The organism is Sphingobium fuliginis, assembly GCF_004152845.1.
Lineage (GTDB): Bacteria > Pseudomonadota > Alphaproteobacteria > Sphingomonadales > Sphingomonadaceae > Sphingobium > Sphingobium fuliginis.
The window spans coordinates 114,839-171,180 of record NZ_SEON01000004.1; the positions used below are offsets into that span (position 1 = coordinate 114,839).

Below are 56,342 nucleotides of genomic sequence, written 5' to 3' on the forward strand. Positions count from 1 at the left end.
GCCTTGTCGATGTGCATATAGTCGGTCTGGCCAATGGCCAGCCGCTGGAAGGTGCGTACGTCCGATTCCGGGAGATCGAGCTGCTGATAGATCACCTCGAAAGGATAAAGCAGGGTGAATTGTTCGATGAGGTCGGCGCGGCCGGTGCCCATGAACCTGCCCATCAATTTATGAACCACCGGATCGACAATGGTTTCACCCCATGTTTTCACATATTGGGGCAGGAATATTTTCTGGAAGATCTTCCGCCAGCGGCCATGTTCGGGATTGTCCATGACGCTGATGCTGCCCTGGCCGAAGGTTTCCCCGATGTTGAACCTGTAGCCATGGTTGGAAAAGCGGTCGGTGTCGGTCAGGACCGTCAATATCTCGTCCGAACCGACGATCGTGAACATCTTGCGATCCGGGTAAGTGGCGGATTGCAGGCCCATTTTGGGGCGGTAATCGCCTTCCAGCACCGGGGTCTGCGCCCGCCATTTCGCGATCTTCGCATAGGGATCGAGCGTGTCCCCGAAATTGATGTCGTCCGCGCTGAACGGATCGTAGCTCGGATCGTCATATTCCTGAATTCTGACGGCGGGTTCCATGGCCGGAATCTCTCCTATGAAGCATATGCTACATAAGTCGGGCCAGTCGGGCTGTCAATCGATGGGCGGCCCCACCAGCGACTGGGCGATCAGTTGCTCCAGCACGTCCAACACGGCCTCACGGCCCGGCGGATCGGGGAAGAGCGCGTCGCGCAGGATCACGCTGGCGGCGATCATGCCGAAGCCCAGACGCACGCCGATGCCAAGGTCGAAGGGCGGATCGATCCCCGCCAGCGCATAGCGTTGACGGACCTGATCGACCGATTGCTGGAAAAAGGGCGCAAGGCCGCGCAGGCCCGGCGCCGCATCCTCGCCGCCGCTTGGCGGTCCGGCCAGCAGGGCGCGGAACATCGCCTCATTGCCTTCGAACAATTCATAGACCTGCCGGGTGAAGCGGCGCGTTTCCGCCTGCCTGGGGAATGGCGCGGTGGGATCGGGATGGAGTTCGACGAAGTCGGCCATCAGCGCGTCGAACGGCGCGATCACCACTTCATTGAACAGTCCCGCCTTGTCGCCATAATAGCGGAACAGCAGGGTTTCGCTGACGTCGGCCAGACGCGCGATCTCCCGCGTGGTGGTGCCGCCATAGCCGCGCTCCGCGAACAATTGCCGCGCTGCGTCGCAGATGCGCTGGACCACATCCTCGCGCGTGCGCCGCCGCCGCCGCATGCGCCCGCCATCTTCGGCGGAGGCGGTTTCGTCTGTCAGGATTTTAGCGATTGCGCCCCTCCAAGATAATGTCGGCCGCGTTCCATGCCGACGCCATGATCGGCCCGTTGGTATTGGCCGAAACCATCATAGGCATGATCGATCCATCCATGACGCGCAAGCCGTCGACACCCTTCACGCGCAGTTTTTCGTCCAGCACCGCATCGTCGAAATCGCCCATGCGGCAGGTGCCGCAGGCGTGATAGCCCGCCTGGCCGATCTGGCGGAAGGCCGAGAGGATTTCATCGTCGGTCCGGAGCGATCGGGTCGGCTCGCGCTCCCCCGCGATCATCGGCGCGATGGCGGGACGGGACATCCAGTCGCGCAGATAGCGGTGCATCGCGACCGTGACCGCGCAATCATAGGGATCGGTCAGATAGCCCGCGCGGATCTTCGCCGGGGCCATGGGATCGGCCGCCGTGATCCGCACGGACCCTTCGCTGCGCGAGCGCAACGGATAGCCGAACAGGGTGATGCTGTGCGCTGCATCCGCGACCATATTGCCCTTGGCGTCCGGCGCCGCGACGGCAGGGGAAAGCAATATCTCTATGTCGGGCGTCTCCGATTCCGGCAGCACGGTCGCGAAGGCGCCGACATTGCCGTAGCCCGCCGCCATCGGCCCGGTGCGGGTGAGATAATAGCGCAGCACATTGCCGACCAGTTTCAGGCCGGCCAGTTCCTTGTTCTGGCTGTGCGGAACAGCAAGGTCATAGACCATGGAGAGCAGGCGGTGTTCCAGCATATGTTCGCCCACGCCCGGACTGTCCGCCACGACGGGAATGCCCAGGTCGCGCAACAGTTCGGCCGCCCCGATGCCGGAGCGCTGGAGGATTTGCGGCGACATCAGCGCGCCCGCGCTGACGATGATGTCGCGGCCGCTGGCGAAGTCCCGGGCAACGCCGTTCACATGGGCGCGGACGCCGGTTGCGCGCTGGCCGGTGAACAAGACCCTGTCGACGATCGCGCCGGTGACGATGTGCAGATTGGATCGGCCCCGCGCCCGTTTCAGAAATGTCTGGGCCGCGCTCTGCCGCTTGCCCTTCCAGATGGTGCGCGGCGTATAGCCGACGCCTGCGCGACCCGACCGGTTGAGATCGTCGACGCGGGGCACGCCCATCTGCTCGCCCGCGGCGATGAAGGCTTCGGTCAGCGGGTCGCGCATCGGTTCCACCGAGATGCGCAGCGGCCCGTCGCCCCCGCGCAGCGCGTCGCCGCCCAGCTCATGCCCCTCCATCGCGCGGAAGGCCGCGCCGATCCGGTTCCATCCCCAGCCTTTCGCGCCCAGCGCTTCCCACCCGTCATAATCTTCGGGCTGGCCGCGGAAATACATCATGCCGTTGACGGAAGAGGAGCCGCCCAGCATCTTGCCGCGTATCCAGGTTTCGGCGGGAATGCCCTCATGCTCCTCGGTCTGGAAATACCAGACATGGCGGGGGTCGGTGTAGAGCTTTGCGGCGCCCCGCGGCATGTGGATGAAGGGGTTGCGGTCCTCCGGCCCCGCCTCCAGCAGCAGCACGCTGTTCGCCGGATTTTCCGACAGGCGGTCGGCCAGCACGCATCCGGCGGAGCCGCCGCCGACGATGATATAATCATAGGTCATCGGAGCGCCGCCCGGATGGCATCGCCAATGATGGTGCGGCTGTCTTCCGCAATATCGACCGTATCGAACATGCGGTTGTGGCAGATGCCGACCGCCAGCTTCAGGTCGGGGTCGGCCCAGCCGATATTGCCGCCCATGCCCGGATGGCACAGCGCCCGCATGTTGCGAGGGGCAGATACGGGCGGATTTTCCGCGCCGCCCAGCCAGAAGCCCGACCAGGCGATCGGCACCACCATGCCGAAGAAGACGGGATCGGCGTCCTCGAAATGCGGGCGCGGCGCGGCGAAGCTGGCGACGCGTTCCTCCGACAGCAGGCGGACGCCGTTGAACTGCCCGCCATTGGCCAGCATCGCCCAGAAACGGGCGTTGCTCCGCGCGTTGAAGATGCCGCCGACCGCCGGAATGCAGGCGCGGCGCACATAGGGGCGTTCGAACGGATCGGGCATCAGGTCGACGATCAGGGGCTGCGCCTCCCGCATCATATTATTGTCCGGGGCGACATAGACGGCGGCGGCGTCCAGCCTGGCGATGCGGGGTTCGACGGCATCGGCTATGCCCATCCACAGATCGGCGGCGCCCAGCGGGTCCGCTATCTCCTCCTTGATGAACTGGCCGAAGGGGCGGCGTTTCGGATCGGTCCGGCGCACCACTTCGCCCACCATCCAGCCGAAGGTCATCGACTGGTAGGAGGAACGGCTGCCGGCGGGATAGACCCCCTCCATCTCCGCGATGCGGCGGCACATCCAGTCCCAGTTGGTCATCAGTTCGGGCGTCACGTCGGGCGGCATGCGCAGCACGCCAGACACATGGGAAAGGACGTGGCGGAGGGTGACGTCGCCCTTTCCGGCCTGGGCGAATTCGGGCCAGTAGGCGGCGACGGGCGCATCATATTCGACCAGGCCCCGTTCGGCCTGGATATGCAGGGCGGTGGCGGTCACCGCCTTCGACACGGAATAGACGTTGAACAGCGTGTCGCCGTCGACCGGCCTGCCCGTGGCGGCATCGGCAAGGCCCGCCCAGCAGTCGACAATCTGTTCCTCGCCCAGCCAGGCGCTGACCTGAATGCCGATTTCCTTGCCCTCCGCGACAAGCTGGTCCAGCACGTTCTGAACCGCGTCGTTGACCTTCGTCATCCTTCCAATCGCCTTTCCTGCTTGCCATGGCGTCGGCGCCAGTTATCAAGTATGCACTTGATAGCACGGAAAAGGACGAGGGGAAGAGCGATGGGCGAGGCGTTCGACAATATCATAATGACGCAGGATGACGGGATCGTCGAATTGCGCATCCACCATCGCGGCGGCCCGGCCAAATGGGCGCTCTGGGGCGGGTTGCACAGGGAACTGGGCATCGCCTTCGCGCAGGTCGCCGCCGATCCCGACGCGCGCGTGCTGCTGATCACCGGCACGGGCGACAGCTTCTGCGCGGAGTTCGACATGGACTGCGACATGCCGCAGATGGGCGCGGCGACGTGGGACGTGATCTTCCGCGAGGGCAGGGCGCTGCTCAACAATCTGCTGGCGATCGAGATACCGGTGCTGGCGGCCGTCAACGGACCCGCCTTCATCCATGCGGAGATCGCGCTGCTGGCCGATGTCGTGCTGGCGGCCGAAGAGACCGTCTTTGCGGACAGGCCGCACGCGCTGGCCGGCGTGGTGCCGGGCGACGGCGTGCACAGCATCTGGCCGATGCTGCTGGGGCCGAACCGCGGCCGTTATTTCCTGATGACGGGGCAGGAGATCGGCGCGGCCGAAGCCCTGTCGCTGGGCCTGGTGGGGGAGGTGCTGTCGCCCGAAGCCCTGATGCCCCGCGCGTGGGAACTGGCCCGCACGATTGCCGCGCGACCCGCCATTGCCAACCGCTATACCCGCATGCTGCTTACGCGTGAGATCAAGGGGCGGCTGGCCGCGGAACTGGATCAGGGACTGGCCATGGAGGGCATGGCGATCCTTGCGGGGATGCAGGGACAGGCGCGATGATCGCCGCACCGTGTCCATCGCCATTCAGTGCACGAAAAGAGGTGATCAGTCCCAGGCGACAGGCAGTTGGCGTTGTCCCCAATAGATCCAGCTATCGATCCGCTCGGGACTTCCCGTCAGACGCAGATCGGGCAGGCGTTCGACCAGCTTCCGCAAGCCGACCTGCGCCTCCAGGCGGGCGATGGGCGCCCCCAGGCAGAAATGAACGCCATAGCCGAAGGACAAATGCCGCTTCACCTGGTTGAGCGGCCGATCCATGATGAAGCTGTCGGGATCGGGGAAGATGTCCGGATCGCGATTGGCCCCCATCATCGAGAACATGAGCTTGCTGCGTTCGGGCAGCTCCGCGCCATGCATCTGTACCGGGCACAGGCTGGTGCGGAAATGGGAATTGATCGGCGGATCGAAGCGCAGGCTTTCCTCGATCACATTTTCCACCAGATGCGGCTCGGCCTTCAACCGCTCCCACCGTTCGGGGGCTTCCAGCAGCCGCCAGACCACATTGGTGAGCAGGCTGGTGGTCGTTTCCTGCCCTCCGGTCAATAGCGCGGTGCAGATCTGGAACAATTCCATGTCGTTGAAGCGCCTACCCTCCACGCGGCTGACGAGACCGAGCGAGATATAGTCGAACGGCAGCACCGTTCCCCAATGTTCATGGGTCGGTTCATCGATGCCCGCGTCGCGCAACAATTGCCTGCGCGCTTCGATCAGGCCCATGAAATGTGGCTGGATTTCCGCGATGAGCGTCTGTTCGGCGTTCGGATTCCTGTCGTTGAACAGCAGCGACTGCAATTCATCCGCCCAGCGCTTGTAATCGGCATGGAGCGCTTGGTCGGCTCCCAGCATGAAACACATGGTCCGGGCAGGCAGCGGGAGGCAGAAGAGATCGTGGAAATTGCCCTGCTTGTCCGCCCGACTTTCCAGTCCGGAGACCAGATCTTCCGCAATCGTCTCCACCTCCGGCAGATAATAGCGCATGCGGGCCGGCGTCATCCCCCTGCGCAGGGCGGCGATATATTCGAGGTGGAAGGGGGGATCGGTCAATATCCCGAAATCGCTGAACGCTTCCCAATCCATGGGTGCATCGCCCCATTTGAACGACCATATGGGATTGTCGGACAGGATCTTGTCGCGAATTTCCTTGTAATCGCTGGTGATGTAGAACTGATATTCCTCTCCCTTATAGTGATAAAAGGGACATTGGGCGGCAAGCGCCGAATAGGCGGGGCCAGGATTGCGGATCGTTTCCGGGTCCAAAGGATCGAAGACATGATCGACCGCAGTCTTCAGCCGCCGTTCCTTGGGCTCCTGTGTCTTCGCCCTGGTGATTTCAGTCATCCCATCCTCCGTCATGATGCCGGACGGAAGCATAAGGGGTGCTGTTCCGGGATTGAACGAAAAGTCCTTTAGGGGCCTAACTATCGGTGGAGTCCTCCGGGCGGGCATTGGTGGGACAGCGCTTAGTCCTTGTGTCGAGGATAGCGGCCCATCATCAGGTAAACGCAGCCCGCCGCCATGAAGCTGGGCAGGACGAACAGGCTGGAAGCGGCCGCAATTTGATTTAACATAAGATATATTATCGTACTTTCGTGGATTTTGGCGTTGCTTCCTTCCTTCTTCCTCCTCCTCCTCCATCGGCCGTGCAGGTATCGCTTATCTGAAATGTGGCGCGGTGCGGGACGAGACGGCTTGGCACATGGGCGGCCATAAGTCAGGCTTCCGTGCTGACAGGATGCAATGGCCGCGATGCAGGCTTTGCGATCGAACTGCTCAATCAGATCACAGGCCCGAAGGCCAAGTTGAGAGGAAGCATTCATGCCCGACTATGATCTCATCATCCGGGGGGGTAGCATATATGACGGCAGCGGCGGAGAGCCGTTCGTTGCAGATGTCGCCGTCAAGGACGGGTTGATCGCGGCGGTGGGCGATGTCCAGGGCATCGCGCGGGAAGAGATCGACGCCGCCGGCCGCATCGTCACGCCGGGTTTTGTCGACGTGCATACCCATTATGACGGGCAGATCACCTGGGAGAACAGGTTGGCCCCCTCCTCCGATCATGGTGTGACGACGGTGGTCATGGGCAATTGCGGCGTCGGCTTCGCTCCCTCCCGTCCCGAGCATCGCAGGTTGATGATCAAGCTGATGGAAGGCGTAGAGGACATTCCCGAAGTCGTCATGGCCGAAGGCGTGCCGTTCAACTGGGAAACCTTCCCCGAATATCTGGATGCGCTGGAGAAGCGCGAAAGCGACATCGATTTCGCCGCGCAATTGCCGCACAGTCCTCTGCGCGTCTATGTGATGGGCGAACGCGGCGCCAATCTGGAACCGCCGACGCAAGAGGATTTGGCGGAAATGCGCCGCCTTACTGCGGAGGCGATCCACGCCGGCGCCCTGGGCGTCACCACGTCGCGCAGCTATGCGCACCAGTTCCGCGACGGTCGCCCCGCCCCTTCGGTCAAGAGCGAGGACCAGGAAGTGCTGGCGCTGGCCGAGGGCCTGCGCGACGCCGGCAAAGGCGTGTTCCAGATGGTGCCCAGCTATGACGTGACGGCGGCCGAGCGCATGGACCTGCTGGACGACATTGCGCGGACGTCGGGCCGCCCGGTTTCCTTCACCTTCATGCAGACGCCCAAGGGCGAAGGCGACTGGCAGGAAATGGTCGCCCGGCTGGAGGCCTCCAAACATAAAGGCCTGGAAGTGCGCGGCCAGATCATTCCGCGTCCGACCGGCGCGCTGCTGGGCCTTGAACTGTCCATGCATCCCTTCTCCTTCAACCCCAGCTTCCGCGCTATCGAGCATCTGCCGCTGGAGGAGAAGGTGGAACGGATGCGCGATCCGGAGTTCCGCAAGAAGCTGATCGCGGAGGAGCCGGACGATCCGCAGGCCTTCTTCGTCTATGTCATCTCCGATCTTGACGCCATGTTCGTGCTCGGCAATCCGCCGAACTACAATCCCCGCAGCGACGAGAGCATCGGCGCCCGCGCCCGCGCCATGGGCGTCGATCCCAAGGAATTGATCTATGACGCGCTGCTCCAGCGCGACGGGCGGGAAGTGCTCTATCGTCCTCTCGGCAATTCGGAAGGCGAGAAGTTCGAAAGCTCCGGCCGCAATCTGGTGAAGAACGACAGGACCTTCCCGGCGCTGGGGGATGGCGGCGCGCATTACAGCATGATCTGCGACGCCGCCTATACCACCTACTTCCTGACCTATTGGGTGCGCGACGCCAAGGGCGACAGGAAGGTCGACCTGCCCTACGCCGTGCGCAAGCTGACCTATGAGCCGGCCCATGCCGTCGGCCTGCACGACCGCGGCCTGATCAGGCCGGGGTACAAGGCGGACCTCAACATCATCGACATGGAAAGGCTGCACCTCTACGCCCCGCATGTCGTCTATAATCTGCCGACGGGCGGCCGCCGCCTGCAACAGCGCGCGGACGGTTATGACGCGACGATCGTGAGCGGCGTGGTCACCTATCGCAACGGCCGCTCCACGGGCGCGCTGCCCGGCCGCCTCGTGCGCGGGGGCAAGGAAGCGCCGGAAACCGCGCCCGAAAAGAGCCTGCAGCCGGCCTGAAGGATCAGGGCGGGCGAAGCGGACCGCCGCCTCGCCCGCCCATGCACCGACAGCGCAGAGGGGATTGCCATGACCGAACTCACGCCCGACCTCATCGCCTTCCTTCAGGAGATGAAGGACCGCACCGCCATCCACGATTGCCTGCTGCGCTATACGCGCGGCGTCGACCGGCACGACCGCGAACTGATGCTGTCGGCCTATTGGCCCGACGCTTTCGACGATCATGGCGTTGCGGAAGGCTATGCCGCCGATTTCGTCGACTGGGCGATCGGATGGCATGGCGAATTCCAGACCAGGCATCATCACGCGATCAGCAACCACACGGTCGAGATCGACGGCGAGACGGCGCATGGGGAAACCTATTATACTTTCTGGGGCGAGAATAAGGGCGCACCGCCCCAGCTCAGCTTCGGCCGCTATGTGGACCGGTTCGAAAGGCGCAACGGCGAGTGGCGCATTGCCGACAGGGTCTGCGTCAATGAAATGACGGCGACGCTGACGGCGGCCGAAATTCCCGACGAATGGAAGGCGCGCATCTTCAGCACAGGCCCCAACCGGCGCGACAAGAGCGACATCTCCTATGTCCGGCCGCTGGTGCGCAAGGCCGCGGCGGGCTGATTTGCCCGCTCCACTTGCCGAATATATGGATATGACAGGTTCAACATCTGACCAGAGGATATTGCATGACCGCACGAACTGTCGTCGTCACCGGCGCTTTCGGGATATTGGGCGGCGCCGTCGCTTCTGCCTTCGCGGCAGCAGGAGACAGGGTAGCGCGGGTCGATTACGCCCCCGCCCCGGCGGAGACTCCGGCGGGCTGCTTCGACATGGGCGGCGTCGATCTGACCGACTTCTCCGCAACGCAGAAGCTGGTGGCGGACATCGTGGAAGCGCTGGGATCGATCGACGTGCTGGTCAATGTCGCGGGCGGCTTCATATGGGAGACGCTGGCGGATGGAGGCAGCGCGACATGGAACCGCATGTTCGCGATGAACGCCACCACCTGCGTCAACATGACCAAGGCGGCCCTGCCGGAACTGGAGAAGGCGGCGCAAGCCCGCATCGTCAACATCGGCGCGGGGGGCGCCGTCGTCGCCGCAGCGGGCATGGGCGGCTATGCCGCATCGAAAATGGCCGTGCATAAATTGACCGAGAGCCTGGCGGCCGAACTGGCGGGCAAGGACATCACGGTGAACGCGATCCTGCCTAGCATTATCGACACGCCGACCAATCGCGCCGACATGCCGGATGCCGACTTCAGCCAATGGGTGCAACCGGGCGCGATTGCCGAGGTCATCCAGTTCCTTGCCTCGCCGGCGGCACGCGCCGTCAGTGGAGCACTGATTCCGGTGACGAAGGGCGGTTGAATGTCCCCGCCCTGCCGCAAAGGAAGCGGCAAGCGGGCGCCATCGCCCGCCTGGCCGTCAAATGATTTCGAACAGCGCGGCGGCGCCCATGCCGCCGCCGATGCACATGGTGACGACGGCGTTCTTCGCGCCCAGCCGCTTGCCGGCCAGCAGGGCATGGCCGGTCATGCGCGATCCGGTCATGCCGAACGGGTGTCCGATCGAAATGGCGCCGCCGTCGACATTGACCCTGGCCCGGTCGATGCCCAGCCGGTCGATGCAGTAGAGCGCCTGGCTGGCATAAGCCTCGTTCAGTTCCCAAATGTCGATGTCGGATACCGAAAGCCCGGCCCGGTCGAGCAGCTTCGGCACGGCGAAGACCGGCCCGATGCCCATTTCGTCCGGCTCGCATCCAGCCACCTGCATGCCCTTGTAGAGACCCAGGATCGGCAGACCGCGCCGCGCCGCTTCGTCCGCGTCCATGATGACGCAGGCGCTGGAGCCGTCCGACAACTGGCTGCAATTGCCCGCCGTCACCGAACCGCCTTCGAACAAGGGCTTCAGCTTGGCGAGCCCCTCCATGTCCGTGCCGGGCCGGTTGCATTCGTCCTGCGTCAGCGTGACCTTTTCCTGACCCGTGACGGCCAGCGCCTTGTCCACGACATTCTTCGTCGTGGCCACCGGCACGATCTCCTCGTCGAACCAGCCTTTGTCCTGGGCGTTCGCGGTGCGAGACTGGCTCGTCACGGCGAATGCATCCTGCGCTTCGCGGCTGATGCCGTAGCGGCGGGCCACGATGTCGCCGGTCAGGTTCATCGCCATGTAGATTTCGGGCTTATGGTCCAGCAGCCATTCGTCCTTGCTGCGAAATAGGTTGCGATGCGGGTCGACCAGGCTGACGGTTTCCACGCCGCCGGCTACATAGACGCCCCCCTCCCCGCTGCGGATGCGCTGCGCGGCGATGGCGATGGTCTGGAGACCGGAGGAGCATTTTCGATCCAGCGTCATGCCGCACACGCTGATCGGCAGGCCCGCGCGCAACGCAGCCTGGCGCGCGACGTTGGAACCCACAGCGCCTTCGCACCGCGCCGATCCCAGCAGGACGTCATCGATCTCCCCCGGATCGATTCCGGCACGTTCCACGGCGGCGCGGATGGAGTGCGCCGCCAGCGTCGCGCCATGGATATTGTTGAGAGCGCCCCGGTGCGCCTTACCGATCGGCGTGCGCGCGGTGGCGACGATGGCCGCATCCTTCATGCTTCGAAATCTCCCGTCAGAAGCTGGGGCGCAGATAGGGGCTGATGGCGCGGCTTTCCATAAAGGCGCTTGCCTCATCACGTCTTTGATGAAGCCGCGCGCCATTCTTGACCCGGACCATGCCGGTCCACAAAGCAGGTTTGACAAGAAACAGGGAGCGCTCCCCATGACCATCATCGTCGAAAAGCAGGGTCCGGTCGCGATCGTGACGCTTGACCGCCCGCAGACCAAGAATGCGATCACCCAGGAGATGCGCGGCCAGCTATATGGCGCGTTCGAGGACATCGCGATGGATCAGGACGTGCGCGCGGTCATCCTGACCGGAGCAGGTGGCGACTTCTGTTCGGGCATGGACGTATCGGGCATGCGCAAGGGCGGCGTCACCGGATCGATGGACCGGATGTACACGCTCAACCGCATCGCGAAGGCCATATATTCGCTCAAGAAGCCGACCATTGCAGCCGTGCCGGGCATATGCGTGGGTGTGGGCTTTTCCTACGCGCTGGCCTGCGACATCGTGCTGGCGGGCGAACAGGCCCGCTTTGCCGCGATATTCCGCAACATCGCATTGGCGCCCGATGGCGGCCTTGTCTGGCACCTGCGCCAGTCGCTGGGCGTGCAGAAGGCCAAGGAACTGGTCTATTCGGGCCGCATCATCCGTGCCGACGAAGCGGTGGCCATGGGCATCGCTTATGAGAAGGTCGCCCAGGATGCATTGATGGACCGGGCGATGGAACTGGCGGAAAGCTTCGCGTCCGGCCCCAGCATCGCCATGGGCATGGCAAAGCGCCAGTTCGATCTGAGCTGGAACAACGGGTTCGAGCAATATCTGGAGCTGGAGGCCGCGATCCAGCCGCTGATGAGCCGCACCGAAGACCATGAGGAAGGGCTGGCGGCCTTCCGCGAAAAGCGCAAGCCGCTGTTCCGGGGCGAGTGACGCGGATGTTCCAGCCCGAAGCGGAATGGCGCGCGCACCTGGCCGAGGGTCGTTTCATGATCCAGCGCAGCCGGTCGACCGGCGGCCATGTTTTCTACCCCCGCGTCATGGAGCCGGGCACGGGCGCGGAGGATCTGGAATGGGTGAGCGCATCCGGCGCGGCCTCGGTGCATGCCGTCACCATCGTGCGCAAGAAGGACCCGGCCGACAGCTACAGCGTCGTTCTGGTCGACCTGGCCGAAGGACCGCGCCTCATGAGCCGCGTCGATGGCGTGCCGGTCGATGACATCCATATCGGCATGGCCGTCAGGGCCAGCATCATCCAGGAGGGGGACAAGCCTTTGCTCGTCTTCGTGCCCGCATGAGCATGGGCAATGGATTTCCGCGCGGGCGCGCCGCGATCGTGGGCGCGTCGACCTATGGCATCGGCCAATGCCCCGGCCTGTCCGCCGTGGACATGGCGGCGAAGGCCGCGCTGCTGGCGCTGGCCGATGCGGGCATTGCCCTGTCGGAAGTGGATGCGCTCTACACCTCCGCGCCCTATGAGGCGCTGGGCGGCATGGAACTGGCCGAATATCTGGGCCTGACGCCGAAGGTCACTGACTGCAACCGCACCGGAGGCTCCGCTTTCGAAGTCTATGTGCAGCAGGCGGCGCTCGCGCTGGAGGCGGGGCTGATCGACTGCGCGCTGATCGCCTATGGCTCAAACCCGGCGAGCAACCCGCCGCCCGGCGTCGGCATGACGCGCCAGAGCCCGTGGGAAGCGCCGTACAAGCCGCTCGCTCCCCTCTCCTCCTATGCGCTGGCGGCGAGCCGGCACATGCATCTCTACGGCACCACCCGCGAGCAACTGGCCGAAGTGGCGGTCGCGGCGCGGCAATGGGCGCAATTGAATCCGGAAGCGGCTGTGCGCGATCCGCTGAGCATCGAGGATGTGCTGAAGGCGCGGATGGTGTCCGATCCGCTGACCGTGCGCGATTGCTGCCTGTTCAACGACGGCGCGACCGCCGTGGTGATGGTTCGCGCCGACCGGGCGAAGGATTGCGCCAGGGCGCCGGTCCATGTGCTGGGCGCGGCCCATGCTGTCACCCATCGCGAAATCAGCTCCATGCCCGACCTCACCGTGACGGGGGCGGCGATTTCCGGTCCGCAGGCCTTCGCGCAGGCCGGGGTCAAGCCCGCCGACATGGATGTGGCGATGCTCTACGACGCGTTCACCATCACGCCCATCCTGTTCCTGGAGGATCTGGGCTTCTGCCCCAAGGGGGAAGGCGGACGCTTCGTCTCGGGCGGGCATGTCGCGCCGGGCGGCGGGTTGGCGCTCAATACCAATGGCGGCGGCCTGTCCTGCGTGCATCCGGGCATGTATGGCCTGTTCCTGCTGGTGGAAGCCACGCGTCAGCTTCGCGGCGAATGCGGCGAACGGCAGGTCAAGAATGCCCGCCTTGCCGTCGCGCATGGCAATGGCGGCGTGTTGTCGAGCGAAGCGACGGTCGTGCTGGGAACGGCCGAAACCGTATAGCAGGGCGGAATGGGCGCGCCCTGCCCTCCTTTAGGCGGGTGCGCTCAACACCAGCCGCACCAGTTTCTCGACATCGGTGAGCAGCGTCTCCATCTCCAGCGCGGGCTGCTCCTCGCCAAAGCCATGCTTGTCGAACAGCGCCACCGCATTCCACATCATCGTCCCCGCCAGCGCAATGCGGACCCGGCCCAGTTGCGGCGGCAGCCAGGCCAGCGCGGCGTGCAACCGCTCCAGCAGGGCCGCGATGCTGGGCGCGCCGGGCCGCGGGATGCGCGCATCGAACGGATCGCTGAGCAGGCCCGCCGCGCTCATGTGCATCATGAACCGGATATGGGCGTGCGGCGTCTGTTCATCGTCAAGGAGGAAATAGGGCCGCATCATGCAGCGCCAGGCGGTGAAGGCGTCAACATCCTCCAGCGAGGGACCGCTTTCCCGGATCATCCGTGCGCGCTCCGCCTCCGTATCCCGGAGCCGCATGTCGATGACGGCGCGCAGCAGTTCCTCCACGCTGCCGAAATGATAGCTGACGGCGGCGGTGTTCTTCTGCCCGGCGGCAATCGCGACAGCGCGCAGCGTCGCCACGCCGATCCCCGATTGCGCCACCAATGTCTCTGCCGCGAGGCAAAGCTGCCGGCGGGTGGTTTCGCTGCGGGAAGAGGAGGCCATGGCGATGCTTGTAGCTGGCCCGCAAAGGATGGCCAGACCTCATATTAAAGCATTTGCTTTATTTTTGTTGGAGCCTATGATGCCTCCCAGGAAATTGAGAGGATTCCCCATGATCATCAGCGCCATGCCCGGTCCCTTCGGCGCCATCGTCGAAGGCGTCGACCTTTCCGTCCCCCAGAGCGACGAGACCTTGCGCGCCTTGATCGCGGCGCTGCACGAACATCAAATTCTCGCGATACGCGGGCAGCGGCTGACCGATGCGGACTATGTCGCCTTTGGCCATCAATGGGGCGACCCGCTGATGTTCCACCTGCCGTCGCACAGGAAGGATGACTTTCCGGAGATGATCCGGATCACCAATGCCGCCGCCACGCCCGAGCGCTATCGCGACGGCGCCAAATTCTGGCATCAGGACAGCAGCTATGAAGCGGTGCCCGCCAGCGTGACCATGCTCTATGGTGTGGAAACGCCCGATGAAGGCGGCGAAACGCTGATCGCCAGCACGGTCATGGCCTATGATGCGCTGGACGAGGACATGAAGGCCAGGATCGACGGGCTCACCGGATTGCACTGCCTGGGCGGGTCCCCGGCCCTGCCGGGTGAGAAGATCCCCTTCATTCCGGAAAATACCGCACGGCACGGCATTGTTTCGCATCCGTTGGTGATGCGTCATCCGGTGTCGGGACGAAAGGCGCTCTATCTGTCCGGTTCGGCCTTCGGCGCGGAGGGGCTGGACGTTGACGAGGGGCGCGCGCTGATCGACCGGTTGCGCGCCCATTGCACGCAGCCCCGGTTCGTCACGCGCTACAAGGTCGAGGCCGGCGACATCTTCCTGTGGGACAATTTCCAGGTGCTGCACAGCGCCACGCCGATCGAATATTCCGACGAACCCGGCAAGCGGCGGCTGCTCTACCGGATCAGCACCAAGGGCACGCCCGCGCTGTGCAGGCCGGCCGATCTGGCGGCCTGACGGATCAGCCGGGGTCGAGGCGCCAGTCGATCCGCTCCGTCAGGAAGGCGAGCGCGGCCTGCACATGCGGCAGGGCGATACGATCCGGGGCGCCCATCAGCACGACAGGCAGCCGGGGCCAGTTCGCTTCCGGCAGCAGCGGGATCAGGCGACCGGCGCGGATATGGTCGCGGGCCAGCATTTCCAGCGTCTGGCCGACGCCCAGACCGGCGAGGGTTGCGGACAATATCGCCGCGCCGTCGTTGAATGTGAAGGCCGTCGGCGGTCGCACGCGGACGGTGCGGTCGCCGTGCCGCAATTGAAGCGGATTGCCGCCCGGCATTTCCACGCTGGCATAGAGTATGGCGCGATGCTGAGTCAGGTCATCGGCTTCCGACGGCTGGCCGTGCTGTGCGATATAGTCAGGCGATGCCAGGCAGATCAGCCTTGTCGTGCCGAGCGTCAGGGTCTTCCATCCCGTGGGCGGCGCTTCGCCCGCGCGGATGACCAGGTCGAAGCCGTCGACGCGAAAGAAAGTCCCTCGATCGCCTAGCGTCAGGTCGAGGATCAGCTGCGGATGGGCCCGTTGGAATTCGGCCAGTGCTGGCATGACGAACGCCTGCCCCATGGAGGCCGGGGCATCCAGCCGCACGCGTCCCGCTATGCCTGCCCCCGGCCGCACCGCCATGTCGGCCGTGGCCACGGCGTCCAGCGCAGCCTGCGCATAGGTCAGATAATGGCCCCCTTCGGCGGTCAGGTCGACGCGGCGCGTCGAGCGGTTGAACAGCCGCACGCCCAGATGTTCCTCCAGCCGCCTGACATGCAGGGTGACCATCGGCGTCGAGATGTTGAGGCGCAGCGCGGCGCGGGTGAAGGAACCGGCCTCAGCCACGGCGACGAAGGCCTCCATCGCGGTCAGTCGATCCATCTTCTGCTCCTGCCGCGGTCAGCAACGGTCCAGAGCCGCAGGCGGACCGGAATAGGGAAATGCGAGGAAGCGTTCGGCAAGGCTGTGGAAGTTCCGGATGGTCGAGCCGTGCATCCTACATCGGAATGCCGCGCGGCATAGGCTTCCTCCCCATCTCATCGGCCTTTTGATGTCTGCCGCGGCGTCCTTGCCGCATTGCATGCAACCCTGCAACAACATGAGCTGGAGAGGAGTCCTGGATGAGCGGTTTTCTGGACGAACGCGCCAATCTGGCCGGCAAAGTGGCGGCCGTCATCGGCGGCGGGGGCGGCATTGGGGCAGGCATATCGCTGGCGCTGGCCAAGGCGGGGGTGGACCTTGCGATCTGCGACATCGACGCGGCTGCGCTGGCGGGGACGGAGGAAGCGGTCAGGTCCATGGGCCGCCAGGTCACGGCCATGGTCGTCGATGCCACCGACGAAGCTGCGCTCGACGCCTTTTACGACGAGGTCGAACGCGCCTGCCCACGTCTCGACATAGTGGTGAACGTGGCGGGCGGAACGAAGCGGCAATTGCTGTCCGAAGCCAGCCGGGCCGACATCGCCCGGGACATCCATCGCAACTATGGCTATGTCGTCCAGTCGGTGCAGCGCGCCGTGCCGCTGATCAAGCGTTCCGGCGATGGCGGCAGCATCGTCAATTTCACCACCATAGAGGCGCATCGCGGCGCCGCCAGCTTTTCAGTCTATGCGGGCGCCAAGGCGGCGACGACGAACTTCACCCGTTCGATGGCGGTGGAACTGGGCAAGGACAGGATCCGCGTCAGTTGCATCGCGCCGGACACGACATTGAGCCGGGGCAATATGGCCGCCATGCCCCCCTCCTTCGCGGAGGGTTTTGCCAGGCTGCCCGCTCACGCCCAGGGCAAGGGCCTGGAAATGTACATCCCCAGGGGCGAACAGCCGCCGGTCGACGCGCTCGCCGATGCCGTGCTGTTCCTGGGTTCGGACCTGTCCACCTTCGTGTCGGGCATGACGCTGCATGTCGACGGCGGCACCATGGCGGCGGCGGGTATGCTGGACTGGCCCTTTGGCGACGGTTTCGTGCCGACGCCGCTCGCAGGCACGCTGGCGCGCCTCTACCGCGATGGAGATGAGGCATGATCCTCTATGCCGTCACCCTTTCGCCCTTCGCCGCCCGCGTGCGGCTGGCGCTGCGCGTCAAGACGCTGGACTATGCCATGCAACCTCCGCCGGGCGGCGGCACGCGGTCGCCTGAATTTCTGGCGATCAATCCGATCGGGAAATTGCCGGTGCTGGTGACGGACGACGGGCTGGCGATTGCCGAATCGGAGACCATCATCGACTATCTGGACGAGCGCTTCCCTGCTCCATCCTTATTGCCCGCCGATACGGGCGAACGGGTGAGGATGCGCAACATCATCCGCAGTTTCGAACTCTATGCCACGCCTGCCATGTCGCGTTTGTTCAAGCAGATGGACCCTGTGACCCGCGACGAGGCGACGGTCGCGGCCGAGATCGCCAATTGGCGCAACGGGCTGGCGCTCACCGACCGGTTCACGGCAGACGCCCCTTTCGCCGCGGGCGGCGCCATCAGCAAGGCGGACTGCATATTGCTGCCCAGCCTGTTGCTGTGCGAGGTGGTCGCCCAAATCTTCGGGCTCGACGATCCTCTCGCGGACTGCCCCAATCTGGCGGGCTATCGGGCGAAAGCGCGCCGGCATCCGGACATGGGCGCGATCTGGACGGAGACGGCGGACGCGCTCGCGGCCATGAGAGCGGGAAAATGATCCGCCGAAAGACGAGACGTCCCCAGAACCGCATTTCGTTCAGCACCGCATTTCGGCTTTCAGGCGAAGAGGTCGGCCGCCGCCAGCCGGTCGGCGATGAAGCGGCAAAAACGCGCCGCATCCGCACCATTGATCACGCGATGATCATAGCTGAGCGACAGAGGCAGCATCTGCCGCCACGCAATCCCGCCGTCATCCCCCGGGACCGGCACCGGCCGGGCGCGCGTGACGCCCAGAATGGCGACTTCGGGCGCGTTGACGATTGGCGTGAAGCCGGTCCCGCCAATATGCCCCAATGATGTCAGGGTGATGCAGCCGCCGGACATTTCCGCCATCGACAGGCCCTTGGTCCGCGCCTTGTCGGAAAGGGCGGCAACCTCCTCCGCGATCTGCGTCGCGGATTTGCGGTCGCAGTCCCGGATGACCGGCACCAGCAGGCCGCCCGGCGTGTCCACCGCCACGCCCACATGCACATATTTCTTGAGCGTCAGCATGCCGCTCGCCGGATCGAGCGAGGCGTTGAATTGCGGAAAGGCGGCCAGGCCGTCGGCCAGCGCCTTCACCAGCAGCGGCACGGCGGTCAGCTTCGTGCCGCCCGCCGCGTTATGCGCCTTGCGCCGTTCCTCCAATTGCGTGATGTCCGCATCGTCCTGATGGGTGACGTGCGGAATGGCGACCCAGTTGCGGCCCAGAAAGGCCGCGACGAATTTCTGGATCTTGCTGAGGGGGCGCTGCTCGACCTCTCCAAAGACTGAGAAGTCGCCCGTGGGCCAGGGGGCCAGACCTGCCAGGAGATCGCTCATATGCGCTCAGGCCCCGTTGGCTTGAGGAATGTGAAGCGCGGGCTTTCCATGTCGATGGAATCCGTCAGCCGCATGGCCGGCGCCGCCGCGAACACGCTATTCAGCAGGGCCGCGGGATCGTTCGTGTCAACCTCATAATCGGCAACGAACAGGCCGGTTTCGGTTCCGGTCATGTCCAGTTCCCTGTAGCGGGTACAGGACAGGATGCCCGGCAACCGGCACATCTCGACCGAGTGGACCTCATCATACCAGCGGTCATATTCGGCCTCGCGCCCGGCCACCGCGCGCGAGGTGACATGCAGGATGTAGCGCATCGGGCTTAGCCGATGGTCGCCAGAAGGGTGCCGACCTCATAGGTTTCCCCGATCTGGGCGATGATCCTGAGGGTGCCGCTGGCGGGGCTTTCCACTTCCTGCGTCGATTTTTCCGATTCCAGCGCATAGAGCGGCTGGCCTTCGACGGCCTGGCCGCCATCTTCCACCAGCCATTCGGCCAGCGTGCCTTCATTCATCGAAAAGCCGATCTTGGGCAGCAATACTTCAACAGCCATTGGGAACTCCCTGAGCGATATTAGGATTTGACGAGGGCCTCTGCCGCCGCGACGATGTCGGCGGTTTGCGGGGCGAAGGCGGTTTCCAGCGGTTTGGAGAAGGGAACCGGGCAGAAAGCGCCGCCCAGCCGTCGGACCGGGGCCTTGAGCCTGCCGAACAGTTCCTCGTTCAGCACAGCCGCGATCTCCGCGCCGGCGCCAAAGGGCGTCACCGCCTCATGCACGATGATGGCGCGGCCGGTCCTGGCGACCGACTTCACCACCGTTTCCCTGTCCCACGGCGCGATGGTGCGCAGGTCGATGAGTTCGGCGGAGATGCCCGCTTCCTTCAGCTTGGCGACGGCGGGCATCGCCTCCTGGATCATGCGGGCATAGGCGATGATGGTGACGTCGCTGCCCTCGCTCAGCACATTGGCCTTGCCAATGGGCACGCGATGGCCCTTTTCCGGCGCTTCGGCGGGCGACCAGTAGGTGGGCAGATTCTCGATGAACAGCACCGGATCGGGATCGTCGATGGCGCTGCGCATCAGGCCATAGGCGTCCTTCGGGCTGGAGGGCGCGACCACCTTGATCCCCGCCGTATGCGCGAACCAGGCTTCCAGATAGTCGCAATGCTGCCCGCCGCTGGCGAAACCCGTCCCGGTCATGGTGCGGATGACGATGGGCACATGGGTCTGCCCGCCCGACATGAAGCGCAGCTTCGCCGCATGGTTGACGATCATGTCCATCGCCACGGTCGTGAAGTTCATCAACATGATCTCGGCAATGGGCTTGAAGCCCACCAGACTGGCGCCGATGGCCGCGCCGATGATCGCCTGTTCGGAAATGGGCGTGGAGCGCACGCGATGCTCGCCAAAGCGCGACGACAGCCCCTTGGTGACGCCGCAGACGCCGCCTTCCTCCGGATCGGCCAGGTCTTCGCCCAGCGCGATGACATTCTCATCCTCCTCCATGGCGTCCGCGATGGCGGCGTTGATGCCCTGGAGGATATTCGCCTTGGCGGCCTTCACAATATTTGCGGGGGCCATCGGGGTCTCGGCGTTCATCAGGCCATCTCCTCCGCGAACACGTCGCGCTTCAATTCCTCCACGACGGGGAAGTCGCTTGCCAGCGCGAATTCGACCGCTTCGTCGATCTCCTTCTCGATGGCGGCTTCCATTTCGGCCAATTGCTCCTCCGTCGCGATGCCGGTTTCGATGAGCTGCGCGCGGAAGCGCGGGACGGGATCGTTCGCCATCGCATCGGCCTTGCGCGCCTTGTCCATATAGGCGTCGGCATCGCCGAAGACGTGGCCGAAGAAGCGATAGGTCATCGCCTCGATCAGCGTCGGCCCCTCTCCGGCGCGGGCGCGGGCGATCGCCTCCTGCGCCACGGCGTACATTTCGAAGGGGTCGTTGCCGTCCACCCGCACGCCCGGCATGCCATAAGCGGCGGCGCGATCCGCGACCTTGACGTTGCTGGTCTTGTCATAGGCGGTGTGCTCGCCCCATTCATTGTTCTGGCACACGAAGATCACCGGCAGCTTCCAGACGGCGGCCAGATTGAGCGATTCATGGAAGGCGCCGATATTGGCCGCGCCATCCCCGAAGGAGGCGACCGTCACGCGACCGTCGCCGCGCAGCTGCGATCCCCAGGCAAGGCCGTTGGCGATGGGCATGGTGGACCCGACGATGCCGGTCGTCACCATGATGCCCTTGGCGGGATAGGTGACGTGCATCGGACCGCCCTTCCCCTTGCAGGTGCCGGTGGTGCGGCCGGCGACCTCCGCCCACAGATCCTTGAGCGGCAGGCCCTTGGCTAGCTGGTCGTGGCTGCCGCGATAGATGGTGCAGATATAATCCTCATCCGTCAGATTGACCGAAATGGCGCTGGGGATCACTTCCTGACCGCGCGGGCTGTAATAGGGCATGACCAGCCGCCCGTTCATGATGACCTTGCGCGACCGTTCGTCATTCGCCTTGATCAGCGCCATGCGGCGGTAGATCTCTAACTGTGTCGCCGCATCGGGGGTTGCCCTGTTGCTCATTTCAGACGTCCTTTCGAAAGGCCGGATTTTCGCTATACGCCGTCCAGCATCTGCCATGTTTTGGCGGGCAGGAAAGCCCCGCCCCTGCCATATCGCAATTGTGAAGGATGAGGCGGCGTCCCTATTCCGGCCGGGGACGGCGGGCGCGAAGCTCTATCCGCCCCTTGCCGAACGGCGCGTCGCGATTGGCAAGCGCTTCCTTCAATCCCTTTTCCGCCATGTCCTTGCGGAACCGGCTGCGGCGCGGGCCGGTGCTGAGATGGGCGCGGGCATCGAGTTCGGCGGCATAGCGCAGGGATTGTTTCGCCCCCGCCAGCTCCATCTGCGCATTGACGACGCGCTTGTGCGTGGCGAGTATTTCCGCGTCGACGCTGCCGATGCGGCGCACCATCTCATCCGCCTCGAAATCCAGTTCCTCGGCCGGATAGGCTTCCAGCACCATGCCGATGCGCGCCGCGTCGATGCCGCTGATCGTGTCGCCGGTGAACAGCATGCGCTTGGTCCACTGCGGACCGCAATGATAGAACCACAGGTTCGTCGGCGGCGTGCCGTTGGCGCGGGCGGCGGGGAAGCCGATCTTCGCGTCGTCGGCGGCAAGCACGATGTCGCAGGAGAAAGCGAGGTCGGTGCCGCCCGCCAGGCAATTGCCCTGCACCTTCGCCACGATCGGCTTGTGCAGGTCCAGCATGATGGAGGTCAGCTCCTGCTGCCGCTCCAGATTCCAGATGTCGTCGTCGATGGTCCCCGCGCGGCTGCGATAGGCGGCGGGATGATAGTCCGTCGCCGCGTCGGCCGCGCCGCCATAGCTGTCCGTCAGGTCGTAGCCAGCGCAGAAATCCCTGCCCTCGCCCGAAAGCAGGATGACATTGGCGTCCCGCCGGTCGTCCGCTTCCAGCAGCGCCTGATGCAATTCCTTGAGCATCTGGCCCGACAGGGCGTTGCGCTTTTCGGGGCGGTTCAGGGTGATGCGGGCCACATTGTCGCGCACCGCGAAGCTGATGCAGTCCGTCGATTTCAGCCATTTCATGCCCATGTTCCGCTCTCCAAATCCCTATCGCGCCAGCATAGCGCGCCCCGTGCCGCGCTGGCGAGGCTGGCCCCGCCGCCTATCGGCCATGTGATCCTTGCACCCTCCCCGTCTTGCCCCGTCCGGGTGGAGGGCGCAGTCCTGCCGCTTATGCAAAATGCAAAGGCGAGGATGGCGGACGTGCCGGCGGGCTTCCACCGGCTGGACCGGATGGACGATGTGATCGGCGGCTTCGACCCGGTTTACATCCGCCGGGAAGCGGACGGCCATGTGACGCTGGGCTTTCATGTCGGACAGCAGCACTGCAACCCGCGCGGCCATTGTCATGGCGGCACCTGGGCCACGATGGCCGATGTGGTCATGGGCGTGAATGTCGGGTTCGTGACAGGACTGAGCGGGCCCACCGTTTCGATGAGCATCGACTTCCTGGGCGCGGCGGCGGAAGGCCAATGGGTGGAAGGACGGGCGGAGGTTCTGCGCTGGACGCCCAATCTTGGCTTCGCGCAATGCCGCTTCAGCGCGGACGGCGAGATAGCGCTGCGCGCCAATGCGGTCTTCCGCCGCAAATTCCCGCCCCATCGCGACTTTGAATCGCTGATCGCGCGGTCGTCGGAACAGAATGGATAAGGAGAGCATCATGGGCCGTCTGTCAGGCAAGGTCGCTGTGATCATGGGCGCGACGCGGGAAGGCAATATGGGACAGGCGATCGCCCATCGCTTCCTGGAGGAAGGCGCGCATGTCGTCGTGTCCGGTCGCGGCCAGAAAGGGCTGGACGCGTTCGCCGCCGCGACCGGAGCCACCGCCATTCCGTGCGACATCCGCAGCCGCGACCAGATCCAGTCGCTGGCGGACGCGGTGCTGGCGCGGCATGGCGCGATCGACATCGCCGTCAATGCGGCGGCCATCGGCTTCCTCGCGCCCTTCGAGGAGGAGACGGAGGAGCAGATCGATTCGATCCTCTCCGTCATCTTCAAGGGCGGGCTGTTCTTCATGCAGGTGATGGTCGGCGCGATGAAGCGGGAACGGCCGGACGGAAGGGGCGGCGCGATCGTCAACATCTCTTCCGCCGTGGCCGACATCATGTCCGACGATCATTGCAGCTATATGGGCGCCAAGGCCGCGCTCAACCAGATGACGCGCTTTGTCGCCTATGAATATGGCAGGCATGGCATCCGCGCGAACATCCTGGCGCCGGGCCTGACCATCACGCCGATGCTGGGCGGGTTCAACGTGCCCGGCATGGTGGAGGCCTATGCGAAGGAATATCCGCTGGGCCGGATCACCACGGTGGAAGACATCGCCAATGCGGCGCTGTTCATGGCCAGCGACGAATGTTTCATGACGGGCCAGACCTTCCATGTGACGGGCGGGCTGACGCTGCGCCGCAATCCCACCACGGCGGAGATCATGGCCTCCATCGCCGCCCATGACGGCGCGTCGCCGCCGATGTGAGCCTGCCATGATCCGCTTCTCGCAGCCGAACGGTTGACGGTAAATCCATCCGATCGGGCGGGCAGGGATCAGACTGGCGATGATCCGGGCCGCGTGGACCCGCGACATTGACTTGCGCCATGTGGGCGCGGGAAGCTGATGGCAAGGTCTCAGGAGAGGGCAGCAATCGTGAACCAGCCAGCCGCCGCGCTACAGCCGAAGATCACCCGCAGGAAAAAGGCAGGGCCAGAGGATTTCATCCCGAAGGAAGATTATGTCAGCCGCGATTTCGCGCGGCTGGAACAACGGCGGCTCTGGCCCCGCACCTGGCAGATGGCCTGCCGCGAGGAGGAGATTCCCCGCGTCGGGGATTATGTGACCTATGACGTGCTGGACGAATCCATCATCGTCGTGCGTGTCGCGGCGGACAGGATCGCGGCCTATCATAATGCGTGCCAGCATCGCGGCCGCCGCCTGACGGAAGGGTGCGGCCATGCCGCCCGCCTGTACTGTCGTTTTCATGGCTGGTCCTGGAAGCTGGACGGCACCATCGCCCATGTGGTCGACCGCGATAATTGGGACGGCAGCCTGAAGGACGAGGACATCGCCCTGCCGCAAGTCCGGGTTGATCGCTGGGGCGGATTCGTCTTCATCTGCATGGACGGGGATGCCGAACCGCTGCTCGACTTCCTCTCGCCCATTCCGGATGTTTTCCGCAATTATCCGTTCGAGAAGATGCGCTATCGCTGGTACAAGCGCACGGGCATCGACTGCAACTGGAAGACCGCGCTGGAAGCCTTCAACGAGGGCTATCACGTCCAGACGACCCATACCCAATTGCTGCCCGTCCACGATGACGAGGCCCTGTCCTTTGCCGAGGGACGCCATGGCAGTTACCAGCTTGCGCCGGGGCGCATTTCGCTGGGCGAGCGCTCCCCCCGGCTTGCCAGCACGCAGGTCGACTATCGCCGCAACGTCCGCGACTTCGTCCTGATGCTGGAGGAGGATCTGAAAGCCTCGATCCCGCCGCACATGGCGGAACTGGCGGACCGGCTTGTCGACGAACTGCCGGAGGACGCCTCCCTGCTCGACGTGCTGATGAAATATGGCCAGATCGCCTTCGAGGCGGCGCAGGAACGCGGCATCCCCTTCCCATCGCTGACGCCGGAGGAGATCGGGCGAGCCGGGGCGGACTGGCACCTGTTCCCGAACATGGTCTTCCTGCCCGCGCCCGATGCGATGCTCGCCTATCGCGCGCGTCCCGACCGCAATGATCCGGAACGGTGCATCTTCGAAGTCTATTCGCTGGTCCTCTATCCCGAAGGACAGGAGCCGCCGCTGGAACGGCAGGAATTCAAGGATTGGCGCGATCATGACGCCTGGGGCCTGATCCTGACGCAGGATTTCGAGAATATGACCGAAGTGCAGCGGGGCATGCGCTCCACGGGCTTCACCGGATCGCGCACCAATCCCGTGCAGGAACGGAGCGTGTCGAATTTCCACCGGGCGCTGCGCGAGTTCATCGGCGCCTGACCCCAAAAGATTCAAAAGGAGAGAATATGGCTGGCAGATTGAGCGGCAAGGTCGCGATCGTCACCGGCGGCGGCCAGGGCGTGGGTCTGGGCATCGCGCAGGTTTTCCTGCGGGAAGGCGCGAAGGTGCTGATCACCGGCCGCACGCCCGACAAGCTGGAAGCGGCGGTCGCCGGCTTGAAGGCGGAGGGCGGCGAAGCGGCGTGGATCGCGGGGACCGCCGGCGTGCGCGCCGATGCGGAGGCCGCCGTCGCCAGGGCGGTCCAACTGTTCGGCGGGCTCGACATATTGGTCAACAACGCCCAGACGTCCAAACCCGGCACCATGTTCGAGGATACGGACGACGCGCTGTTCGCGCTGACGATCGAATCCGGTCTCTATGGAACGTTCCAGCATATGCAGGCGGCTGTCCCGCATATGAAGGAAAAGGGCGGATCGATCATCAATTTCGGTTCCTATGAGGGGATTCATGGCGGCGTCGGATTCGCCGCCTATGCCGCGACCAAGGAGGCCATTCGCGGCCTGTCCCGCACCGCCGCGCGGGAACTGGGCAAATATAAAGTCCGCGTCAATGTGATCTGCCCGGCCGCTCTCAGCCCCATTGCCGAACAATGGGTGAAGGACTTCCCGGAAGAAGCGGAGAAGGTCATGAAGCTGATCGCGCTCGGCTATCTGGGCGATTGCGCAGAGGACATCGGCCCTGCCGTGCTGTTCCTGGCGAGCGAGGACAGCCGTTATGTGACGGGCCAGACGATCAATGTCGACGGCGGGCAGATGATGTTGTGAGCGGGATGCTCGACCTTTCGGGCCGCACCGCCATCGTCACCGGCGCCGCTAAGGGGCTGGGCCGCGCCTATGCGCAATGGCTCGCCGCCCATGGTTGCGCCGTGGTCGTGAGCAACCGTCCGGCGCCGGACGGCTCATCCTCGGCGCGGGCCGTCGTGGAGGAGATCGTGGCGGCAGGCGGCCGGGCGGTCGCGCATGACGGGCCTGTGCAGATGCCGCAGGCCGCCGCCGAAATGGTGCGGATCGCCGGGCGGCATTTCGGCGCGCCCGACATTTTCGTCAGCAATGCGGGTGTTCAGGCGTTCCGCGATTTCGGCACGGTGACGCTGGAGGAAATGGATGCGTTGCTCGACATCAACCTGCGCGGCGTGCTGGTGGGGCTGAAGGCCGTGTGGCCCGCCATGGTGAAAGCGGGCTATGGGCGGATCGTGCTGACCGGCTCCAGCGCCGGACTGTGGGGACAGGTCGGATCGGCCGATTATGCGGCGTCCAAGGCGGCGATGGTGGGCCTCGCCCGTTCTTTGGCGATCGATGTCCCGGCTGGCGCGGACCTGTGCGTCAATGTCGTCGCTCCCGCAGCCTATACGCCTATGTCCTCGGGCAGCATTCCGGCGGAATGGGCCGACTATGCCTCGCCCGATCATGTCGCGCCGGTCGTTGGCTGGCTATGCAGCGACAGATGTTCGACCTCGGGCGGCATCTATCATGCGGGCGCAGGCCATGTCCGCCGCGTCCAGATATTGGAAGGGCCGGTTCGCCAATTGTCGGAAGGCGACATCGACAGCGTGATGCGGGGCCTGACCGCGCAGCCCGAATGGACCAGCTCTTTTGCGTCCGGCGCGGAGATCATGCCGGAACTGGTGAAGGCGATGACAGCATGACCATCGATTTTTCCGGCCAGACGGCCATCGTGACGGGAGCAGGCGGTGGCATGGGGCGCGCCTATGCGCTGGAACTGGCGCGGCGCGGCGCCGCCGTGGTCGTCAACGACTATGGCGGCGGCGTTCTGGGCGAACAGAATGGCAGTTCCGCTCCAGCCGAAGCGGTGGTCGCGGAAATCACGGCGGCGGGTGGGCAGGCGATCGCCAATGGTCTGGCGGTCGGCACGGCGGCGAATGCGCGGGCCATCGTCCAAACGGCCCTGAGTGCCTTTGGACGGATCGATGTTCTGGTCAACAATGCCGGCACGGGCATTGCCGGACCCTTCACCGCCCATGATGACGAGGCGATCGAGCGCCATTATGCGACGAACCTGATCGGTGGCCACCATCTGATGCGCGCCGCCTGGCCGCATATGGCGGCGCAGCGCCATGGCCGCATCCTCAATGTCAGTTCCAACGGCGCGCTTGGCGTCGGCGGCAATGCCCCTTATGCTGCGGCCAAGGCGGGCATGCTGGGCTTGACGCTGGACGCCGCGATCGAGGGCAGGCCGCTGGGCATAGTGGTGAATGCCGTGATGCCGACATCCTATTCCCGGCTGATCGAGCAGATACCCGATCCCTCCACGGTCGCCTGGTTCCGCGACAACCTGCCGCCCGAGAAGGTGGCGGCGGCAATGGCCTGGTTCCTGAGCCGCGATTGCACCGAGACCGGCCGCATCCTGCTGACGGGCGGCGGTCGCCTGTCGAGCCTGATCTTCGCGGAAACAGGGGAGATTTTCGACGCGGAGATCAGCGCCGAGCGGGTCGCCCAAAGGATCGGGGAGATCGGGGACGAAAGCCTGCTCACGCCCGTGCACAATCAGGCGGAAGCAGGCGCGCGCTATTTCCGCCATCTGCCCTGGACGGCCGCCGAGACGCCCGATTTCGGCCCGGACGTGGAAAGAGGCTGAGCGAGGATCAAGCGCGCCGCCGCCCGTGCAGGGTGATGTAGATGGCGGTGCCGATGATCAGCGCCGATCCCACATAGGTGCCGGGCTGCGGCCATTCGCTGAACAGCATATATCCCAGCGCCGTGGCGAAAAGGATGCGGACATAGTCGAGCGGCCCCATCAGGCTCGCTTCTCCCAAGGTCATGCCGCGAATGTAGCAGGCTTGGGACACGACGCCGAGCACGCCCATGGCGGCCAGCAGCAGCGCATCCCCGGCGGTGGGCATGCGCCAGCTGCTCCAGGCCAGCGGTGCGGTGAAGATGAGGCCCAGCAATGTCGACCAGGTGAGAAGCGACAGGTCGCTATGATCGCGCGTCATCTGCTTCACGCTGATCACCGACCAGGAGACGAGCAGCGCGGCCAGCAGCCCCTGGGCCGCCGGCCAGCCGATCAGCGAATGGGCGGAGCCGGGCGCGATGATGATCAGCACCCCGGCAAAGCCCGCCAGCGTGGCGAAGAGCCTTTGCCGATCCAGCTTTTCGCCCAGCAGCAGGGCGGCAAGCGGCACGAGGAACAGGGTGCGGGTGAAGGACAGGGCGTTCGCTTCCGCCAGTCCCAACAAGTGAAAGCTGTTGAAGGCAAGGATGATCGACAGGCTGGTGGCCGCACAGCGCAGGATCATCAGCATCGGCCGGCGCAGCATGAAAGCGCTGCGGGGCCGCCGCAGGATGAAGGGCGCCAATGCGATCAGGCCGACGCCCTGCCGCACGAAATTCTGCGTTGCCGACGAATAGTCGTCGCCCAGCAGCTTCACCAGCGCCATGGCGATGCTGTAGGCAAAGCCGGAGGCCAGCATCCACAGCGCCCGCGCGCATTGTCGTGATACCCTTGTCCGCCACCGTTCATCCCGCCCCGTTAGACGCACTCGGAACGGGAGGATAGTTTATTCGGCAAGTATCGGTCCGGTGATTGGCGATGTGCTGATGTACCGGGATTGGATGTCGAAGCGGCTTGGCCATGCCCGCCCTCAATCATCGGCGCCGGACTCGAAGGTCCGGCGCCGGTGACGCTTCGATCAGAATTTGTAGGACAATTCCATCCCATAGGTGCGCGGTTCGCCATAGACGGAGGAGATGTAGCCGGCCTCGTTGTAGATGCCGATCACGCCCACACGATAATAGCTTTTGGTCAGGTTGTTGACGAAGGCCGCCGCGCCCAGTCCGGTACCGAAGATATTGTCCCAACCCGCGCGCAGGTTGACCAGTTCATATCCCGGTTCGGTCGCCAGCACGTCATTCTTGTCGAGATGCTGTTTGGTGCGATAGCTGACATTGGCGTTGAGGTTGATCGCGCCCGCATCGCCCGACAGGGGGATCTCATAGCTGACATTCGCGCCCATCTGATGATGGGGCGACCCGACCAGCGCGAATTCGCCCGGCTGGCGGCCTTGGCTGATCTCCACGCCGACATAGGAATAGAAGGCGCTGATGTTGAGCGGACCCGCGATGAGGCCCAGTTCCAGCTCGCCGCCATAATTTTTCTGCCGGGCGGTGTTGTCGATGATCGTGTTGACATTGCCCGCGCTGTCGATGGACGATGTCTGCTTCTGGACGTTCTTATAGTCCTGATAGAAGATGGCGAGACTGCTGGTCAGCGTGGCGCCGCCCAGCGGATGGCGCGTCTTGAGCCCCACCTCATATTCCTGCACGGTTTCCGGATCGAAGGGCTGCAATTCTTCGGTCGACGCCGCCCGCAGCGAGAAACCGCCGGAGCGGAAACCGCGCCGGGTCGAGATATAGGTCGTCAGATTCGCGTTGGGTTCATATTGCAGCGTGACGTCCCAGGTGAAGGCGTCCCATTTCTTGCTGTTGGTCTGCGGGCAGTCGGCCAGCGTCGCGGGAACGAAGGAGGTCGTGCCGGTGTCCACGCGGAACAGGCATGTGCCCAGATTGGGATAATAGGCGAAAATCCGCGCATTGCGCTTGTCGGTCGTGTAGCGGATGCCCGCCGAAACCTTGAACTGGTCGGTGAAGGCATAGGTGCCCGCCGCGAACAGCGCGAAAGTCTTCGCCTTGCCGCTGCCCGCATAGGCGTTGAGGAAAGTCGCGGCCGGAGTGTTGAGCGGCAATCCCGAGCCGGCTATCGCCAGTTCCGGGAACTGGCTGGACGTGGAACCATCCTTCCCCTTCTCGACGAAATAATAGGCGCCCAATACATAATCCAGCCGGTTCTCGATCGCCTTGCCCTGGATCTGGAATTCCTCGCTGAACTGTTCGATGCTGCGATAGCGATTGGAATTGATGAGATAGGCGGGCACGCCATCCAGGTCCATGACCTGGTCGAAGTCCAGCTTGCGATAGCCGACGATATTCTTGAAGGTGATGGTATCAAGGCTGTAGGTGGTGCGGTTCGTGACGCCCCGGTTCTTCAGCCGTTCAAAAGGCTGGGTCTGATAGGCGTCGAGCGTGCCGCCCGTTCCCGATCCCGATGCGAAGCGATAATGCGGCCGCGCCTGCTGCGCCGCGAACTGGCCGACGACGTCCGATACCGGAATGCCGAAGCCGCGCAGCGTCGCATATCCGGCGATGGCGGGCGCGGCGGGATTGGCGGCGGTGCCGACCAGCGCCGTGCCATGTTCGTTCGTCTTGATATAATCGACGATCGTATTGGATTCGAATTCAGGCGTCGGCGCGAAGCGGATCGAGGTTCGGAAGGTCTGGTAATCCTGATCGTCATAGTCGCGACCGGTCAGAACATCCCTGGTGAAGCCATCCCGCTTCCTGATCTTGCCCGCGAAACGCACGCCGAGACCTTCCGTAAGGGGCAGGTTCACCATGCCGTAAATGTCGCGCATGTCGTAATTGCCGATCTGGCCGCGCAATTCGGCATGAAAATCGTCCACCGGCTTGTTGGGTTCGATCAGCACCGCGCCGCCGGTCATGTTGCGGCCGAACAACGTGCCCTGCACGCCCTTCAGCACCTGGGTCGATTGCAGGTCGTAGAGCGCGTAGGCGAAGCCGACGCTGCGGGCCTGGACCACTTCAGCGAAATAGGTGCCGACCGGCGGATCGGTGAGCAGTTGCGATTCCTGGGTGCGCTGACCGCGAATGGCGAAGCCCAGCTCGTTCCGGCTGGTGCCCTGGTTGGTGAGGCTGAGCGAGGGCACGCGGCTTTGCAGCCCCAGCGCGTCGCTGACGCCGCTTCGCGCAAGAGAGTCGCCGCTGACGGCGGTGATCGAAATCGGCACGTCCTGCAACGCCTCCTCGCGCCGGCGGGCGGTCACGATGATGTCGGACGCCTGGGCCATGCCCGAGTCCTGCGGTGCGGCGTCCTGCGCGGCGGCTGCGGTGGCGAAGAGCGATGTGGCGGCAAGCAATGCGGACCGGAACATGGTCATCCTTCCTCTCCTGATCGTCCGGCACTGGCGCCGGTCTGGCCGCTGTTGCGGCTCTGGGGAACGATCATGTCGAAAGGATATTTTTACTCAATCGTCCCGAGCGTCGGGACGAGATTGATCGCAGTCATGATATTTGCCCGCGACCCCGTCAGCTTTCCGCGATGAAGCCATGGCCTGCGAGCGGTCCGATCCCCACGACGCCGCCATCGACCGCCAGTTCGACGCCGTTGACGAAGCGGGCCTCGTCGCTGGCGAGGAACAGCACCGCCTGCGCCACGTCCCAGGCGTCGCCCTCAATGCCGAGGGGGCTTACCTTCCGCCGCATCTCGCGCATCTCCTCGGACATGTAACGCGCTGCATGGGGCGTCATGACATGGCCGGGCGCCACGGTGTTCACGCGGATGCCGTCGCGGCCATGCAGCACGCCGATCTCGCGGGAAAGCTGCGCCATCGCCGCCTTGGACGGGCCATAGGCGATCGCCCCCATCGCCCTTATGCCCGCCAGCGAGGAGATGTTGACGATCGATCCCCCGCCGCCGCGCACCATAAGGGGAATGGCCGCCTGGCTCATCAGCATCACGCTGGTCAGATTGGTGGTCAGCGTCCGGTTCCACTGGTCCAGCGTCATGGTTTCGAGCGTGGCCGGTCCCGAAATGCCGACATTGTTGACCAATATGTCGAGCCTGCCGAATGCCGCAACGGCCGCATCGACCAGCTTTCCGCAGACGTCCGGGTCACCGACATCGCCTCCAGCCGCAACGGCGCACCCACCATCGGCTTTGATCCGTTCCACCGTTGTCTGCGCCCGCGCCGGGTCCAGATCGGCGCAAACAAGTCGTGCGCCTTCCGCTGCCATGAGCAGGGCGATGGAACGACCGATACCGACATCATCCCCTTCCGCTCCAGCGCCGGTGACGATCGCCACCTTTCCGGCAAGGCGGTCATAATGGCGGATCGGTTCGGGCATGCGGGCTCTCTCCTCGTCGGTCGCGCAGATGGACCCAAGCGCGTGATCCGTCCAGCGTGCAAGACCTGCTGTTCGCCCAGGGCGAGGCAGATTGACAGGGAGTATTTGCGCATATACCGGCTATTTTCTCTCAGTCATGGCCTTTGATTTCGCCCTTGTCGCGCTGCCCGGCGCCTATTTCAGCAGCATCGGCGCGCTCGTGGACAGCTTCCTGATCGCCCGCGACCGGGTGGAGCATGTTTTCGCCGGCGAAGACCAGATGCGCATGGAAACGAAGCTGCATATCCTCTCCGCCGACGGCGGGCCGGTCGTGCTGGGCGACGGCCGATCCTTTCCGGTCGACGGCCCCGCGAACCGGGATGAACCGATGGCTTTCATCTGGCTGCCCGCCTTCCGCGCCGGGGGGCGCGAGCCATTGGAACGCCGCCTGGCGGAGGCAGGTCCGCTGCTCGACTGGCTCCGCCGCCAATCGGCGATGGGCGCGGTGATCGGCGCCAGCGGAGCGGCTTCCACCCTGTTGATGGCGGGCGGTTTCACCGCCGATCTTGCGGTTCCGGTGGCGCGGGCGATGCAGCCGCTGACCCGCATGCTTTTCCCCCGCCAGCCGTTCGAGGAGCGGTTTGGGTTGGTGGATCACGGCCATCTGCTGATCGGCAACGGCATGGGCAACGACCTGCAACTGATCATCCGGGTGCTGGAGCGGATGATCTCCCCCGACATTGCCCGATGGCTCTCCTCGATCGTGGGGCAGGACTATGAGGAGAAGGAACTGCTGGCGCCCGACCCTTTGGTCGCCCGCGCGCAATTGTGGATCGAGCAGCGTTTCACCGGGCCGATCAACATGGCCGAACTGGCGGGGCATCTGTCGACCAGCCCGGCGACGCTCAACCGCCGCTTTCACAAGGCGCTGGGCCTGTCGCCCAAGGCCTATGTCGGGCAGCTTCGCTTTCAGGCGGCGGTGCGCATGCTCGAAAAATCCACGCGATCGGTGGACCGCATCGCGCAACTGGTCGGCTATTCGGACAGCCGACTGTTTCGGGCGATGTTCCGCCAGCATGCCGGCATGACCGCTAGCGAATGGCGGGCGAAACCGCGGCGAAAATGAAGCCTGACTGACAGGCCCCGCCCTGTTCGGGAGGGGCCTGGCCCCGATCAGCCATTGCCGCCTACGGCATGGTGGGCGGCGATCCATCCGAAAATGAAGGACGCGCCGATGCTCGCGCCCGCCGCCGGGTAGCAGCGGCCCATCACCGAAGCCGTGGAATTGCCGGTGGCGTAGAGACCCTCGATCACCGATCCGTCAGCGCGCAGGACACGGGCATTCTCGTCGGTCACGACACCGCCCGACGTGCCGACGTCGCCGGGCACGATCTCCATGACGTAGAAGGGCGGCTTGTCGATCTTGCCCAGATTGGGGTTCGGTTTGACCGTCGGATCGCCAAAGCAATTGTCATAGCCGCGCCCGCCCCGGTTGAAGTCCAGATCCTTGCCGGTCTCGCAATAACCGTTGAACTTCTCGATCTCCGCGTTCAGCCCGGCGGGATCGATGCCGGTGATGCGCGCCAGTTCCTCGATCGAATCCGCCTTCTTCATCATGCCGCTGTCCAGCCAGGACTGCGGCGTCTTGCCGGGCGGATAATAGCCCCAGGCGTAGCGCTTGCGGTGGCGGCTATCCAGGATGACATAGGCAGGCACGTCATTGCGGTACAGCCGCTGGCCATTCTCCATATAGGAGCCGCTTTCGTTCAGGATGCGGCGGCCATGGCGGTTGACGATGATGCAATGCGGCTTGGAAATGTCCGTATTATGCATGTTCGCCGGTCCGCCTTCGGGCACGACCGTGCCGGGAACCCACCAGGCCTGGTCCATCAGGTCCAGTGCGGCGCCATGTCTTTCGGCAATCTGGATCAGCTCTCCGGTGTCGCCGGGATTGGCGTTGGTCCATTCCACCGAACTGGGTTGAGGACCATATTGCTTGCGCATCTCCGCATTGCGGGAAAAACCGCCCGCATTGATCAGCACGCCATCGCGGGCGCCGATGCGCAATGTCCTGCCGCCATGCTCCGCGATGACGCCGACGATCCTGCCGTCTTCCTCGATCAGCTCGGTGACGCCATGCTCCGTGCGCATGTCGACGCCGGCCTTGTCCGCCAGCATCAGCAGACGCCCCTGCAATGCGCCACCGAAGCTGAGTATCGGTTTTCCGCGCCTGGCGACGACACGCATGCGCCATAGCAGCTTCAGCCCCTCCCACATGCCGCGGGGGGTCCGCGTGGCGAGGCCGATAATACCCGCCTTGTCCGTCGGCAGCGGCATCACCATCGGCCCGAGCCGCAGCTTGTCGAACAGCGGCCCCATCTCCCGCGCATCCAGCATCGGCGCGCCGATGGAGCGGCTGCGCGTCACGCCGCCGGGCCGGTCGTCATAATAGTCCGACCAGCCTTCGGTGTGCAGCCACTTCATGCCCTGATCTTCCAGCCATTTCAGCATGACCGGCCCGTTGCGCAGATAGGCCTCCTTGCGCTCCGGCGTGGCGCCCGGCCCGCCATCGTTGCCGACGGTCGCATCCATATAGGTGCGGGCCATCTCATGGCTGTCCTTGATGCCCTTGGCCCTGATGATGTGATTGTTGGGCACCCACAGCACGCCCCCGGACATGGCGGTGGAACCACCCAGCCTGTCGGTCTTCTCCAGGATCAGCGGCGTTTTGCCGATGGACTTCAGGTACAGCCCCGCCGCCATCGACCCGCCGCCCGAACCGATGATGACGAAGTCGGCAACCTCGTCGAACTTCGTCTCGTCCATTCAGTCCGCCTTCCCCATATAGTCATGATAGACGTGGTGGAAATTGCTGATCTCCACCTCCTGAACGGGATTGGTCCGGGCGGTCCTGAAGGCCTGCGACTTCATGCCCTTCTGCACTTCCTCCATATTCTGGAAGTCCTGCTCCAGGATGAGGCCCCAATTGAGGGCGCGCCATTGGCCGTCGCTGCCGTCGCCGCCGTCTTCCACCTCGACCTTGGGCTCGGCGCCCGGCGCGTAACGCTCCAGCACATTGACTTCGAAGATGCACTTGTCCGGGTCGTCGCCATAGGGGCGGGCGCGATAGAAGAGCACATTGGTCGCCTGTTGCAGGAAGACGAGGTTGGGGAAGATGTTCCAGTCGGTCCCCGCCTTCATCAACTGCTCCCCGCTGATCGCCGGAAAGGGACGGCCGCTCCTGGCCGATTCCTCCGCATGGAACTGGGCGAAGGCGCCGTAGAGCGCGAAGGGATCGACGCCCTCGGGCAATTCCATCAGGCGCTTGCCCGCCGCCAGCATTTCCTGCGTGGTGGTCGCCTGGAGCGTGTCCCAGATTTCCTTGTTGAACTCGTAGAAACCCTTGCGGATGTCGCCGCTCTGGTCGCTGACGCGCGGGCTGGGCAGGCCGAACAGCGCGGTCGGCGCATAGCCGAACATCGCATGTTTCCCATAGGCCTTGGAATAGGTGTAATCGTCCTGGTAGGCGAGCAGCTGGCGGTGCGTCGTCTGCACATGATAGCCCTCCATGAAGGCCTCCTGCGCGGTCTTCCAGTTGCAGGGCATGATGATGCGCTTGCGCCAGGCATAGCGCATATGCTCGATCTCGAACGGGTCGAGGATCGTCTTGGCCTCGCCCAGGAAATCCTCCAGGCTTTCGCTGTCCGGGTCCATGTTGATGAAGACCCAGCCGCCCCATTGCCCGACCTTCACCCTTTGCAGGGCAACGTCCTCGTCCGGCAGGGCATCGCCCCAGTCGTGGCGGTCGACAATCTCTGTCGGTTTGCCGTCCAGGCTCCACTGCCAGCCATGATATTTGCAGTGGAACTTGCCCATCCGGCCGCAGCCTTCCGTCAGGCGGCGGCCCCGGTGGGGGCAGACGTTGAAATAGGCGGCGATGGTCCCGTCCTTCTGGCGGACGACCGCGATCGATTCATCCGCGATGTCGTAGGTGTAGAAATCGCCGGGATTGGGAATCTCTTCGGCGCGGCAGGCGACCTGCCATATCTTGGGCCAGAGCCGTTCCTTTTCCAGCCGCACATAGTCGCGCGAAATATAGGCGTCGACCGGGATGCGATCGGCCGTCACCGCGACTTTCTGCCTCGAAACGCTGATCATTTCGTTCATTGTCCGATCCTCTCCTTGGCGGGACGCTTCAGCCTTTCAGCCTTTTGCGGGGCCCTGGGGGAAACGCATGTCGAATACGCCTTCCGCAATACGGTTGAGCAGCACTTCTATCGCGCCGCCTGCAATCATCCACCCCCGCGTGCGGCGCAGGCAATATTCGACCAGGCTGTCCTGGCTGTAGCCCGCGCCGCCCATGATCTGGATCGCCTCATTGGCGCATTCGAAACCGGCGCGGTTGCACGCGACCTTGGCAATGGCGGTCTCTTCCGGCGAAGGCAGGCCCGCGTCGGCATTGGTCGCCGCACGATACAGCAGCAACTGGGCCGCATCGAGTTTCAGCTTCATTTCCGCAAATTTCCACTGCAACCCCTGAAATTCGCACAGCGCCTTGCCGAACTGTCTGCGCGTCTTGGCATGCTCGACCGCCGCGTTGAAGGCGTAGCGGCCGAGCGCAAGGCTGCGCGCCGTGTTGCCGATGCGTTCGACGTTGAAGCCCGACATCTGCTTCTTGAAGCCGCCCGGCCCCAGCAGTACCTTGTCCTTGGGCACATAGACATTGTCGAAGAACAGCGGGTTCCATTCCTCGCCCGACAGGAAACGGATCGGCTTGCCGAAGCTGAAGCCTTCCTGGCCGCGCTCGATCAGCACCGATCCGATATTGCCGGTGCCCGGCCCATAGCGGACATAGACCAGGAACACGGTGGCATGGGTGCCGTGGGTCGTGAAGATCTTCTGCCCGGTGATGCGGTAGCCATCGCCATCCTCCACTGCCGTGGTGGTCAGCTCTGTCACGGCGGAACCGGCATTCGGCTCCGTCATGGCGACCGAAATCAGCCCCTCGCCGCGTAGCAGGGGGGCCAGATATTGTTCCTTCTGCGCGTCGGTGGCGAACTGGGCGAAAGTGCGGATCGCCCCGAAATTGCCCGCCTGCACGACATCCGCAGACCGGGGGCACACCGACGCGATCGTCTCGATCGCGATGACCGCGTCCATCAGGCTTCCGCCCAGACCGCCCTTGTCCTCCGGCACGGTGATGCCGATCAGGCCCTGTTCGGCCATCATCCTGGCCACGTCCCACGGATAATCGTCGCTATGCGCGCGCTCCAGCGCTCCGGCGGCCAGATGGCGCTGCGCGAAGGCGGCTACCGCGTCGCGGAACATGGTCTGCTCTTCATTCAGGTCGAACTGCATTCGATCGCTTCCCATAGGGCGGCTCATATGCCGCGGATAAACTGCTATCCTCGACCTAATCGGGGATGATCGCGATGCGAAGATTACCGCTGCGATCCTTCACATTTACGATGCATCGCCGCCGCCCGCCGCCCCAGCTTGACAGTTATGACCGGCAAATAGCTTGTGGGGACAGGTTTCAGACGCATTTTCAAGACAGGGCCCCTCGATCCAGCCATGACCCAGATCAATGACAAGATCTCCACCCGCATCGAAGGCGATATAGGTTTCATCGTCAGCGACAATCCGCCTGTGAACGCGCTGGGCATCGGCGTCCGGCAGGGACTGGTCGGCGCGCTGGAAGAACTGAACGCCGACCCGGGCGTGAAGGCTATCGTGCTTTATTGCGCGGGACGGACCTTCTTCGCGGGCGCCGACATCACCGAATTCGGCAAGCCGCGCCAGTCGCCCACCCTGCAGGACATCATCGCCGCGCTGGAAAGCTCAGCCAGGCCGGTGGTCGCCGCGATCCACGGCACCGCGCTGGGCGGCGGGCTGGAGACGGCGCTGGGCTGCGCCTTCCGCGTCGCGATCCCTTCCGCCCGGATGGGCCTGCCCGAAATCAACCTGGGCCTGTTCGCAGGCGGCGGCGGCACGCAGCGGCTGCCGCGCCTGATCGGTCCGGAAAAAGCGCTGGAGCATGTGCTGTCCGGCAAGCCGGTGGGCGCCAGGCAGGCATTGGAGCTGGGCATTGTCGATGCCGTGGAGGAAGGCGATCCCGCCGTCATCGGCGCCGCCTTCGCCCGCCGCGTGATCGACGAAAACATCCCTGCCGTGCCGGTGCGCGACCGCGACGAGAAGCTGGCGGCGACCCGCGCCGATCCTTCGGCCTTCGACGCGCTGGCGAAGAAGCTGACGGCGCGCAGCAAGGGCCAGGCCGCGCCGCAGGCCAATATCGATTCGATCCGCCGCTCCTTCACCATGAGCCTGGACGAAGCGCTGGCGATCGACGCCGCCGCCAATCGGGAACTGATGGCGGGCAGCCAGTCGCGCGCTCTGCGTCACCTTTTCTTTGCCGAACGGGAAGCCGCCCGCATCCCCGGCCTGCCGGAAACCGCAAAGGCGCGGCCCGTGCAGAAAGCCGCGATCATCGGCGCGGGCACCATGGGCGGCGGCATCGCCATGTGCTTTGCCGGGGCCGGGGTGCCCGTCACCGTGGTCGACACGACGCAGGAAGCGCTGGATCGTGGTCTGGAGCGGGTGAAGGGCAATTACGCCACCTCGGTCAAGCGCGGGTCCATCGGTCAGGCGCAGATGGACGAGCGCCTTGCGCTGATCGCGGGCGCCACCGACCGCGCGGCGGCGGCCGACGCGGACATCGTGATCGAGGCGGTGTTCGAGGATATGGACGTCAAGAAGGAGATTTTCACCGATCTGGAAAAGCGGGTGAAGCCCGGCACCATCCTTGCCTCCAACACCTCGGCGCTCGACGTGGATGAGATCGCGTCGGTGCTGGAGCGTCCGCAGGATTTCGTCGGCATGCATTTCTTCTCGCCCGCCAATGTCATGAAGCTGCTGGAGGTCGTGGTGGCCCGGCACAGCAGCCCCGAGGCGATCCTGACCGCGATGGCGGTGGGCAAGACGATCGGCAAGGTGCCGGTCTGGTCGGGCAATTGCGACGGCTTCATCGGCAACCGCATGGTCGCCAAGCGCTCCGCACAGGCCGAACGGCTGTTGCAGCAGGGGGCCTTCCCGCAACAAGTCGACGCCGCCCTCACCAATCTGGGCTTCCCGATGGGGCCGCTGACCACGAACGACATGTCCGGCCTGGACATCGGTTATTCGATCCGCAAGCGCCGCGGCACCCCCTTCCCTATTGCCGACGCCATCGTCGAGAGCGGGCGGCTGGGACAAAAGACGGGCGCAGGCTATTATCGCTACGAACCGGGCGACCGCACGCCCCATCCCAGTCCGGAGACGGAGGCGCTCATCATCGCGACATCGGAAAAGCTGGGCATCACCCGCCGCGACATAGCGGAGGAGGAAATGGTGCAGCGGCTGCTGTTCCCGCTGATCAACGAAGGCGCGCGCATCCTGGAAGAAGGCATCGCGCTGCGGGCGTCCGACGTCGATCTGGTGTGGATCAACGGATATGGCTGGCCCCGGCATCTGGGTGGGCCCATGTTCTATGCGGACGAAACCGGCCTGGCGACGATCGTCGCCAAGCTGCGCGAGATGGCGGCCGAAACGCCGGGCGATCCGTCGCTGCAACCCGCCGCGCTTCTGGTAGAGCTGGCGGACGGGGGCCAGAACTTCGCCGACTGGCAGAAAAGCCGCGCCGCGGCCTGAACGAGACAGAGAATATTACAGGGATTTTTCGGAGACGATTATGAGCGACAACGAGTTTCAGCGCGACATCGACTATAGCGAGTTCGACTTCTTCAAGGTCGAAATCGCCGAGGACGGCGTCACCACCGTCACGATGAACGATCCCGACAAGCTGAATGCGGTGGGACCGCATAATCATTGGCAGTTGGAGGATATCTGGCTGAAGCTGGCGCGCGACGAGCGCGTCAAGGTCATCGTGCTGACCGGCGCGGGCAAGGCCTTTTCCGCTGGCGGGGACATCAAGCTGATGGCCGAACGCGCCCAGACCGAATATGGCCTGAAATATGCGTTGCGCGTGCCGATCAACACGCTGCGCATCTGGGACCAGATATTGATGACGCCGCAGCCGATCATCGCGGCGGTCAATGGCGACGCCATCGGCCTTGGCACGTCGCTGTTCGCCTTCTGCGACATGAGCATCGTCGCGGAGGATGCGAAACTGGGCGACACCCATGTGCGCGTCGGCCTGGTGACGGGCGACGGCGGATCGGTGATGTGGCCGCTGCTGGTCGGGCCGCAAAAGGCCAAGGAATATCTGATGCGCGGCAAGCTGCTGAACGGCAGGAAGGCCGAGGAGATCGGCCTGGTCAACTATGCCTTCCCCAAGGAGCAGGTGCTGGAGGAAGCGCTGAAGATCGCGCGCGAGATCGCCGGACAGCCGATGTGGGCGGTCCGCTGGTCCAAGGCGGCGGTCAACAAGTGCATCCGCGATCAGGTGAACCTGACGGGCGAATTGTCCATCGCCTATGAAGCGATGACGATGCTGACGCAGGATTACAAGGAAGCGACGACCGCCTTCGCCAACAAGGAAAAGCCGGTCTTCAAGGGATATTGATCGCCATGGCCGCCTATCGCGACGCGGACAGCATAAGCACCGTCGCCGCGATCGGCGGCGGCGTGATCGGCAATGGCTGGGTCGCTGCCTTTCTGGGCAGCGGCCGGGCCGTGCGCCTTTACGATCCGATGCCCGGCGCGGGCGAACGCACCCGCGCCCATGTTGCGGGCGCATGGGACCAGATGGTCGAACTTGGGTTGGCCCAGGCCGACGACGACTGGTCTGTGCGCCTTTCGGTCCACGACACGGTGGCCGACGCGCTCGCAGGCGCGGATTTCGTCCAGGAAAGCACCCCCGAACGCACCGAGGTCAAGCAGGCGCTGTTCGCTGATCTCGACCGGCTGGCGCCCGCGGATGTGCTGATCGCCAGCAGCACGTCGAGCCTGCCCGTCACCGAGTTGCAGGCCGGCCTTGCGACCGCCGATCGTTTCGTGCTGGGCCATCCGTTCAATCCGGTGCACCTGATCCCGCTGGTCGAAGTGGGCGGCGGCGAATGGACCGCAGAAGAAGCGGTCGACACCGCCTTCGCCCTCTATGCCGCCATGGGCAAGCAGCCGATCCGGCTGAAGCGCGAGATATTCGGCCATATCGGCAACCGGCTGACCGCCGCCATGTTCCGGGAGGCGGTGCGGCTGGTGGCGGAGGGTTATGCCAGCGTCGGTGACATCGACAAGGCGATGAAACACAGCTTCGCGCTCAAATGGGCGATCCAGGGGCAGTTCACCACCTTCCACACATCGGGCGGCGCGGGCGGTCTGGCCGAATTCCTTCCCAAATTCGGGCCGGGCATCGTCAGGCGCTGGGAAAGCATGGCCGATCCGCCGCTGGCCGACCCGGCCTTGCAGGCGATGCTGGTCGAGCAGATGGAGGAAGCCGCTGCCGGGCGAAGCGTGGCGGAAATCGCCGCCCGGCAGGATGAGAAGCTGATGCAGATGCTGAAGCTGCTGGCGCCGGACAATGAGCAATAATAGCCGAAAGTAGACGAAAATCATCCCACCCTACCGATCCCGGCCATGATAATATGGTCCCGTCCCGGCGCCTCCAAAGGTTGGCCGGTCCGAGTGGAGAGGAAGGAAGAGATGACCGTCGATGTGATCAATCGCCCGGAAGCCGAAGACCTGCATGTGCAGGATGTCGTCGCGGCGGGCGAACTGGAAAGCTGCAACCATCTGCTGGACGACCCGGAAGCGCTCAACCGCTTCTACGAGGAGAAGGGCTATATCCTGCTGCGCGGCGTGTTCGATAGGGATACGGTGGCGCGCGCGCGGGATGAAATGCTCGCGGTCGCTGCTCAGATGGGGCTGGTCGAGCCGGGCGATCCCACTGGCAAGTGGACGGGCAAGCCTTCGGTCGGCGGCATGGAGGAAAGCGATCTCTATGCCGGGATCGCCGCCCGTCTGATCGAGGACCCGGCCAATCAGGCGGTGATGGAAAAGGTGCTGGGTGAACCGGCCTGCTCCGTCCCGATCGTGCAATATCGGACCTATCCGCCCCAGAGCAAGCTGGGCACCGTGCATCAGGACGGCTTCTACAGCCCCGGCATTCAGGATTATCGCCCGGTCTGGGTGTCGCTGACCCCCTGCACCCGCGACATGGGCGGGCTGGCGCTGGCGGTTGGCCAGAACAAGCGCGGCTATTTCCACAATGTCGGCAAGCCCAATCCCTTTCCGATCCCGCGCGACGCGATCCCGGCGGAAAGCTGGGCGACGACCGACTATATGCCGGGGGACGTGCTGGTCGTGCATCCGTGCACGCCGCATTGCGGCCTTCCCAATAATAGCGACCGGCTGCGCGTCTCCTTCGACTCGCGGGTGCAGTCCGCCGCCAACCCCAGCGCCATCGCGGCCACCGTCAAGTCCTTCACGCCCACGACCGTCACCGTGGATGCGGATCGCGTCGGGGAGATCACGCTGAATATCGACAAGGACAGCTATTTGCGCCCCATCGATCCGGGCGTGCGCGAGAGCTTCGATGGCTTCGTCACCTATATGAAGCCCGGCATGCGGCTGGTCGTGGTGCGGGATGGCGACCGCGCCGTCATGCTGCGCAAGGCGGCGGAGGGATAAGGGCAAGGCGATGAACGATGCCGTGAAGCTGTTGACGCGCATGTTCGGCTTCACGGAAGAAGGCCGGCACCGTCCCGACATCTTTCCTGTCGGAGGCGAAAGCCGGCCGTCGCCGGCGGACTATTTCCATCCCGATGTCGTGCACAGCCTGTTCGGCCCCAGCGGCACGAAGGAGACGCTGGTCGGGCGCGACGCCTTTCTCGCATTCGCGGCCTCCTGCGCGGAGGCTCTGGCGGAAAGGCGGGACGAGATCATCGCCATCACCTGCGTCGACCGGCAATGCGCCTTCGTCCACGCCCGCGCCTACCGCAAAAGCGCGGCGAATGGCGAGGACATCCATTATGAATGGGCCATGCTCTACCGCGTGGAGCAGGGCCTGATCACCTATGGCGCCGACATGCTGGATGCCCCCGCGCAGGCCTTTTGGGGGCGAGTCCGTCAGAGGCCTAATCCCAGTTCGACTTTCTAGGCGGCGTGGACAAATTCAGGACTCGCTGAACTGAGTAATTTGGGTGGAATCAGGACATTCCCCCTCCCGCAGGCGGGAGGGGGCTAGGGGGTGGGCTGGCGCGGCATCTGTGCTGTTTTGCAACGGCTAAGTCAGAAGCTCGCTACGCTCGCGCCCACCCCTAACCCCTCCCGTTTACGGGAGGGGAATGTCTTGGATTGGCCAATTTCCCGCCATTCCGAAACTCTCCACGCGGCCTAACCGCCTGGAACATGCGCCCTATGCTGACGGAAGCGCGCCGATCCCCGTCAGCGACATCAGCAACGACCCTCAGGCAGAGGCGGGATAGACGCCGCGCTTTTCCACGAGACGGGCGAGATGCCAGTCCCGGTCGCCCAACAGCGCGTCGATGGCGGTCAGCCGCTTGAAGGCATGCCCGACCTTATATTCGGCGGTGATGCCGATGGCGCCGTGCATCTGCACCGCTTCCTGCCCGATGATGCGGCCTGACTTGCCGATCTGCGCCTTTGCTGCGGAGATGTTGCGGCTCCGTTGATCGGCATCGCTGTCGAGCGACAGCGCCGCAAGGATCGCCATGCTGCGCGACAGTTCAAGCTGCATCAGCATTTCGACGGCGCGATGCTGGAGCGCCTGGAAACTGCCGATGGCGACGCCGAATTGCTGCCGGGTCTTGAGATAGTCGACGGTGACATCGAACGTCTCCGCCATGGCGCCGACCGATTCCGCCACCAGTGCAGCGGTCGCTTCCTCGAACACGCGGGCCAATATGCCCTCCCCCTGCCCCGTCGCGCCGATGAGCGCATCCTTCGGGACATTGACGCCCGACAGGGCGAGCGTGGCGACCGGCACGCCATCATAGCCGCGCTTCCCCTCGACCGTCACGCCAGCCGCCGCCGCATCCACGAGGAAGAGCGAAAGGCCCTCTCCCGTTATTGCGCTCACGATGAACGTATCGGCGCTCTGCCCATGCAGGACCGCGATCTTGCGGCCATCGAGCGTCCATCCATCGCCCGACGCAGACGCGGTCGTGCGCGCCGCCAGCGTATGGCGCGGCAGGCCCTTCTCGCCATGCGCCAGCGTCAGGATGCGCTCGCCAGCCGCAATGCCCGGAACGATGTCCCCGCGCTGCTGCGCTGACGCGCCATGGCGCAGCACGCCGCCCGCCAGCACCACGGTTGCGAAATAGGGTTCGACCATCAGGCCGCGCCCCAGCGCCTCCATGACGATCATCATCTCCACGCCGCCGCCGCCGAAGCCGCCATCTTCTTCCGCGAACGGCAGCGCGAGCAGGCCCATCTCCGCAAGACCTGCATAGGCCTCCCGGCTCCAGCCATCGGGCGTCCTGAGCGCATGTTCGCGCTTCTGGAAGTCGTAGGTTTCCGCCACGAACCGCGTGACGGTTTCCTGCAGCATCTTCTGTTCGTCGTTCAGGTCGAAATCCATGGCGCGTCAAAGTCCCAGCATGGTCTTGGCGATGATGTTCTTCTGGACCTCATTGGACCCACCGAAGATCGACACCTTGCGCATCGTGAAATAGAAAGGAGCGGCAGCGCCGATCCAGCCATCGTCCGGATCGTTCGGCGCATGATCATGATCGGGCATGGCAAGGCCCGCCGGGCCTGCCAGCTCAGCGACCAGTTCGGTCATGCGCTGCTGCATTTCCGTGCCCTTGACCTTCAGGATGGACGCCGCCGCATTGGCGCCGCCGCCATGGGCATCGGCGGCGACGACGCGCAACTGGGTCAGTTCCAGCGCCCGCAATTCCACCTCCACCTCCGCCAGCTTGTGCGCAAGGCGGCGCTGTTCTTCGTCGGTCAGGGTGCCGTCCGCGGCAAGGCGGCTCTCCAGCGCGCGCAGTTGCGAAAGCCTTTCCTTGGAAAGACCGATGCGGGCGATGCCGCTGCGTTCGCTGCCCAGCAGATGCTTGGCGACGTCCCAGCCCCGGCCTTCCTCGCCAATGACATTCTCCACCGGCACGCGCACATCGTCGAAGAAGACTTCATTGGCGTCATGCTCGCCGTCGATCGTCTCGATCGGGCGGACGGTGATGCCCGGCGTCTTCATGTCCAGCAGCAGGAAGGTGATGCCCTGCTGCTTCTTGCCGCTGCTGTCGGTGCGGAACAGGCCGAACATCCAGTCCGCATGCTGGGCCTGTGTCGTCCAGATCTTCTGCCCGTTGAGGACATAATGATCGCCGTCTCGAACCGCCGTCGTCTTGAGGCTGGCAAGGTCGGAACCGGCGCCGGGTTCGGAAAAGCCCTGGCACCACCAGATGTCGATATTGGCGGTGACCGCCAGGAACCTGTCCTTTTGCGCGGGGGTGCCGAACTTGCACAGCACCGGACCGATCATGTTGACATTGAACGGCGATCCTTCCGGGGCATGGGCCAACGCCATCTCCTCCTGAAAGATATAGCGCTGAGCCGGCGTCCAGGCCTGCCCGCCATATTCGACGGGCCAATGCGTCACGGCCCATCCCCGCGCGTTGAGGATGCGTTGCCACCGCACCGTATCCTCCTTGGTCAGATGATCGCGGTTGATCATCTTGCGCCGCAGATCCTCTGGGAGGGCTTCCTTGAGGAAGGTCCGCACCTCATCGCGGAAGGCCGTTTCCTCGGGCGTAAAATCCAATTTCATCGCGCTGTTCCCATATAAGAACCCCTTCCCCAGCAGGCATCGGGCTTCCAAGTCAACGGCGCGACCAAGGCCTTCACATGCCCGATATCATTGCGTCAGATCGAACAGCACGCGCCCGCCCCCGCCCGTCCGGGCAAGCGCAATCCCCTCCTCCGCACGGGACAGCGGAACGATGGCGCGCACCGGCAGGGACGGCGGATCGGCGGCATGGAGCGCGGCCAGTTCCGCGAACATGGCGTGCACGCCCTCAACACCCATGGCCTCCTCCGCGGGGCGAAGGCTGAAGCCCAAGATCGAGAGGCCACCCCCGGTCAGCAATTGCGAACGAACCTGGATCGGCTCGCCGGAGAGATGGCCGAACAGCAACAGCCGGCCGCCCGGCGCCAGGCAGCTTGCAAGCCGGTCGGTCGCCGCGCCCGCCACGCAATCGAGTGCGGCGCGGACAGGCCGCCCGCCCGACGCCGCCAGTGCGCGCTCCGCCAGACCGTCGCCGTCCAACAGCGCATCGGGTGTCGCGGGATGCGGCCTTCCCACGACATCGACAACCTTGACGTCCATGCGCGCGGCAAAGGTGCGAACCCAATGCGCCACGACCGATCCCGCACCATTTTGAATGATCGCATCGCCCGGAAGCACGCCAGCATGGCGCAGGAGCAGATGCGCAGTAGGAGGGTTGATGCGCAACATCGCCGCCTGCACGGGATCGAATCCGGCCGGCAGAGCTATCAGATGGCGACGGGGCAAAAGGCGCATCGCACACCAGTTGCCCCGGCCAAGCACCATCACCAGATCGCCCGGACGAAGGTCGGCAACGGCTTCGCCCACTGCCTCCACCAGCCCCGCGCCCTCGGCTCCCAGCGGTTGGTCATGCGGCAGATCAAAGGAATATCCGCCTTCAATCGCCAGAAGGTCAGCCGGATTGACAGGCGCATAGGCCATGCGCACCAGCACTTCATCATTCCGGGGCACGGACGGCGCCGGCGCCTCCGCAAGGCGGACACGCCCCTTTCCGCAGGGCAGCACCGCGCGGTTCACGCCGATACCGGCCCTGCGCTCAGGCGAAATGCCGCCGGTAGCTGGCGATCTTGATCGTCTCGGGCATTTTCACGACATTGCTGCTGTCCCGCTCCAGCCCGTCTTCCTCCTGATGCAGTTCGGCAATCCGGGCTTTGCGGCTGATCAGCAGGTCCAGCATTTCCTGTCCGCGCTCCGCAATCACGGACGGCCGGGCGATGACGCTGACGGTCAGCCGATCCATATTCCGGCCGAAAGGCAGCAATACAGCGACGCAGCCGACCCCGTCCCGATCCTGTTCGATGGCCCAGCCCTTTTCACGCAGCACGGCGAATTCGGACAGAAGCTCGGCCAGGCGGACATGCCGGGACAGGTCTGTTTCCTCCGCGTTCAGGCGGTGGACCGCGGAACGGATGCCTTCATTGCGGTAGCTCGAAAGCAGCAGCCGCCCCTGCGTGCTGTGCAGGATGGACAGCTGATCGCCCGCATGAGCATCGAGCGCATCCTCATTATTGCCGTGGATGACATGCAGATGCTGCAGCACATAGTTGGAACTGGTCGACAGCAGCACCGTTTCGCCCGTCAGCTTGGCGATCTCGTCGATTGCGGACAGCACCGGCCCGCCACGGAACAATGAAGGCTTCACCCAGGCGCCGAGCAGGGCGACCCGCGCGGTCGGACTGTAGGTCCGGCGAACGCGATTATAGTGGAGATAGCCCAGCCGCGTCAGGCAGCGGAGCAGTTCGGATGTGCTGGATTGCGGATAGTTCAGCGTGCGCGACATTTCCATGACGGTGGCGACGCGGCGATCCTGGTCGAAATATTCCAGGATCTCCAGCACTCGATGCGCGGATTTGATGGTCCGGGATGCGCTGGTGGCCATTGGCTTTCCTCTTCCTCCCGCGGATGCATGAAATTGCATCTGCTGCACGGATTTTCGTACCGCATCATGAATATAATGTCCAACGGTTTTTCGAATTGCGTTCGAATTTTCGAACGGCTATGCAATGCGAGTTGAGACCGGAAAGGTGAACAGGGGACGATGCAGCAGGCCAAATCAGAGGAAACCCGCGCCCGCGGACCGAAGGCGATCACCCGCGTGCTCGATCTGCTGGCCCTGCTGGCAGGCAAGCAGGACGGCATGAGCCTGGCCGAACTCAGCGTGGTCATGACGGTGCCCAAGAGCACATTCATCGACACGCTGCGGGGCCTGTGCGACATGCATTATCTGTCCTGTCAGGAGGGGCGATACCGACTGGGTCCGGCGGCCTATCATTTCGCCAGCCGGATCGTGCGCCATTGGTCTGCGCCGGAACTCATCCGCGCCCTGGTCAAGCAGCTCGCCTCCGAAACCCGCGAGTCGGTGGGGTTCGCCATTGCCGATTGGGAAATCGGGCAGGCCATCTACACCGAGGCGAGCAACAGCCCGCAGCCGGTGCGATATGCCATGCAGGCGGGGCTGCGTGCGCCGCTCTACGCCAGCGCTGCCGGGCGTGTCCTCATGGCCTTTGCCAGCCCCGAACAGGTGGAGGAATATCTGGCCCGCGCCCATCTCAGGAAGTTGACGGACAGCACGCGGACCGACCCCGATGTCATCCGCGCCGGCCTCGCGGCGATACGCGAACAGGGCTATTGCGCCAGCTTCGGGGAGATGTTGAGCGACACCGCGGCCCTGGCGGTGCCGGTCATGGGCCCTGACGGCGATCTGCTGGGGGCGCTCATGCTGGCGGCTCCGCTGGACCGGATGAAGCAGAATTTCGAACGGCTTCTGAATGCCACGGTGGAGGCGGGCCGCCACGCCTCAGCGGGAAGCTGACGCGCGGCGACGGGTCGGATCAGGTTCAGACCGGCAGGCCCATGAAGCGCATGCCGTTTTCATACATGACCTTGCGCACATCCGATGCCGACAGGCCCCTGCACGCTTCCTCCGCGAACAGGCGCGGTTCCGCGACGCCTTCCGCATGGGGATAGTCCGATCCCATCAGAACCCAATCGGCATTGCCGACCTGATCGATGATGGATTTCAGATCGTCCTCCGGATAGGCGACGACCGACATATGGCGAGCAAAGATGGCGCTCGGCCGGTCCTTCAACTGGCCGGCGGGCCAATGGCCGTTCTTCGCGATGCCCCGGCACTTGTCCATCTTCACCAGCATGGACGGAACCCATTCGGCGCCATTTTCGGCCGACAGCAGCCTTATATTGGGAAAGCGTTCGAAGAAGTTCCAGAAGATGAAGCTCGACAGCGTCTCGATCACCGGCCGTTCCGAATAGCCGTGCATCCACACGAAGGCGGACTGCCGGATGCGCGATTGCTGCATCCCCTCCCCCCACAGCGCCATATGATCCTTCATGTAGATGGCTTCGGAGACATGGAAGACGACGCGGATGCCGGCTTCATTGGCGATCGCCCAGAAGGGATCGTGATCGGGATGCGCGGGCGCCTTGCCGTTATAGGGGCCCATCGGCATCAGGATGAGCTTCGCGCCCTTGGCGACGACATCCTTCAGCGCCTTGCAGGCTTCCTCGACATTGTCGAGCGTCATGATGGGGCATGAGAAGATGCGGTCGTTGTAATTATACTTCCACTGGTCGTACATCCAGCCATTATAGGCGTTCAATACCGGATAGGCATAGCGCGGGTCGTCCAGGAAACTGATGGCCGTGATCATGTTGCCGACGAAGAGGATGGACGAACGCACATCCCAGGCATCGAGCAGTTTCACCCGTTCCCCCGGCTCGACCATGGCCGGGGTCTTGGGCACATGCATGTCGATCTCGGCCTTGCCTTCCTTCATGGCGCGCAGCCATTCATGCAGCTTGCCGGGCGCGGGAACGCGGCCATCCTCGAACAGATGGTCGGCGCTGATCTCCACCTTGCGCGGCCCCACATACATGGCGAAGTCGCTGTCCGGTCCTGTCTTGAACGTGACGCCATAACGTTCGGCGGCGTCTTGGGGCAGATATTTCGTCCACGCCTCATCCGTTTCCCAGAAATGCGTATCGGCATCGAAGATCGGACCGGAATAGACAGGCGAAGTTTCCGCCGCTTCGATTTGTGCAGACATGATGTTCCTTCCCCAAAACCATGACGTTATTCGATATGATCTGGACCACGCCGCCATCAAACCCGGGCGCCGAGTGTCGAAACCTGTAAGTGTCGAAATCTATATAGGCATGGCTGCATGTCGCGAATATCGGCCCGGCCCTGCCATCACATAGGCGATGGGATGCTGATGCCATCAGATGGCCGATCAGTGTGTGTTACCCTCCGATGGCGGTGGCGGCGTTATTGACGCGGGCACGCCGCCACCCATAGGCCAGACAATCAAAACGCATGGAGGCAATGGATGGCTGAGCTGGACGAGAAACAGAAATCGGGCGTCGACTTCATCAGCGGCATCATGGGCGAAGGGTTCGGCAACGCCTTTCGGGAAGCCTGCACCGCTGACCGTTTCGGCTCGCCCATTCCGCGCATGGCGGCAAGCTGGGCCTTTCACGACGCGTGGCAGCATCAGGGCCTTGCGCCCAGGGAAAAGAGCATGGCCGTCATATCGGCGCTCATCGCCATGCGACAGTCGCTGGAACTGAAGAACCACGTCAAGATCGGCATCGCCAACGGACTGACGGCGCAAGAGCTGGAGGGATTGCTGGTGCAGCTTACGCCCTATGTCGGCTTCCCCTGCATCGCCTCCGCCACCACGGCGGTCATCGAGGCCATGCGGGAAGCGGGCGTGTCCCCGGACGTGCAGACGGCGGAGGAAAAGGGGCTGTTGTGACCGGCGCGACGACCATGGCGAATCCGCATTTTTCCGACCTGCCGAAGACGCTGGAACACACATTGCCGGAAGTCATCGCGCATGTCGCGGCACGCTATGGCAGCACGCCCTTCATCATAGGCGAGGACGGAGCGCGGATCAGCTTCGCGCAATATAAGGACCGGGTGGACGGTCTTGCCCGCGCCCTGATCGCCCATGGCGTCGCCCATGGCGGCCGGGTGGCGATCTGGGCGCCCAACAGCCCGGAATGGATGATCGCGGCGGCGGCGGCGGAAAGCATCGGCGCGATCATGGTGCCGGTCAACACCCGCTTCAAGGGTGGGGAAGCGCTCTACATATTGGCGAAGACGCGCGCCAAGATCCTGTTCACCGTGACGGGATTTCTGGGCAATGACTATGCCGCCATGCTGGTTCAGGCGGGCGGCGGCGCAGGCGAAACCGGGCCGGTGCGCGACCTGCCGGGGTTGAGCCATATCGTGGCGCTGGACGGGCCTGCCTTCGCCGCCTTCCAGCGCGAACAGGCGGACGAGGCCGCGCTGGCGGCGCGAATCGCGGCCGTGACGCCGCAGACCATCGCGGACATTCTTTTCACCAGCGGCACCACCGGGCAGCCGAAGGGCGCGATGCACAATCATGGGCAGGCGCTGTGGGTGCCGGCCATCTGGAACGAATCCAACGACCTGCGGGCGGGCGACCGCATGGCCATCGTCAATCCCTTCTTCCACAGCTTCGGTTACCGGTCGGGCTGGATTTCCGCGCTGGTCGCGGGAATCACCGTCTATCCGCTGGCGACATTCGACGCGGAAGCGCTGCTGGGGCTGATCGAGCGCGAGAAGATCAGCGTGCTGATGGGACCGCCGACCATCTTCTTCTCGCTGATGGAGCATCCGCGTTTCGGCGCGTTCGACATCTCATCCCTGCGGGTCGGGCATACGGGCGCATCCAATGTTCCGGTGGAGTTGATCCGCGCCGGGCGGGAAATATTCGGGTTCGACCTGTTCCTGACCAGCTTCGGCCAGACCGAATGCACGGCGCTGGCCACAGTCAACTATCCCGACGCCAGCTTTGAAACCATTGCGAAGACCGTCGGCAAGCCGCTGCCCGGCGTCGAACTGCGCATCGTCGATGGGGACGGCAATCCGCTGCCTCCCGGAGAAAGCGGCGAACTGCTGATTCGCGGGCCAGTGGTCATGCAGGGCTATTTCGAGGAGCCGGAGCAGACCGCGGCGACGATCGACGCGGATGGCTGGCTTCATAGCGGCGATGTCGGGTGCATTGGCGAGGACGGCACGCTCCGCATTCTCGACCGCCTCAAGGATGTCGTCATCGTCGGCGGATTCAACGCCTATCCGGCGGAGATCGAGAATATCCTGCGCAAACATCCCGCCATCGCTGATGTCTGCATCATCGGCTGGCCCGACGATCGCATGGGCGAGGTCTGCGCAGCCTGCGTCATCCTTAAGGCAGGCGCGGCGCTGACGCTGGCTGAACTGACCGCCTGGAGTCGCGAGCAGATGGCGAATTACAAGGTGCCGCGCCATTTGTTCCTGGTGGATGACTTTCCGCGCACGCCCTTGGGGAAAATCCAGAAATTCCTGCTGCGCGACCAGGCGAAGGCCCAAGCCGCGGGCTGATCACAGAATGGAAGCGAGCATGACCATGAAATTCAAGGGCGACTTCTATCAGATCGGCGTCGTCGTGCGCGACATCGATGCAGGCATGGCGCATTATCGCAATCTGCTGGGCCTTGGGCCTTTCTGGCGGCTCGATACCGATTATGAAGGGCGCTATCGCGACTGGCGCGGGCGCTTCGCCAATAGGAACGCCTTCACCAAATGGGGCGACGTCTATCTGGAAATGATCGAGCCGGTGGTCGGCCAAGGGAACGCCAGGGAATGGCTGGAAACGCGCGGTGAAGGCATTTTCCATCTCGGCTATGCGGTCGACGACCTGTCGCAGCGGCCCGATGGCGTCGATTGCGTGTTCGAGAGTTGGGGCGCCAAAATGCCCAATGGCGATGCGGCGGTGATCCACCTCGATACGGTGGAGCAGCTTGGTTATTATGTGGAGCTTTCGGACCGGGCTTTGGTCGACAGGCTGAACGCCAGAATCGACAAGTTCATGAATGAACTGGCGATATGAACGCGCGCTGCGTCTCCTATTTGCCTTAGGGCAATAGGAGACGCAGATCGTGGTCGAGCGCCGCCTGCCCGAAGCGGGCGGCATAGGCGGTGTTGACGGCCTCGGTCTGGAAGCGCACCTCATTGGTGAGGAAGATGAACAGGCCCCACAGAATGGACCGCCTGTAGTCGAGCCAGGCCGATTCCCAATCCAGAACGGGACCACCCTCCCGCGCCAGCGCGTCGAGATAGATACGCAGAAGATCGCCTTCCCATGCGGCGCGGTCAGCCAGGTCGGCGGCGCAGACGATATGATAGGAGACTTCATGGTGCCAGGCGGTCTGCGCCACCTGCGCGTCGAAATAGCCGGGCGTGCCGTCCTCCAATATGTAGAGATTGCCCAGATGCGTGTCGCCATGGATCAGGCAGCGGGGCTGGGCGCGCTGAATCTCTCCTATGGTCATCAGCGCCCGTTCCATCCAGTCGCGGTCGTGCAGCCGGGTGGAGACGGCCGCGCCACGCGGCGAGGCCATATAATGCGCCCAGACATCGGGCAGGAGATAACGGCGCATATAGTCCAGCCCCCAACCGTCGAACCGGCTGGCGATGTCGGCCCAGCGGCCACCGGGCCGGAAATGGGGTGAAGCCCAGGTCGCGGCATGATAGGCGGCCATGGTCTCCATGCGGCGGGCGATCTGGTCGAACCGCTGCGGACGCAAGGCGTCGCAGAAATCGACGCCGGGGCGCTTCAGATCCTCCATGATGACGATGGACTGGTGCGAATGGGGGTCGGTGCCCGCGAAATAGGCGCGCGGCGACGGCATGGGGATGAGCGGCTGGATGTCGGCGTAGAAGCGCGTTTCATTGGCGTACATCGCCGCCATCTTCGGGCTATGCTCCTCAAAGCCGCCCTTGACGATCAGGGTTTCGCCAATCTGCCCGGCGCCCTCCCCTTCCACGGCGAGGCGAACGCGAATCTTGGTCGATGTGCCGAGAATGACATCGATCACCTGCGATTCAACAACGGATATATGAGGCAGCCGCTGGCGCAAGGCGCGGGTCAGCCACGCGCTGTCGATCTGCTGCGGCGTCAACGGCAGGGCTAGCGCATCGGCGGGATAAGCCTCACTCATCATTCTCTCCAGCGTCGTTTCCGCACAGAATGCCAGACGGCGGCGTGCAAGAAAAAGGGGACGCAGAACTCTGCGCCCCCTTGATGCTTCACGGCCCGGGCCGGATCAGAATTTGAAGCCGACTTCCACGCCATAGGTGCGCGGTTCGCCGTAGACGCTGTTCTGGAAGCCCAGCCCTTCCGCGATGAGGCCCAGCACGCCGATGCGGTAGGTCTCGTTCAGCGCGTTGTTGACGAAGGCCGCCACCGAAGCGCCCGAACCGCCGACATTGTTGAGTTCGGCGCGCAGGTTGATCAGCGAATAGGCGGGCTGCACGCCCTGTATCTCGAAGTCGTCGAGATAGATCTTGCTGCGCCAGGTATAGTTCAGGACGAAGTTGAGCTGGCCCAGATCTTCGCTGACCGGCGGCGAAATGGTTGCCGTGGCGCCGAGCTGATGCTTGGGCACCCCGCGCTGTTCGAACTCGGTCAGGCCGTTCAGCACGACCCGGCCCGCCCGGATGTCGACCTTCGTATAGGAATAGAAGGCCGCCAGCGAGAAGCTGTCGGTGCTGAAATTCGCCTCGAACTCGCCGCCGACATTGCGCTGCTTGGCGGTGTTGTCGACGATGGTGAAGACATTGCCGTCGATGAAGGTCGCGCGCTGCTTCTGCACGTCGCTGCCGTCCTGACGGAACAGGGCGGTGCTGGTGGTCAGGCGGCCCGCGCCCAGCCGGTGGTTGGTCTTCAGGCCGATTTCATATTCATCGACGAATTCGGGCAGGAACGGCCGCAGCGTGATCGCGTCGGTGGCCCGGGTCGAAAAGCCGCCCGCGCGGAAACCATGGCGATAGGACGCATAGGTGGTGACTTCCGGGCTCGGCTCATATTGCACCGTCGCGTCGTAGGTCCATTCCTTGAACGACTTGCTGTTGGTGAAGGAACATTGGCTGAGCGGAACCCGCTGAACGCCGGCAGTCGACGTATCGGTGTCGAACGAGCAGCGGCCGAAGGTGCCGTCAGCATTGGGATAGTTGGGCTGCGAAGGCGAAACGGTGATCTTGCGCTTGTCATAATTATAGCGAAGACCGCCGGACAGGCTGAGCTGATCCGTGACCTTGAAGGTGCCGGCGACGAATGCGGCCGCGGTGCGCGAATAGCCTTCGCCCGGATTGCTGGTGACGAACAGCGTCGCGTCTGTCGTCGCAGGATTGAGGCCGGCTCCCAGGATATTCAGTTGAGGCAGCGTATTGGCGAGCGAACCGTCAATGCCCTTTTCCTCGAAATAATAACCGCCGACGATGAGGTCGAGCCGGTTTTCGAACATCTTGGCCTGAAGTTGCAGTTCTTCGGAAATGTTGCGTGAACGCGCAAACTGATAAGGGGCGATCAGGAAGGCGGGAATGCCGTCATAATCCTGAACGGTATCCCGACGCTCCTTGCGATAACCGAAGATATTCTTCAGCGTCAGGCCGTCGGCCAGATCCCAGGTCGTCTTGTTGGTGATGCCCCAGTTCTTGATGCTCTCCCGCGGCAGGCCGAACACGTCGAGATTGCTGCCATTGCCCGACCCGGAATTGAGCGTGAAGCGGCGCGAGCGGAAAAGCTGCTGCGCCTCCGCGAACTGACCCGGAATATCCGCGAGTCTGGCATAGTTGTTGAGAGCCGAAGGATAGTTGATGGACGTAAGGAAAGACGCCGTGCCGTTTTCCCGCGACTTGAACCAGTCGAATATAGTCAGCGATTCGATGCCGTTGCCCGGCGAGACCAGCGCCGACACGCGGAACGTGTCGTAATTCTGGTTGTCGAGGCGCAGGCCGCTGCCGATGTCGCGCGCCCAGCCGTCGCGTTCGCGGGTCTTACCCGCGAAGCGAAGGGCGACGGAATCCCCGACCGGCACATTCACCATGCCGAACAGGTCGTGCATGTCGTAATTGCCATATTGGCCGCGCACTTCGCCGGCGAATTCGCCCAGCTTCGGATGAGCAGGCTCGACCAGCACCGCGCCGCCGGTCATGTTGCGGCCGAAGAGCGTGCCCTGGACGCCCTTCAGAACCTGAACCGATTCCAGATCGTAAAGGCTGTTGCCGAAACCATAGGGGCGCGGCTGCACTACTTCAGCGAAATAGGTGCCGACCGGCGGGTCGGTGAAAAGCTGCGTTTCCTGCGTGCGCTGGCCGCGCAGCGAGAAGGCGACGGTGTTGCGCTGGCTCTGCGCGCTCGTGATCGACAGCGAAGGGGTGCGATATTGCAGACCCTGAACGTCGGTCACGCCCGAGCGGGAAAGCTGTTCGCCCGAAATGGCGGAGACGGAAATCGGCACATCCTGGAGCGCTTCGTCGCGACGGCGCGCCGTGACCACGATGTCGCCGCTCGACACGCCTTCGGCCTGCGGCTGCGCATTATCCTGCGCGAAGGCAGGCGCGGATATGAACAGGG

53 protein-coding genes (2 of these 53 running past the window's edge) are annotated in these 56,342 nt (G+C 64.1%); 26 read left to right on the plus strand and 27 right to left on the minus strand.

The features are described 5' to 3' along the window. The 4 genes in view from EWH10_RS11555 to EWH10_RS11570 are tightly spaced (at most 54 nt apart) and all read right to left on the minus strand, a layout consistent with a single transcriptional unit that may run on beyond the window. Positions 1-587, minus strand: the start of a protein-coding gene (locus EWH10_RS11555) for a cytochrome P450 (RefSeq protein WP_025551996.1). The gene continues 655 nt to the left of window position 1, outside the view; 587 of the gene's 1,242 nt are visible here — the first part of the coding sequence; it begins with the start codon at positions 585-587; its stop codon lies beyond the left edge, outside the window. 54 nt (positions 588-641) lie between these two features. Then, positions 642-1,256, minus strand: coding sequence for a TetR/AcrR family transcriptional regulator (locus EWH10_RS11560; protein WP_025551994.1), 615 nt, complete (start codon positions 1,254-1,256; stop codon positions 642-644). 43 nt (positions 1,257-1,299) lie between these two features. After that, complete coding sequence (locus EWH10_RS11565; RefSeq protein ID WP_025551993.1) at positions 1,300-2,895, minus strand: GMC family oxidoreductase; 1,596 nt, start codon at positions 2,893-2,895, stop codon at positions 1,300-1,302. Next, positions 2,892-4,028, minus strand: coding sequence for an EstA family serine hydrolase (locus EWH10_RS11570; protein ID WP_025552203.1), 1,137 nt, complete (start codon positions 4,026-4,028; stop codon positions 2,892-2,894). The genes EWH10_RS11565 and EWH10_RS11570 overlap by 4 nt, the downstream gene beginning before the upstream one ends. A gap of 90 nt (positions 4,029-4,118) precedes the next feature. Here EWH10_RS11570 and EWH10_RS11575 point away from each other — a divergent pair, with 90 nt between their 5' ends. Beyond that, entirely contained in the window at positions 4,119-4,871 is a 753-nt protein-coding gene (locus EWH10_RS11575; protein WP_025552201.1) for an enoyl-CoA hydratase/isomerase family protein, read from the plus strand. 45 nt (positions 4,872-4,916) lie between these two features. Here the strand turns inward: EWH10_RS11575 and EWH10_RS11580 are convergent, their stop codons facing one another. Then, entirely contained in the window at positions 4,917-6,209 is a 1,293-nt protein-coding gene (locus tag EWH10_RS11580; RefSeq protein WP_025552200.1) for a cytochrome P450, read from the minus strand. 477 nt (positions 6,210-6,686) lie between these two features. Here EWH10_RS11580 and EWH10_RS11585 point away from each other — a divergent pair, with 477 nt between their 5' ends. The 3 genes from EWH10_RS11585 to EWH10_RS11595 all read left to right on the plus strand — a co-directional run bounded on the left by EWH10_RS11585 (position 6,687) and on the right by EWH10_RS11595 (position 9,811). Then, a complete protein-coding gene (locus EWH10_RS11585) occupies positions 6,687-8,444 on the plus strand; it encodes an N-acyl-D-amino-acid deacylase family protein (RefSeq protein ID WP_044660656.1) in 1,758 nt (585 codons plus the stop codon). Positions 8,445-8,513: 69 nt separating this feature from the next. Next, positions 8,514-9,062: a nuclear transport factor 2 family protein gene (locus EWH10_RS11590; protein WP_044660657.1), complete on the plus strand. Its 549-nt coding sequence runs from the start codon at positions 8,514-8,516 to the stop codon at positions 9,060-9,062. Positions 9,063-9,127: 65 nt separating this feature from the next. Next, positions 9,128-9,811: an SDR family NAD(P)-dependent oxidoreductase gene (locus EWH10_RS11595; protein ID WP_065846170.1), complete on the plus strand. Its 684-nt coding sequence runs from the start codon at positions 9,128-9,130 to the stop codon at positions 9,809-9,811. A gap of 57 nt (positions 9,812-9,868) precedes the next feature. Here the strand turns inward: EWH10_RS11595 and EWH10_RS11600 are convergent, their stop codons facing one another. Next, positions 9,869-11,047 (minus strand): acetyl-CoA C-acyltransferase, encoded by a 1,179-nt coding sequence (locus tag EWH10_RS11600; protein WP_044660659.1) that lies wholly within the window; start codon positions 11,045-11,047, stop codon positions 9,869-9,871. 166 nt (positions 11,048-11,213) lie between these two features. On the opposite strand from EWH10_RS11600, the gene EWH10_RS11605 reads away from it, so the two are divergent. From EWH10_RS11605 to EWH10_RS11615, 3 genes are read left to right on the plus strand one after another with little or no spacing between them, the layout of a single operon-like run. Further along, positions 11,214-11,984, plus strand: a complete 771-nt coding sequence (locus EWH10_RS11605) for an enoyl-CoA hydratase/isomerase family protein (protein WP_044660660.1) — start codon at positions 11,214-11,216, stop codon at positions 11,982-11,984. A gap of 56 nt (positions 11,985-12,040) precedes the next feature. Beyond that, positions 12,041-12,349, plus strand: a complete 309-nt coding sequence (locus EWH10_RS11610) for a Zn-ribbon domain-containing OB-fold protein (RefSeq protein ID WP_229742584.1) — start codon at positions 12,041-12,043, stop codon at positions 12,347-12,349. Positions 12,350-12,351: 2 nt separating this feature from the next. Next, positions 12,352-13,506: a thiolase gene (locus EWH10_RS11615; RefSeq protein ID WP_242495890.1), complete on the plus strand. Its 1,155-nt coding sequence runs from the start codon at positions 12,352-12,354 to the stop codon at positions 13,504-13,506. A gap of 30 nt (positions 13,507-13,536) precedes the next feature. Here EWH10_RS11615 and EWH10_RS11620 read toward each other — a convergent pair whose 3' ends face one another. Next, on the minus strand, positions 13,537-14,172 hold the full coding sequence (locus EWH10_RS11620; RefSeq protein ID WP_052628101.1) for a TetR/AcrR family transcriptional regulator: 636 nt from the start codon (positions 14,170-14,172) through the stop codon (positions 13,537-13,539). A 109-nt stretch (positions 14,173-14,281) separates the two neighbouring features. On the opposite strand from EWH10_RS11620, the gene EWH10_RS11625 reads away from it, so the two are divergent. After that, positions 14,282-15,142 carry a TauD/TfdA dioxygenase family protein gene (locus EWH10_RS11625; RefSeq protein WP_025550275.1) on the plus strand — a complete coding sequence of 287 codons (861 nt, stop codon included), beginning with the start codon at positions 14,282-14,284 and terminating at the stop codon, positions 15,140-15,142. A gap of 4 nt (positions 15,143-15,146) precedes the next feature. Here the strand turns inward: EWH10_RS11625 and EWH10_RS11630 are convergent, their stop codons facing one another. Next, positions 15,147-16,049, minus strand: a complete 903-nt coding sequence (locus EWH10_RS11630; protein ID WP_025550273.1) for a LysR family transcriptional regulator — start codon at positions 16,047-16,049, stop codon at positions 15,147-15,149. 239 nt (positions 16,050-16,288) lie between these two features. Here EWH10_RS11630 and EWH10_RS11635 point away from each other — a divergent pair, with 239 nt between their 5' ends. Beyond that, positions 16,289-17,191 carry an SDR family NAD(P)-dependent oxidoreductase gene (locus EWH10_RS11635; RefSeq protein WP_025550271.1) on the plus strand — a complete coding sequence of 301 codons (903 nt, stop codon included), beginning with the start codon at positions 16,289-16,291 and terminating at the stop codon, positions 17,189-17,191. After that, positions 17,188-17,838 (plus strand): glutathione S-transferase family protein, encoded by a 651-nt coding sequence (locus EWH10_RS11640; protein ID WP_025550269.1) that lies wholly within the window; start codon positions 17,188-17,190, stop codon positions 17,836-17,838. Before EWH10_RS11635 ends, EWH10_RS11640 begins: the two co-directional genes overlap by 4 nt. Positions 17,839-17,897: 59 nt before the next feature. On the opposite strand, the gene EWH10_RS11645 is transcribed toward EWH10_RS11640, so the two are convergent. The 6 genes from EWH10_RS11645 to EWH10_RS11670 all read right to left on the minus strand — a co-directional run bounded on the left by EWH10_RS11645 (position 17,898) and on the right by EWH10_RS11670 (position 22,244). Next, positions 17,898-18,641, minus strand: a complete 744-nt coding sequence (locus EWH10_RS11645; RefSeq protein WP_025550267.1) for a 2-oxo acid dehydrogenase subunit E2 — start codon at positions 18,639-18,641, stop codon at positions 17,898-17,900. Continuing rightward, complete coding sequence (locus EWH10_RS11650; RefSeq protein ID WP_025550265.1) at positions 18,638-18,955, minus strand: hypothetical protein; 318 nt, start codon at positions 18,953-18,955, stop codon at positions 18,638-18,640. The genes EWH10_RS11645 and EWH10_RS11650 overlap by 4 nt, the downstream gene beginning before the upstream one ends. A gap of 5 nt (positions 18,956-18,960) precedes the next feature. Then, positions 18,961-19,191 carry a biotin/lipoyl-containing protein gene (locus EWH10_RS11655; protein ID WP_025550263.1) on the minus strand — a complete coding sequence of 77 codons (231 nt, stop codon included), beginning with the start codon at positions 19,189-19,191 and terminating at the stop codon, positions 18,961-18,963. Positions 19,192-19,211: 20 nt separating this feature from the next. Further along, the gene (locus tag EWH10_RS11660; RefSeq protein ID WP_170825573.1) at positions 19,212-20,237 is read right to left on the minus strand and encodes an alpha-ketoacid dehydrogenase subunit beta; all 1,026 of its coding nucleotides are present in this window, start codon (positions 20,235-20,237) and stop codon (positions 19,212-19,214) included. Beyond that, the gene (locus EWH10_RS11665) at positions 20,237-21,217 is read right to left on the minus strand and encodes a thiamine pyrophosphate-dependent dehydrogenase E1 component subunit alpha (protein ID WP_025550259.1); all 981 of its coding nucleotides are present in this window, start codon (positions 21,215-21,217) and stop codon (positions 20,237-20,239) included. Before EWH10_RS11665 ends, EWH10_RS11660 begins: the two co-directional genes overlap by 1 nt. A 121-nt stretch (positions 21,218-21,338) precedes the next feature. After that, positions 21,339-22,244 (minus strand): crotonase/enoyl-CoA hydratase family protein, encoded by a 906-nt coding sequence (locus EWH10_RS11670; protein ID WP_229742582.1) that lies wholly within the window; start codon positions 22,242-22,244, stop codon positions 21,339-21,341. A gap of 171 nt (positions 22,245-22,415) precedes the next feature. On the opposite strand from EWH10_RS11670, the gene EWH10_RS11675 reads away from it, so the two are divergent. From EWH10_RS11675 to EWH10_RS11700, 6 genes are all read left to right on the plus strand, one after another. Continuing rightward, complete coding sequence (locus EWH10_RS11675) at positions 22,416-22,871, plus strand: PaaI family thioesterase (RefSeq protein WP_025550255.1); 456 nt, start codon at positions 22,416-22,418, stop codon at positions 22,869-22,871. A gap of 10 nt (positions 22,872-22,881) precedes the next feature. Beyond that, positions 22,882-23,697, plus strand: a complete 816-nt coding sequence (locus EWH10_RS11680) for an SDR family NAD(P)-dependent oxidoreductase (RefSeq protein WP_025550253.1) — start codon at positions 22,882-22,884, stop codon at positions 23,695-23,697. 168 nt (positions 23,698-23,865) lie between these two features. Next, positions 23,866-25,209 carry an aromatic ring-hydroxylating dioxygenase subunit alpha gene (locus EWH10_RS11685; protein WP_025550251.1) on the plus strand — a complete coding sequence of 448 codons (1,344 nt, stop codon included), beginning with the start codon at positions 23,866-23,868 and terminating at the stop codon, positions 25,207-25,209. Positions 25,210-25,235: 26 nt separating this feature from the next. Further along, positions 25,236-25,994: an SDR family NAD(P)-dependent oxidoreductase gene (locus EWH10_RS11690; protein ID WP_025550250.1), complete on the plus strand. Its 759-nt coding sequence runs from the start codon at positions 25,236-25,238 to the stop codon at positions 25,992-25,994. A 5-nt stretch (positions 25,995-25,999) separates the two neighbouring features. Further along, a complete protein-coding gene (locus EWH10_RS11695; RefSeq protein ID WP_044660665.1) occupies positions 26,000-26,875 on the plus strand; it encodes an SDR family NAD(P)-dependent oxidoreductase in 876 nt (291 codons plus the stop codon). Further along, on the plus strand, positions 26,872-27,825 hold the full coding sequence (locus tag EWH10_RS11700; RefSeq protein ID WP_065846172.1) for an SDR family NAD(P)-dependent oxidoreductase: 954 nt from the start codon (positions 26,872-26,874) through the stop codon (positions 27,823-27,825). Before EWH10_RS11695 ends, EWH10_RS11700 begins: the two co-directional genes overlap by 4 nt. 7 nt (positions 27,826-27,832) lie before the next feature. Here EWH10_RS11700 and EWH10_RS11705 read toward each other — a convergent pair whose 3' ends face one another. The 3 genes from EWH10_RS11705 to EWH10_RS11715 all read right to left on the minus strand — a co-directional run bounded on the left by EWH10_RS11705 (position 27,833) and on the right by EWH10_RS11715 (position 32,168). Then, complete coding sequence (locus EWH10_RS11705) at positions 27,833-28,660, minus strand: DMT family transporter (protein ID WP_052628104.1); 828 nt, start codon at positions 28,658-28,660, stop codon at positions 27,833-27,835. Between the two features lie 219 nt (positions 28,661-28,879). Further along, positions 28,880-31,201 carry a TonB-dependent receptor gene (locus EWH10_RS11710; RefSeq protein WP_044660668.1) on the minus strand — a complete coding sequence of 774 codons (2,322 nt, stop codon included), beginning with the start codon at positions 31,199-31,201 and terminating at the stop codon, positions 28,880-28,882. Between the two features lie 148 nt (positions 31,202-31,349). Then, entirely contained in the window at positions 31,350-32,168 is an 819-nt protein-coding gene (locus EWH10_RS11715) for an SDR family NAD(P)-dependent oxidoreductase (protein WP_025551463.1), read from the minus strand. A gap of 136 nt (positions 32,169-32,304) precedes the next feature. On the opposite strand from EWH10_RS11715, the gene EWH10_RS11720 reads away from it, so the two are divergent. Then, complete coding sequence (locus EWH10_RS11720; RefSeq protein WP_025551465.1) at positions 32,305-33,273, plus strand: GlxA family transcriptional regulator; 969 nt, start codon at positions 32,305-32,307, stop codon at positions 33,271-33,273. 47 nt (positions 33,274-33,320) lie between these two features. On the opposite strand, the gene EWH10_RS11725 is transcribed toward EWH10_RS11720, so the two are convergent. From EWH10_RS11725 to EWH10_RS11735, 3 genes are read right to left on the minus strand one after another with little or no spacing between them, the layout of a single operon-like run. Further along, complete coding sequence (locus EWH10_RS11725; RefSeq protein WP_025551467.1) at positions 33,321-34,973, minus strand: FAD-binding protein; 1,653 nt, start codon at positions 34,971-34,973, stop codon at positions 33,321-33,323. Continuing rightward, on the minus strand, positions 34,974-36,314 hold the full coding sequence (locus EWH10_RS11730) for an aromatic ring-hydroxylating oxygenase subunit alpha (RefSeq protein WP_065846173.1): 1,341 nt from the start codon (positions 36,312-36,314) through the stop codon (positions 34,974-34,976). It abuts the gene before it with no gap. Between the two features lie 36 nt (positions 36,315-36,350). Continuing rightward, positions 36,351-37,520, minus strand: coding sequence for an acyl-CoA dehydrogenase family protein (locus EWH10_RS11735; protein WP_226869687.1), 1,170 nt, complete (start codon positions 37,518-37,520; stop codon positions 36,351-36,353). A 201-nt stretch (positions 37,521-37,721) separates the two neighbouring features. Here EWH10_RS11735 and EWH10_RS11740 point away from each other — a divergent pair, with 201 nt between their 5' ends. The 5 genes from EWH10_RS11740 (at position 37,722) to EWH10_RS11760 (ending at position 43,242) form a co-directional block, all read left to right on the plus strand. Then, positions 37,722-39,833 (plus strand): 3-hydroxyacyl-CoA dehydrogenase NAD-binding domain-containing protein, encoded by a 2,112-nt coding sequence (locus EWH10_RS11740; RefSeq protein ID WP_130029987.1) that lies wholly within the window; start codon positions 37,722-37,724, stop codon positions 39,831-39,833. A gap of 40 nt (positions 39,834-39,873) precedes the next feature. Beyond that, the gene (locus EWH10_RS11745) at positions 39,874-40,707 is read left to right on the plus strand and encodes an enoyl-CoA hydratase/isomerase family protein (protein ID WP_025551473.1); all 834 of its coding nucleotides are present in this window, start codon (positions 39,874-39,876) and stop codon (positions 40,705-40,707) included. A gap of 5 nt (positions 40,708-40,712) precedes the next feature. Continuing rightward, positions 40,713-41,675 carry a 3-hydroxyacyl-CoA dehydrogenase NAD-binding domain-containing protein gene (locus EWH10_RS11750; RefSeq protein WP_025551475.1) on the plus strand — a complete coding sequence of 321 codons (963 nt, stop codon included), beginning with the start codon at positions 40,713-40,715 and terminating at the stop codon, positions 41,673-41,675. A 111-nt stretch (positions 41,676-41,786) separates the two neighbouring features. Then, positions 41,787-42,773 (plus strand): phytanoyl-CoA dioxygenase family protein, encoded by a 987-nt coding sequence (locus EWH10_RS11755; protein ID WP_025551477.1) that lies wholly within the window; start codon positions 41,787-41,789, stop codon positions 42,771-42,773. A gap of 10 nt (positions 42,774-42,783) precedes the next feature. After that, positions 42,784-43,242: a nuclear transport factor 2 family protein gene (locus tag EWH10_RS11760; protein WP_025551479.1), complete on the plus strand. Its 459-nt coding sequence runs from the start codon at positions 42,784-42,786 to the stop codon at positions 43,240-43,242. 309 nt (positions 43,243-43,551) lie between these two features. Here the strand turns inward: EWH10_RS11760 and EWH10_RS11765 are convergent, their stop codons facing one another. The 4 genes from EWH10_RS11765 to EWH10_RS11780 all read right to left on the minus strand — a co-directional run bounded on the left by EWH10_RS11765 (position 43,552) and on the right by EWH10_RS11780 (position 47,776). Further along, positions 43,552-44,685, minus strand: coding sequence for an acyl-CoA dehydrogenase family protein (locus tag EWH10_RS11765; RefSeq protein ID WP_025550549.1), 1,134 nt, complete (start codon positions 44,683-44,685; stop codon positions 43,552-43,554). A gap of 6 nt (positions 44,686-44,691) precedes the next feature. Then, positions 44,692-45,879 (minus strand): acyl-CoA dehydrogenase family protein, encoded by a 1,188-nt coding sequence (locus EWH10_RS11770; RefSeq protein ID WP_025550548.1) that lies wholly within the window; start codon positions 45,877-45,879, stop codon positions 44,692-44,694. Between the two features lie 87 nt (positions 45,880-45,966). Continuing rightward, on the minus strand, positions 45,967-46,914 hold the full coding sequence (locus tag EWH10_RS11775) for an MDR family NADPH-dependent oxidoreductase (RefSeq protein ID WP_044660670.1): 948 nt from the start codon (positions 46,912-46,914) through the stop codon (positions 45,967-45,969). A gap of 19 nt (positions 46,915-46,933) precedes the next feature. Beyond that, complete coding sequence (locus tag EWH10_RS11780) at positions 46,934-47,776, minus strand: IclR family transcriptional regulator (protein ID WP_025550544.1); 843 nt, start codon at positions 47,774-47,776, stop codon at positions 46,934-46,936. Between the two features lie 159 nt (positions 47,777-47,935). Between EWH10_RS11780 and EWH10_RS11785 the strand changes: the two genes are divergently transcribed. Further along, on the plus strand, positions 47,936-48,709 hold the full coding sequence (locus EWH10_RS11785) for an IclR family transcriptional regulator (protein WP_044660671.1): 774 nt from the start codon (positions 47,936-47,938) through the stop codon (positions 48,707-48,709). 25 nt (positions 48,710-48,734) lie between these two features. On the opposite strand, the gene EWH10_RS11790 is transcribed toward EWH10_RS11785, so the two are convergent. Beyond that, complete coding sequence (locus tag EWH10_RS11790) at positions 48,735-49,961, minus strand: amidohydrolase family protein (protein ID WP_025550540.1); 1,227 nt, start codon at positions 49,959-49,961, stop codon at positions 48,735-48,737. Positions 49,962-50,243: 282 nt separating this feature from the next. On the opposite strand from EWH10_RS11790, the gene EWH10_RS11795 reads away from it, so the two are divergent. From EWH10_RS11795 to EWH10_RS11805, 3 genes are read left to right on the plus strand one after another with little or no spacing between them, the layout of a single operon-like run. Continuing rightward, on the plus strand, positions 50,244-50,672 hold the full coding sequence (locus tag EWH10_RS11795) for a carboxymuconolactone decarboxylase family protein (protein ID WP_025550538.1): 429 nt from the start codon (positions 50,244-50,246) through the stop codon (positions 50,670-50,672). Further along, complete coding sequence (locus tag EWH10_RS11800; RefSeq protein WP_083198941.1) at positions 50,669-52,306, plus strand: AMP-binding protein; 1,638 nt, start codon at positions 50,669-50,671, stop codon at positions 52,304-52,306. Before EWH10_RS11795 ends, EWH10_RS11800 begins: the two co-directional genes overlap by 4 nt. A gap of 19 nt (positions 52,307-52,325) precedes the next feature. Next, on the plus strand, positions 52,326-52,814 hold the full coding sequence (locus tag EWH10_RS11805; protein ID WP_226870406.1) for a VOC family protein: 489 nt from the start codon (positions 52,326-52,328) through the stop codon (positions 52,812-52,814). Positions 52,815-52,839: 25 nt separating this feature from the next. Here the strand turns inward: EWH10_RS11805 and EWH10_RS11810 are convergent, their stop codons facing one another. Together EWH10_RS11810 and EWH10_RS11815 are read right to left on the minus strand one after the other, a co-directional pair. Further along, the gene (locus EWH10_RS11810; RefSeq protein WP_044660672.1) at positions 52,840-53,925 is read right to left on the minus strand and encodes a phosphotransferase; all 1,086 of its coding nucleotides are present in this window, start codon (positions 53,923-53,925) and stop codon (positions 52,840-52,842) included. 105 nt (positions 53,926-54,030) lie between these two features. Continuing rightward, positions 54,031-56,342, minus strand: partial view of a TonB-dependent receptor gene (locus tag EWH10_RS11815; protein WP_025550532.1) — the 3' portion only. The gene runs 37 nt beyond the window's last position; 2,312 of the gene's 2,349 nt are visible here — the last part of the coding sequence; the start codon falls outside the window, past its right edge; its stop codon occupies positions 54,031-54,033.

Bases quoted from the DNA above. Each gene is read 5' to 3' on its own strand.
- EWH10_RS11665 (WP_025550259.1), bottom strand. From the start codon at position 21,217: ATGAGCAACAGGGCAACCCCCGATGCGGCGACACAGTTAGAGATCTAC.
- EWH10_RS11745 (WP_025551473.1), top strand. From the start codon at position 39,874: ATGAGCGACAACGAGTTTCAGCGCGACATCGACTATAGCGAGTTCGAC.
- EWH10_RS11795 (WP_025550538.1), top strand. From the start codon at position 50,244: ATGGCTGAGCTGGACGAGAAACAGAAATCGGGCGTCGACTTCATCAGC.
- EWH10_RS11610 (WP_229742584.1), top strand. From the start codon at position 12,041: ATGATCCAGCGCAGCCGGTCGACCGGCGGCCATGTTTTCTACCCCCGC.
- EWH10_RS11580 (WP_025552200.1), bottom strand. From the start codon at position 6,209: ATGACTGAAATCACCAGGGCGAAGACACAGGAGCCCAAGGAACGGCGG.
- EWH10_RS11660 (WP_170825573.1), bottom strand. From the start codon at position 20,237: ATGAACGCCGAGACCCCGATGGCCCCCGCAAATATTGTGAAGGCCGCC.
- EWH10_RS11590 (WP_044660657.1), top strand. From the start codon at position 8,514: ATGACCGAACTCACGCCCGACCTCATCGCCTTCCTTCAGGAGATGAAG.
- EWH10_RS11625 (WP_025550275.1), top strand. From the start codon at position 14,282: ATGATCATCAGCGCCATGCCCGGTCCCTTCGGCGCCATCGTCGAAGGC.
- EWH10_RS11635 (WP_025550271.1), top strand. From the start codon at position 16,289: ATGAGCGGTTTTCTGGACGAACGCGCCAATCTGGCCGGCAAAGTGGCG.
- EWH10_RS11805 (WP_226870406.1), top strand. From the start codon at position 52,326: ATGACCATGAAATTCAAGGGCGACTTCTATCAGATCGGCGTCGTCGTG.
- EWH10_RS11595 (WP_065846170.1), top strand. From the start codon at position 9,128: ATGACCGCACGAACTGTCGTCGTCACCGGCGCTTTCGGGATATTGGGC.
- EWH10_RS11755 (WP_025551477.1), top strand. From the start codon at position 41,787: ATGACCGTCGATGTGATCAATCGCCCGGAAGCCGAAGACCTGCATGTG.
- EWH10_RS11570 (WP_025552203.1), bottom strand. From the start codon at position 4,028: ATGACGAAGGTCAACGACGCGGTTCAGAACGTGCTGGACCAGCTTGTC.
- EWH10_RS11705 (WP_052628104.1), bottom strand. From the start codon at position 28,660: ATGCTGGCCTCCGGCTTTGCCTACAGCATCGCCATGGCGCTGGTGAAG.
- EWH10_RS11675 (WP_025550255.1), top strand. From the start codon at position 22,416: ATGGCGGACGTGCCGGCGGGCTTCCACCGGCTGGACCGGATGGACGAT.
- EWH10_RS11735 (WP_226869687.1), bottom strand. From the start codon at position 37,520: ATGGGAAGCGATCGAATGCAGTTCGACCTGAATGAAGAGCAGACCATG.
- EWH10_RS11640 (WP_025550269.1), top strand. From the start codon at position 17,188: ATGATCCTCTATGCCGTCACCCTTTCGCCCTTCGCCGCCCGCGTGCGG.
- EWH10_RS11790 (WP_025550540.1), bottom strand. From the start codon at position 49,961: ATGTCTGCACAAATCGAAGCGGCGGAAACTTCGCCTGTCTATTCCGGT.
- EWH10_RS11770 (WP_025550548.1), bottom strand. From the start codon at position 45,879: ATGAAATTGGATTTTACGCCCGAGGAAACGGCCTTCCGCGATGAGGTG.
- EWH10_RS11720 (WP_025551465.1), top strand. From the start codon at position 32,305: ATGGCCTTTGATTTCGCCCTTGTCGCGCTGCCCGGCGCCTATTTCAGC.
- EWH10_RS11630 (WP_025550273.1), bottom strand. From the start codon at position 16,049: ATGGATCGACTGACCGCGATGGAGGCCTTCGTCGCCGTGGCTGAGGCC.
- EWH10_RS11710 (WP_044660668.1), bottom strand. From the start codon at position 31,201: ATGACCATGTTCCGGTCCGCATTGCTTGCCGCCACATCGCTCTTCGCC.
- EWH10_RS11620 (WP_052628101.1), bottom strand. From the start codon at position 14,172: ATGGCCTCCTCTTCCCGCAGCGAAACCACCCGCCGGCAGCTTTGCCTC.
- EWH10_RS11765 (WP_025550549.1), bottom strand. From the start codon at position 44,685: ATGGATTTCGACCTGAACGACGAACAGAAGATGCTGCAGGAAACCGTC.
- EWH10_RS11750 (WP_025551475.1), top strand. From the start codon at position 40,713: ATGGCCGCCTATCGCGACGCGGACAGCATAAGCACCGTCGCCGCGATC.
- EWH10_RS11740 (WP_130029987.1), top strand. From the start codon at position 37,722: ATGACCCAGATCAATGACAAGATCTCCACCCGCATCGAAGGCGATATA.
- EWH10_RS11560 (WP_025551994.1), bottom strand. From the start codon at position 1,256: ATGCGGCGGCGGCGGCGCACGCGCGAGGATGTGGTCCAGCGCATCTGC.
- EWH10_RS11565 (WP_025551993.1), bottom strand. From the start codon at position 2,895: ATGACCTATGATTATATCATCGTCGGCGGCGGCTCCGCCGGATGCGTG.
- EWH10_RS11700 (WP_065846172.1), top strand. From the start codon at position 26,872: ATGACCATCGATTTTTCCGGCCAGACGGCCATCGTGACGGGAGCAGGC.
- EWH10_RS11780 (WP_025550544.1), bottom strand. From the start codon at position 47,776: ATGGCCACCAGCGCATCCCGGACCATCAAATCCGCGCATCGAGTGCTG.
- EWH10_RS11600 (WP_044660659.1), bottom strand. From the start codon at position 11,047: ATGAAGGATGCGGCCATCGTCGCCACCGCGCGCACGCCGATCGGTAAG.
- EWH10_RS11615 (WP_242495890.1), top strand. From the start codon at position 12,352: ATGGGCAATGGATTTCCGCGCGGGCGCGCCGCGATCGTGGGCGCGTCG.
- EWH10_RS11645 (WP_025550267.1), bottom strand. From the start codon at position 18,641: ATGAGCGATCTCCTGGCAGGTCTGGCCCCCTGGCCCACGGGCGACTTC.
- EWH10_RS11585 (WP_044660656.1), top strand. From the start codon at position 6,687: ATGCCCGACTATGATCTCATCATCCGGGGGGGTAGCATATATGACGGC.
- EWH10_RS11760 (WP_025551479.1), top strand. From the start codon at position 42,784: ATGAACGATGCCGTGAAGCTGTTGACGCGCATGTTCGGCTTCACGGAA.
- EWH10_RS11730 (WP_065846173.1), bottom strand. From the start codon at position 36,314: ATGAACGAAATGATCAGCGTTTCGAGGCAGAAAGTCGCGGTGACGGCC.
- EWH10_RS11650 (WP_025550265.1), bottom strand. From the start codon at position 18,955: ATGCGCTACATCCTGCATGTCACCTCGCGCGCGGTGGCCGGGCGCGAG.
- EWH10_RS11575 (WP_025552201.1), top strand. From the start codon at position 4,119: ATGGGCGAGGCGTTCGACAATATCATAATGACGCAGGATGACGGGATC.
- EWH10_RS11690 (WP_025550250.1), top strand. From the start codon at position 25,236: ATGGCTGGCAGATTGAGCGGCAAGGTCGCGATCGTCACCGGCGGCGGC.
- EWH10_RS11810 (WP_044660672.1), bottom strand. From the start codon at position 53,925: ATGAGTGAGGCTTATCCCGCCGATGCGCTAGCCCTGCCGTTGACGCCG.
- EWH10_RS11715 (WP_025551463.1), bottom strand. From the start codon at position 32,168: ATGCCCGAACCGATCCGCCATTATGACCGCCTTGCCGGAAAGGTGGCG.
- EWH10_RS11725 (WP_025551467.1), bottom strand. From the start codon at position 34,973: ATGGACGAGACGAAGTTCGACGAGGTTGCCGACTTCGTCATCATCGGT.
- EWH10_RS11670 (WP_229742582.1), bottom strand. From the start codon at position 22,244: ATGAAATGGCTGAAATCGACGGACTGCATCAGCTTCGCGGTGCGCGAC.
- EWH10_RS11695 (WP_044660665.1), top strand. From the start codon at position 26,000: ATGCTCGACCTTTCGGGCCGCACCGCCATCGTCACCGGCGCCGCTAAG.
- EWH10_RS11785 (WP_044660671.1), top strand. From the start codon at position 47,936: ATGCAGCAGGCCAAATCAGAGGAAACCCGCGCCCGCGGACCGAAGGCG.
- EWH10_RS11680 (WP_025550253.1), top strand. From the start codon at position 22,882: ATGGGCCGTCTGTCAGGCAAGGTCGCTGTGATCATGGGCGCGACGCGG.
- EWH10_RS11655 (WP_025550263.1), bottom strand. From the start codon at position 19,191: ATGGCTGTTGAAGTATTGCTGCCCAAGATCGGCTTTTCGATGAATGAA.
- EWH10_RS11605 (WP_044660660.1), top strand. From the start codon at position 11,214: ATGACCATCATCGTCGAAAAGCAGGGTCCGGTCGCGATCGTGACGCTT.